Here is a 57,671-nt window from a genome sequence, read left to right on the forward strand (position 1 = left end):
ATACTCCAGAAACTACTGGTAAATTGGGATGTTGTGTTCATTATTTTGCTCCGTGATCACGGACTGACTGAGCTTGATCGTCCTTTTCAGACGGCCTTTGTTCGTCATTATCGAAAATACTGCTGGCAGCATCGTCATAGTTTTTCTTATTGCGTCTATTGAACACAATATAGAGAACTAAAATAAAGCTGATAAATACCCAAACAGTAAAGAGCGAGCGAGCCCAGTTAGCGTCCATGATGTTACCTTACGTTTTTCAATGCCAAGCCCAAGCCTTGCAGATAGGCGATAACAGCGTCCAGCTCTGATTTGTTAGCCAGCATTTCAGGTGCTTTGGCAATTTCTTCATCGCTGTAAGGTGTACCCACTTTACGCAGGGCTTTCATATGCGCCACAGTTGCCTCGGCATCGACTTTATTTCGTGCGAGCCATGGGAATGCAGGCATATTGGACTCCGGCACAACGTCGCGCGGGTTCAGCAGGTGGATGCGGTGCCATTCATCGGAATAACGGCCGCCAACACGAGCCAAATCCGGACCGGTACGTTTAGAACCCCATTGGAACGGATGGTCATAAACAGACTCACCGGCAACAGAGTAATGACCGTAACGTTCAGTTTCTGCACGGAATGGACGAATCATTTGAGAGTGGCAGTTGTAGCAGCCTTCGCGCACATAAATATCACGACCGGCCACTTGCAGGGCGTTGTATGGTTTCACGCCGGGTGCAGGTTCGGTAACTGCCTTGGTGAAGAACAGCGGAACAGCCTCAATCAGAAGGCCGACGCTGACTACAAGCAGGGTGAATACAATCAGTACGCCGACTTTTTCTTCAGCTAATTGTTGTAATTTCATTTTGGTAGCCTATCTTTCTTGTCATTAGTGGTGTTGAGTTTGAGAAACCGCAGGAATCTCAGCATCAACTGCTTTACCACTGATAGCAGTACGGTAAACGTTATATGCCATGATGCACATACCGCTCAGGTACAGAAGACCGCCGGCGAAACGAATCATGTAGTAAGGCATGGTACGTTTTACGGATTCAACGAAGGAATAAGTCAGCGTGCCATCGTCATTCAAAGAACCCCACATCAGACCTTGCATTACGCCGGCAATCCACATTGCAGCGATATACAGAACCACGCCGATGGTCGCGATCCAGAAATGCGCCTCAACCAATTTGGTGCTGTACATTTCATTTTTGCCGAACAAGCGGGGAATCATATAGTAAACGGAACCGATGGTTACAAAGCCCACCCAGCCCAATGCGCCGGCGTGAACGTGTGCAACAGTCCAGTCGGTGTAGTGGCTCAGAGCGTTAACGGTTTTGATAGACATCATCGGACCTTCGAAGGTAGACATACCGTAGAAAGACAGAGAAACGATCAAGAATTTCAAAATCGGGTCGGTACGCAGTTTGTCCCATGCGCCAGACAGAGTCATGATACCGTTGATCATACCGCCCCAAGAAGGCGCAAACAGGATCAAAGACAATACCATACCCAAAGATTGAGTCCAGTCAGGCAACGCGGTGTAGTGCAAGTGGTGAGAACCAGCCCACATATAAGTGAAAATCAAAGCCCAGAAGTGGACGACGGACAAGCGGTAAGAGTAAATCGGACGGCCTGCTTGTTTTGGTACGAAATAGTACATCATACCCAAGAAGCCGGCTGTCAGGAAAAAGCCCACCGCATTGTGGCCGTACCACCATTGAACCATCGCATCAATCGCACCTGCGTAAACCGGGTAAGATTTCATCAAACCGGCAGGGATGCTGATATTATTGACGATGTGCAACAGCGCAACGGCCAAGATAAAGCCGCCGTAGAACCAGTTGGCAACGTAAATATGTTTGATTTTACGTTTGGCAATCGTACCGAAGAATACGATGGCGTAGGCAACCCACACCAGCGTAATCAAAATGTCGATAGGCCATTCCAACTCGGCGTATTCTTTACCTTGGGTGTAACCCATAGGCAAGCTGATGGCCGCAGCCACGATAACAGCCTGCCAACCCCAGAAGGTAAATGCAGGCAGCCAACCGCCAAACAGACGGGTATTACATGTACGTTGAACAACGTAGTATGATGTACCGATCAAACCGCAACCGCCGAATGCAAAAATAACCGCATTGGTGTGCAGAGGACGCAGGCGACCGAAGTGGAACCAAGGTCCGATATTGGATAAATCGAGGGCCGGAGCAAAAAGCTGGGCAGCGACGATAACGCCGACCAACATGCCCACAATACCCCAAACTACAGTCATGATGGCGAACTGGCGCACCACTTTGTAGTTATAAGTTTGTGTGTCCATGGAAGTCTCCATAAATTATGGGTATAAAAAATTTTTATCTCACCCCAACCCCTGCATTTACGAAAAGCGCAATACGGCCAAGGCTCAAATTTTTCTAAATTTAACATAGACACCACAACATGCCAAGCAAAATTACATTCCACATTGCATAAAATATTTAGTAAGACATAAATTCATTTCTTTTATAATCAATAAATTATTAAAACATACGCATTAAATCAGACGTGGTATTTTTTCAAGCCCCCTTTTTCATACAGTTTTATTGATATAGATTAAGCCCACCCCTTAAACCCCCTTATTCTTAATAAACTTTAGCAAATTAACCAATAGCCATGATTAATTACAAAATTACCCCCAACTTTCTGTCTCATGAATGGCACATCACCTTATCATTCACTCAACCTAATGATTATGAAACAGAAATCAGCCTGCCAAACTGGGTTCCCGGCAGCTACCTCATCCGTGACTTTGCCCGCCACATCACACACATCAACGCGTGCTGCAACGGCAAAGCCCAGCCACTGACACAAACCAGCAAAAACTATTGGCAAACCCCTGCCCTCAATGGAGCGTGGGAAATTTACTACACCGTCTACGCATTCGACTTGTCTGTTCGCGGCTCATTCCTCAGTACCGAGCGCGGCTTTTTTGATGGCGCGTGCCTATTCTTAAAAGTGCACGGACAAGAGGAACAACCGCACCAAGTCGAATTTCCTACCCTGCCACACACATGGCAGATAGCCACAACCCTGCCACAAATTTCGGCGACCACTTTTCAGACGGCCTCATATGCCGAGCTTATTGATCACCCTGTTGAAACAGGCATCATCGAATTCCTCGACTTTGAAGCACAAGGTATTCCCCACCGTATTGCATTAAGCGGTATCTACCCCGATTTCGACCTCACCCGCTTCCTCGCCGATATTCAAAAAATCTGCGAAACCGAGTTGGCGATGTTCCCTTCCCCTGCCCCGTTTACCGAATACCTTTTCCTACTACATCTGGGAGACAACCTCTACGGCGGACTGGAACACATCAGCAGCACCGCCCTTCTTGCCGACCGCCACAGTCTGCCATCTTACGATATGGGCGAAGCCGACAAAGCCTATACCGAATTACTCGGTCTATTCTCCCATGAATACTTCCACGCATGGAACGTCAAATCCATCAAACCGGCTGTCTTCGCACCTTACAATCTCGACCAAGAAAACTATACCGAGCAACTTTGGGCATTTGAAGGCATTACCTCCTACTACGACGACCTCTTTCTTGCTAGAAGCAAAACCATCAGCCCCGAAGCCTACCTTACCCTGCTTGCACAAGGCATCACACGCGTCCAGCAGACACAAGGCCGTCTGAAACAAACACTTGCCCAATCCAGTTTCAGCGCATGGGACAAGTTCTACAAACAAGACGAAAACAGCCCCAACGCCATCGTCAGCTACTATCAAAAAGGCGCACTGGCCGCACTTTGCCTCGACCTCATCATCCGTGAGAAAAGCCAAGGCAAATACACCCTCGACAGCGTGATGCAGCAACACTATCTCGATTGGTGCAACACCCATCAAGGCATACCCGAAAAACACTGGCAATCCCGTTGCCAAGAAATGACCGGTTTAGATTTAGAAACCTTCTTTCAGACGGCCTTATACAGCACCGAAGACCTTCCACTCGCAGAATACCTGCAAAGCGTAGGTGTCAAACTTGACTTTATCCCACTGCCCCGCCAACACGGAGGAGCATTTGCAAGCGAACCCCAATCGGTTGTCCCCGCCAATGATTTGGGCGCACGTTTCAAACAAAACAGCGACCATGCCGTCCTGACTCATGTATTCAATGGCGGCAGCGCAGAAAATGCCGGACTCTGCTCGCAAGACAAAATCATCGCCTTAGGCGGCTATGCCTGCAACGACCTTGCAACGCAGTGGAGCAAACTGCCTATCAGCACGCGCACCACCATCCATTTCTTCCGCCAAGGCCTGTTGCGCGAAACCAGCATCACAGTTCAAGCGGCAGAAGCCAATACCGCCCTGCTGCATATTACCGATCGCCAAAAACTCGAAAACTGGTTGTACAATCATTAAATAAAACTTCAGACGGCCTGCCACTTCCTAGGCCGTCTGAAATCAACATATCCATTTAATATAAAGAAAGGAAAAACTATGCCCATCCGTAAACTGACCGACACCCTCTATATCGCCCCCCAACTGACCGAAGCAGATGTCCAAGAAGCCGTACGTCTCGGCATCAAAACCATCATCTGCAACCGCCCGGACGGCGAAGAAGAAAACCAACCGACTTTTGCCGAAGTGCAAAACTGGTTTAAAGAGGACGGCATCAACCAATTTTCCCACCAGCCCGTCGTTGCGCCTCAAATCAATGCAGCCGATGTCACAGCCTTCCAAAATCTGTTGCAACAATCTCCGGCTCCCATTCTTGCCTTCTGCCGCACCGGCACTCGTTGCTCCCTGCTTTGGGGTTATCATCAAGTGCAACACGGCGCATCCGTAGCCGAAGTAGTTGCCGCAGCCGAACAGGCAGGTGTCAACCTCAGCAACTTTGAAGCCCGCCTGCAAGAAGCCAAAGATAAAGGTTTGGCTTAATGCTTAATTTATATAAGTAGCAGCCTTTAAACCGATCAGGCCGTCTGAAACCCATTTTTCAGACGGCCTAATGACTTTTATTCACAATCAAACCTTATTTTTAATTTATTTCCACTATCCTAAAAATATATTTTCTAAATCAAGCCCGAATTGACCTGTATCAATACCCTGACCCTATTTTCATTTATAATGCCTTTCAATGCTTCAGGGCCATGCCCGAATCTTCCAGTTTCCTCGATAAGAGCCAGCTCTCTTATTAAATGATTTTTCTTTCCTCTTGATGTGTGTGTGTTTGGGTGTGGCCGAAAGCCACCCCCTTTTTTTTTATACCTACCCTCTTTCAGGCCGTCTGAAAACTTTCAGACGGCCTTTCCTTTCCCCTCACGAAAATAGTATAAAATCCCCTTATCGTTCAAACCACAAACTTAAAATACCATGGTCAACAAACTCACTCCCCCGCCAAGCCTGCCCGATCCGCAAGACCTCCGTGCCGTTATCGCCTACAACATGCGCCTCTATCGCGTTAATCACGGCTGGTCGCAAGAAGAACTTGCACGCCAATGCGGACTTGACCGCACCTACGTTTCCGCCGTCGAGCGCAAACGCTGGAACATCGCCCTTTCCAACATCGAAAAAATCGCATCCGCACTCAAAATCGCCCCTTACAAACTCCTCCTTCCTCCACAAGAAATGCTCCGCCAAATGACCGAGCCTGCCGACACCCAAGCCTAATTCACAGCCAGACACCATCATGACCGCCGCCCAACAAGCCATCCAAACCTACCAGCAGCAAAAAGCCGCAGCAGAAACTGCCTACCGCCAAAACAACCGCCCTACCGCTTACTTCCGCGACCATATCGCCGCTGCCGAAACCCTGCTGCAAACCCTCTGGCAAATCCACTTCCCCGACAGCAACGACATCAGCCTGATTGCCATCGGTGGCTTTGGGCGTTGCGAACTCTATCCCCATTCCGACTGGGACTTAGCGATTATTTCTTCGGCCACATTTTCAGACGGCCTGCAACAACAAACCGCCCAACTTATCCAAACCCTTTGGGACGCACGCCTCAATCCGGCCATCAAAAGCGGCAGCATAGAAGAAATCCTCCAAAGTACCCAAAACGACATTACCGGCGAAACCGCCTTTCTTGAAGCACGCCATCTCCAAGGCAATGCCGACCTTACTGCCCAACTTCTAAACAAACTCAATACACGCCGCGACACAGCCGCTTTTATCGAAGCCAAACTCCTCGAAATGGAGCAACGCCATACCAAATCCCAAGGCACAGGCGCACAACTCGAACCCAATATCAAAACCTGCCCCGGCGGCCTGCGCGACATCCACACCCTGATTTGGACAGCCAAAGCACAAGGCATAGACAGCAACCCCACCGCCCTCGTTACCGCCGGCGTCCTCACACGCACCGAAGCCGGCATGCTAGCCCATGGCTATCGCCGTCTCGCCAACATCCGCATTCACCTCCACCTTACCGCCGACCGCCCCGAAGACAGGCTGCTTTTCGACTACCAGTCCCAAGTCGCCGAAAGCTTAGGCTATACCCAACCCGACATCCGCGGCAGAAGCGAAGCCCTGATGCATACCTTCTACCGCGCCACCAAAGCCATCAAACAACTCAACGGCATTCTTATTCCGGTTCTCAAAAACCATCAAACCTCCAGCCGTCCCCAACATATCCACCCCATCGACAGCCACTACAAACGTATCGGCCACCAAATCGCCGCCAACGATCTTGCCCTGTTTGAACAAAATCCCGAACACATCTTCACCATCATCCAAACCATGCAGGAGCAAAACATCACCACCATCGAGCCGCAAACCCTCCGTGCATGGTGGGCGGCCACACGAAAAATCAACACCCGTTTTACCCAAAATCCAGAAAACCGCCGCCGCTTCATCCAATTCTTCAAACACGGCACCGGCCTTACCCAAACTCTCCGTTTTCTCAACCTCTACGGCGTACTTGGCCGCTATCTCCCCGCATGGGAAAAAATCACCGGCCTGCTCCAACACGACCTCTTCCATATTTACCCCGTAGACGACCACATCCTGACCGTCGTCCGCAATATGCGCCGTCTCGCCATCGAAACCCACAGCCACGAAATGCCCGAGGCCAGCGCCATCATGCAGGCCTACCCACGACCGCACATCCTCTACACCGCCGCCCTGTTGCACGACATCGCCAAAGGCCGCGGCGGCGATCACGCCAAAGAAGGCATCAAAGACGCCCAACAATTCGCCGCCGACCACTACTACACCGAAGAAGAAAGCCACCTCCTCGCATGGCTGGTTGAAAACCACCTGCTCATGTCTACCGTTGCCCAAAAAGAAGACATCCAAGACCCGCACGTCCTCCAAGCCTTCTGCCGCCGTATTCCCACACGTGAATACCTCGACGCACTCTACCTGCTTACCATTGCCGACATCCGCGGCACCAACCCAAAACTTTGGAACACATGGCGCGCCAGCCTGCTCCAAACCCTCTACCACAGCACCGCCGCCGTTTTAAACAGCAAAAAACACGATCCCGAACGCCTCCCCAACCGACGCGAACAAGCCGTGGCCGACCAACTCACGCGTGCGGCCGTTCCCCTCAAAAACCAACAAAAACTCCGCCGCATCCTCGGCAGCGCATACTACGTCCGCCATCAGACACGGGAAATCCTCTGGCACACCGCAAACCTCGCCTACGACACCCAAAGTCCGGCCGTCCGCAGCCGTATCCTTCCCCAAAGCAACAGCCTTCAAGTCATGGTGTTCATGCCCAATGGCGACCGCCTCTTCGCACGCCTCTGCCGCATCTTCAGCAGCCACCGTTTCGACATCCAAGCCGCCCGCGCCTTCATTACCGAGCACGACTACATCCTCGACACCTTTATCCTGCAACTTCCCGACAATCTCCCGCCCGAAGAATATCCCGACCGCCAAAGCGCACTCGAAGCCGAACTCAACAGCTTCATCCACGGCAATACCACCGTCCAAAAACAAAGCGGCCGCCCGCACATCAGCCGCCGCATCCGCCATATTCCTATTCCGCCTACCGTAATCATCACCCCCGAAGAAGATTATCCCGGCTGGCACACCATAGACATCACCGCCGTCAACCGCCCCCATCTCCTCGCCGACATCGCCGAGACCTTCTTCGCACACAACATCAGTCTGCGCTACGCCAAAATCACCACCTTGGATCAGCGCATTGAGGACAGCTTCATCACCTACAGCCCATCCCTCCAAGACCCGCAAACCCAAAACACCCTAAAACAGGCATTGATCGAAGTCTTGACCCCATAAAGGCTGTCTGAACATCTTAAAAACATAGGGTGAGCATTTTTGCTCACCCTAATCACATCCAAACATATAAACATCCTGAATATACCCTTCTAAAACACTCAAGAAATCCAAAGCCTTAAAATGCGAACCAAAACTTCCTTCTGACATAAAACTACATTCCAAAATCATAACTCAAATGAATATAATTCCAATAACAAATTTTCATTCATCTATTACACCAAACCCTCTTTAAAAATCCTTCCTTCCAAATTTTCTCCTTATCCGTATTCAAACAAAATACGCATACAAAATAAAACCTATAAAAAACAAAAAAATAAAATAAAAAAATATTAAACTTACCGATTAATCCATAAAGATACCGCCCATCTAAATCAATTAACATATTATTAAACAAGCTTAATTTCTGACAAAAAACGTCACACACCCAAACTTATCTCCCTTTCCTGTCACAAAAAACACAAAACTGACAAAAAACGTCAACCCCCTATTTCCTTAAAATCCTGAAACTTTCAAACAAAACCTCATAAAACTTAAAAATTAAAAAATAAACCCAATAAAAACAATAAACAAAAAATAAAAAATAAATTTTTTAATCAATTTTGCGCACTTGGCACACAGACTGCTTGAAACAACACGTCCGATAAGGCCCAAGCCTCAAAGCAGCAAGCCCGACGGAAGCTGTATATTCCTTCTTACTTTATGGTTTACTCATAATACATAGTGCCAAGCACATTACGGACTTTTTACTTAAATTAAACATAATTATTCACACTTTCAAACTGGAGTTTTAATCAATGAAAGCAATCCAAAAAGGTTTTACCCTGATCGAATTGATGATCGTCATCGCGATTATCGGCATCTTGGCAGTTATCGCCCTGCCTGCATACCAAGACTACACTGCACGTGCCCAAGTTTCTGAAGCCATCACTTTGATGGAAGGTCAAAAGTCTGCTATTGTCGAATACTATGCAGATAAAGGTGACTGGCCTAAAGACAATAAAGCGGCAGGTATTGCAGCGGCTACTGATATTAAAGGTAAATACGTTGCTAAAGTTAATGTAGCTGATGGTGTTCTGACAGCAACAATGAAAGATAAAGATGTAAATAAAGATATCCAAAATGCAACTATTTCTCTATCGCCCGAAATTACTAATAAAGCAGCAAACTCCAAAGGCTCCTTCACTTGGACTTGTACTCCAGGAAAAACCAAAGGTGTAGATACAAAATTCTTACCTTCTTCTTGCCGCCCAGCTGCGAAAAAATAAGCTAGCTAATCTAATTTAAATATCTAACAAAAGATATTCGACTCAAAGCAAATCCCATAATAATTATGGGATTTGCTTTATAAAATAAAAATAAGAAAACGACATACTCAAAAAATGAAAAAACTACGCAACGCCCAAACCGGCTTTAGCCTGATTGAGTTGATGATTGTTATCGGCATCATCGGCATTTTGGCAGTAGCAGCTCTTCCCGCATACCAAAACTATGTTGCCAGAGCACAAGTAGCAGAAGGCATTATGCTGGCAGGCAGTATGAAAAGCTACGTCGAAGAAGCCTATGCGGATAAAGGCAGCTTGCCGCTTGACCTCAATATCAAGCAACTCGCTTCAGACGACAATAAAGTCGGTAACTATGTAAAGATTGTCCGTATTGAAGATAATGGCACTATTGTTGCCGCCATCGGTAATCAAGCCGCTGTTCCTGTGAAGAATACCGAAATCCACTTGACACCAAGTTTTGCAAAAACAGGTAGTACTAAAGGTACAACAATTTGGTCTTGCGGTGGCACCATGGATACACACTTCCTTCCCGTATCCTGCAAACAAAGCTTGTAAGCTTATTTCCCAAAACACAAAAATACATTGCGAAGAAAACCCCCAAACAAAGCCAAATACAAACGCGGAAAACGAACAAATCAAAAGAACAAAACTCTCCAAAACAAGGTCATTAAGAGCCTGAATCATCACATTACGAAAATAAATGCCGTCTGAAATCATTTTCAGACGGCCTCTTTATATCCAATCCTAATATGACATAAAACTTTTATCTTGATTAGTTTCAGACGGCCTTCATCTTTTCACAACTACATAAAACAAATTCGCAACACTCCTGATAAGACAATTTGTCGCCCATCTGAACTCAATATATAATTTAACCATACAAGTCTTTATTTTTAAGCATTTTTCATTTTTAAAACATACATTGCCTACATTGGGAGAAACATCATGCCTCATCTGAATTTAGATAAAACAGATTTAAAGATTCTGCAGGTTTTGCAGGAAAACGGGCGGTTGAGCAATGTTGAGCTTTCTGAAAAGGTGGCGCTCTCCCCTTCTCCCTGTCTGCGCCGTCTCAAACAGCTTGAAGATGCGGGCATTATTCAAAAATACGCGGCCCAGCTTTCTCCCGTATCTTTGGGCTTGGGCTTGCAGGCTTTTATCCGTGTATCGATTAGCAAGGCAAAAGATGCGCGTGAGGATTTTTCCGAATCTGTCCGCGCTTGGCCTGAAGTATTGAGCTGCTTTGCTTTAACGGGTGAAACCGACTATCTGCTCCATGCCTTTTTTACCGATATGAACGCGTTTTCCCATTTTGTTTTGGACACGCTGCTTTCGCACCACGGCGTGCAAGATGCGCAATCGAGTTTTGTGTTGAAAGAAATTAAAAACACGACCGCTCTGCCTTTGGTTCATTTGGTTCAGGATTGATGATTTGAAACTGATAAAGGCCGTCTGTTGTTCAGACGGCCTTTTAAATTCCAATGGTTTGCTTTCACGTCCATACACTTGTATACTTTTTAAGAATAATTCACATAAGCTTTTACTATGACTGACACCGCCCATCTTGATACCAATACTGTTTCAGAACATACCAAACAATGGCTGGAAAAAGCCGTTATTGGACTGAATCTCTGCCCGTTTGCCAAAGCGCCGCACGTTAAAAACCTGGTTCGCATCGTTGTCAGCAAAGCCCGTCATTTGGACGGTTTTCTTGAAGACTTGGATCGTGAATTGCAGCTTCTGGGCAATACTTCCGCTTCGGAATTGGAAACCACTTTACTGGTTCATCCGACACTGTTCCCTGATTTTGAAACCTTCAACCAAATGCTGGAAATTGCCGACGATGCCGTTGTTGAAAACGAATTGGAAGGCATTGTCCAAATTGCGCCGTTCCATCCTGATTTTCAATTTGAAGGCACAGAAGCCGACGACATCAGCAACTACACCAACCGTTCGCCCTACCCGACCTTGCACCTGATTCGTGAAGACAGTATTGCCAAAGCGGCTGAAGCATTTCCCGATGCCTCGGCAATTTTTGACCGCAATATCGCGCTGCTGGAAAAAATGGGGCATGAGGGCTGGGATAAATTAGACATTCCACGTTGTCCATTTCCACATCACAAGCCATCTGAAAACAAATAATTGGTGATGGGAAGATGGTTCGCTATTTATTGATTTTTTGCGGCGCATTGTCGCTCGTCTTGGGCATTATCGGCATTTTCCTGCCATTACTGCCGACTACGCCTTTCATTTTATTGACCGCCGCCTGCTGGGCAAAAGCTTCTCCGCGCTTTCACAATTGGCTGTATCATCACCGCCACTTTGGTCCGATCATACAAAACTGGGAAAACAACGGCGCTGTGCCACGCAAGGCAAAGTTCTTCGCTATCGGCATGATGGCCATTTCTTGCCTTTTTATGTTTTGGCAATTTCCAGAACGCTGGTGGATTGGTGCCGTTTCATCAATCTTCTGTAGCTGCGTGGCAGTGTGGATGTGGTTACGGCCGGAGGCATAAAATAAAACAGGTGGGCATTTTCGCTTACCTGTTTTTTATTTTCATACCCAATTTATCCATCAAAACAATCAGTAAGAACCAAAACACCCTATTCGACCCTCATTTTTCAGACGGCCTCCATTTATTCAATTAAATGTAAATTTTAGCTAAAATTAATTCAAAGTATTTTTTCGATAGCATTATTTCCGATATTTCAAACTCCTGTTTCAAAACCATTTTTTTACTACCTCCAACTATTCTACTCATTTTGATTCCTTTATTTGTATCAACATTTCTTTTGATTCCAACACTCTAAACCGTCCCTTAACACTTGCTTTGCGTTATACTTTCCCCTGACACAACCGCGCAGTTCGTCTGGATATTTTCAGACGGCCTGAATATTTCACCGCCGTGCTTTCTCAACGAAGTTCCTCACGGTGCAACAGAATAAAAAGGAAATACTATGCGCTCTCTCTCATTTTTACTGCTTCTTGCCGCCTTTCCTGCTGCGGCATCCGATTTTGACGGCTCATCCGCAAGCCTGCTTTGGGGTCTGCCGTTTGCACTGATTCTCTTGTCCATTGCACTCGGACCTCTGTTTTTCTCCCATATTTGGCACCACCACTTCGGCAAAATTACAGCGTTTTGGACGCTGCTGTTTTTAACGCCGTTTATCATCACCTTTGGTTTCGGAGCCGGCGTACATACCGTTGCCCATGCGTTGGTTGAAGAATATATCCCCTTTATCCTGCTGCTTTTAGCGCTCTATACCATTTCAGGCGGTATTTTTGTCAGCGGCGATTTGCACGGCTCACCTAAATTGAATACAACCCTGTTGGCAGTCGGCACGGCTTTGTCTTCCATCATGGGGACAACAGGCGCGGCGATGTTGATGATTCGTCCGCTTTTGAAAGCCAACCATAAACGCCACTACCGCGTTCACATCGTGATTTTCTTCATTTTCTTGGTAGCAAATATCGGCGGCGGTCTGACTCCTTTAGGTGATCCTCCGCTGTTCTTAGGATTCCTGAAAGGCGTAGATTTCATGTGGACGGTCAAACACATGCTGATGCCTGTATTAATCAGTTCTGTGATTTTGCTAGCCGTTTTCTACATCATCGACAGCCAACACTTCAACCGTGAACAAAGCGAGCACCTTGCTCCCGCTCCTTCCGATAAAGAAGAAAAAATCAAAATTTACGGCAAATGGAATTTCCTGTTACTGGCCGGCGTAGTCGGTGCGGTTTTGCTGTCCGGTTTGTGGAAACCAAATCATCCGGGCTTTGAAATCTTGGGCAGCCATTACGCTTTGCAAAACCTGATGCGCGATGGCATTTTGCTGGCTTTGACCGCCGTATCTTGGATTATCACGCCCAAACAGGTACGCGCAGGCAATGAGTTCAACTTCGAGCCGATTGCCGAAGTGGGCAAACTGTTTTTGGGTATTTTCATTACCATTTCGCCTGTTTTGGCGATTTTGAAAGCCGGCGAAACAGGTGCATTGGCTTCCGTTGTTTCTTTGGTTCACGACGCAGCAGGCAATCCGATTAATGTGATGTATTTCTGGATGAGCGGCATTTTGTCGGCATTCTTGGATAACGCGCCGACTTATTTGGTGTTCTTCAATATGGCCGGTGGCGATGCCCAAGCCTTGATGACAGGCCACCTATTCCATTCATTGCTGGCAGTATCCATGGGTTCCGTATTTATGGGCGCGCTCACTTATATCGGTAATGCGCCGAACTTCATGGTCAAAGCCATTGCCGAACAACGCGGCGTACCGATGCCTTCCTTCTTCGGCTATATGGCATGGTCGGTAATTGTATTGGTACCGCTGTTTGCCCTGCATACGATGATTTTCTTCGTTTGGCAGCTCTTTTAAACTTAAAGGCCGTCTGAAACTCAGACGGCCTTTTTTATTTTCAGCTATATCATCAAATATAGCGTTTAAATATCAAACAGTTAAAAATTATTTCCCTTAACATTCGATTACACATTCCTACTTTTTTCCCACTTTTCCCGTAAAAATAAGCGTAAAACTGACATAAAACAGCCTATACCTGATAAAATCTAAAGCTTTGTTGTTTGCGTTTATTCGTTGTTTTTATAGCAAACCTCTGCTTTTTTCAGACGGCCCATCCTTTGTTTCAAAGCATTACATGCCGTCTGAAAAAACAATCCGACATCCGAATCTCAACCCACCAAAAAGTAACGCATCCTTATGATTAAGATAAAAAAAGGCTTAGACCTGCCTATCGCAGGCAGACCGGAGCAAGTCATTTATGACGGCCCGGCCATTACCGAAGTCGCGTTGCTTGGCGAAGAATATGTCGGCATGCGCCCCTCGATGAAAATCAAGGAAGGCGAAGCCGTCAAAAAAGGCCAAGTGCTGTTTGAAGACAAAAAGAATCCGGGCGTAGTATTTACCGCTCCGGCTTCAGGCAAAATCGCCGCGATTCACCGTGGCGAAAAGCGCGTACTTCAGTCAGTCGTGATTGCCGTTGAAGGCAACGACGAAATCGAGTTCGAACGCTATGCACCTGAAGCGCTGGCAAAATTGAGCAGCGAAGAAGTACGCCGCAACCTGATTCAATCCGGTTTGTGGACTGCGCTGCGCACCCGTCCGTTCAGCAAAATCCCTGCCGTCGATGCCGAGCCGTTCGCCATCTTCGTCAATGCGATGGACACCAATCCGCTGGCTGCCGACCCTACGGTCATTATCAAAGAAGCCGCCGAAGATTTCAAACGCGGCCTGTTGGTATTAAGCCGCCTGACCGAGCGTAAAATCCATGTGTGTAAAGCAGCCGGCGCAGATGTGCCGTCTGAAAACGCTGCCAACATCGAAACACATGAATTTGGCGGTCCGCACCCTGCCGGTTTGAGTGGCACGCACATTCATTTCATCGAGCCAGTCGGTGCGAACAAAACCGTTTGGACCATCAATTATCAAGATGTGATTGCCATTGGCCGTTTGTTTGCAACAGGCCGTCTGAACACCGAGTGCGTGATTGCCTTGGGTGGCTCTCAAGTCAACAAACCGCGTCTCTTGCGTACCGTTTTGGGTGCGAAAGTATCACAAATTACTGCGGGCGAATTGGTTGACGCAGACAACCGCGTGATTTCCGGCTCGGTATTGAACGGCGCGATTGCACAAGGCGCGCACGATTACCTCGGCCGCTACCACAATCAGATTTCCGTTATCGAAGAAGGCCGCAGCAAAGAGCTGTTCGGCTGGGTTGCGCCACAACCGGACAAATACTCCATCACGCGCACAACCCTCGGCCATTTCCTGAAAAACAAACTCTTCAAGTTCAACACAGCCGTCAACGGCGGCGACCGCGCCATGGTACCGATCGGCACTTACGAGCGCGTAATGCCCTTGGATATCCTGCCTACCCTGCTCCTGCGCGATTTAATCGTCGGCGATACTGACAGCGCTCAGGCACTGGGTTGCTTGGAATTGGACGAAGAAGACCTCGCTTTGTGCAGCTTCGTCTGCCCGGGCAAATACGAATACGGCCCGCTGTTGCGCAAGGTGCTGGAAACCATTGAGAAGGAAGGCTGATTATGGGCTTGAAACATTTTCTTGAAAAAATCGAACCGCACTTCCTGCCGGGCGGCAAACATGAAAAATGGTATGCCCTCTACGAAGCTGCAGCGACGATTTTCTATACATCCGGCGCGGTAACGCGCAAAGCGGCGCACGTCCGCGATGCACTCGACTCCAAGCGCATGATGATTTTGGTGTGGCTGGCTTTGTTCCCTGCCATGTTCTACGGTATGTACAACGTCGGCGCACAGGCATTCGGTGCGTTAACGCCTGATTTGCTGCAACAAAATATCGCCAACAACTGGCACTACGCCCTTGCCAACGCTTTGGGCATCAATATGTCGTCTGAAGCGGGTGTGTTGGGCAAAATGCTGTTCGGCGCGATTTTCTTCCTGCCGATTTACGCGACTGTATTTGTTGTGGGCGGCTTCTGGGAAGTTTTGTTCGCATCCGTACGCAAACACGAAATCAACGAAGGTTTCTTCGTGACTTCGATTCTGTTTGCTTTGATCGTTCCCCCTACCCTGCCTTTGTGGCAAGCGGCTTTGGGTATTTCTTTCGGCGTTGTGGTTGCGAAAGAAGTATTCGGCGGTACAGGTAAAAACTTCATGAACCCTGCTCTTGCAGGTCGTGCGTTCCTGTTCTTCGCCTACCCTGCCAACATTACCGGCGATACCATTTGGACTGCGGTTGACGGCTATTCAGGTGCCACTGCTTTGGCGCAATGGGCGGCACACGGTGCAGACGGCCTGAAAAACGCTGTAACCGGTCAAACCATTTCTTGGATGGATGCGTTTATCGGTAACGTACCCGGCTCAATCGGCGAAGTATCCACTTTGGCGCTTTTAATCGGCGGCGCTTTTATCGTGTTCACCCGTATTGCCTCTTGGCGCATTATCGCCGGCGTGATGATCGGTATGATTGCCATGTCTTCTCTGTTTAACTTCATCGGTTCGGACACCAACGCCATGTTCTCCATGCCTTGGTATTGGCACTTGGTGGTCGGCGGCTTCGCCATCGGTATGCTGTTTATGGCGACCGACCCTGTTTCCGCTTCCTTTACCAATGTTGGCAAATGGTGGTACGGCGCGCTTATCGGTGTGATGTGCGTGTTGATCCGCGTGGTCAACCCTGCTTACCCCGAAGGCATGATGTTGGCGATTCTGTTTGCCAACCTGTTTGCCCCAATTTTCGACTATTTCGTCGCACAAGCGAACATCAAACGCAGAAAGGCGCGCAGCAATGGCTAAGAAATTCGATAAAGACAGCTTCAGTGGCACGCTGATTGTGGTATTGGTTGTCAGCCTGATTTGTTCCATCATCGTTGCTGGTGCGGTCGTCGGCTTGAAACCTATCCAAGAGAAACAAAAGCTCCAAGACAAACAAGGCTATATCTTAAGCGTAGCCGGTTTGATGGATAAAAACACCGACATCAGCAAAACCTTTGCCGAACGTATCGAGCAACGCGTTGTCGATTTGGCAACAGGCGAATACGTGAAAGACGCGCCGAAAGACTTCAGCGCGCGCATCGCAGGCAAAGACCCTGCCCAAAGCATCCAAATCAAACCCGAAGACGATTTGGCCGGCATCAAAAGCCGTGCCAAATACACTGAGGTTTACTTGGTAAAAGGCGAAGACGGCAAAGTCAGCCAAATCATCCTGCCTATGCACGGTAACGGCTTGTGGTCTGTCATGTACGGTTTTGTCGCCATTCAACCCGACGGCAATACCATCAACGGCATCACCTACTACGACCAAGGTGAAACTCCGGGTTTGGGCGGCGAAATCGGCAATCCGTTGTGGCAACAAAAATTCGTCGGCAAAAAACTGTTTGACGAACAAGGCAAACTCGCCCTGCATGTTGGCAAAGGCGCAAGTTCGGACAAAGAACACGGCGTAGATGCCCTCTCCGGCGCATCGCTGACATCTAAAGGCGTGCAAGGTTCGTTCGCCTACTGGTTCGGCGAAAACGGCTATATCCCCTACCTGAACAAATTGAAATCAGCAGGAGCACAATAATGGCTGACATGAAACGCTTGAAATATTTGATGTTTTCACCCTTTATCGACAACAACCCGATTGCCTTGCAGGTTTTGGGTATTTGTTCGGCTTTGGCGGTTACCACCAAACTTCAGACGGCCATCGTAATGGGTATTTCCGTAGCTTTGGTAACCGGTTTTTCCAGCTTCTTCATTTCTTTGGTACGCAACTATATCCCTAACAGCATCCGTATTATTGTGCAAATGGCGATTGTTGCTTCCTTGGTAACGCTGGTTGACCAACTGCTCCAAGCCTTTGCTTATGAGCTGTCCAAACAGCTGTCCGTATTCGTCGGCCTAATTATTACCAACTGTATCGTAATGGGCCGTGCCGAAGCATTCGCAATGAAAGAGCCGCCGCTGGAAAGCTTGGTTGACGGTATCGGCAACGGCGCAGGTTACGGCATGATGTTGATCATCATCGCAACCATCCGCGAACTGATCGGCTCTGGCAAGCTCTTTGGCTACACCATTTTCCAAACCGTACAAGATGGCGGCTGGTATCAAACCAACGGCTTGTTCCTGCTCGCCCCTAGCGCGTTCTTCATCATCGGCTTCTTGGTATGGGGTCTGCGCACTTGGAAACCTGAACAGGCGGAGAAATAACACATGGAACATTACTTAAGCCTCTTTGTAAAATCCGTCTTTCTGGAAAACATGGCACTTTCCTTCTTCTTGGGGATGTGTACGTTTTTGGCGGTATCTAAAAAAGTATCCACTGCATTCGGTTTGGGCGTTGCCGTAACTTTCGTACTCGGCCTGTCCGTCCCAGCCAACCAACTTGTTTACTCGCTGTTGAAAGACGGTGCGCTGGTTGAAGGCGTAGACCTGACCTTCCTGAAATTCATCACCTTCATCGGCGTGATTGCTGCTTTGGTGCAGATTTTGGAAATGTTCTTGGATAAATTCGTCCCTGCCCTCTACAACGCATTGGGTATCTACCTGCCTCTGATTACCGTAAACTGCGCGATTTTCGGTGCCGTATCATTTATGGCGCAACGCGAATACAACTTCGGCGAGTCCGTTGTATATGGTTTCGGTGCAGGTCTGGGCTGGCTTTTGGCTATTGTCGCTTTGGCGGGCATTACCGAAAAAATGAAATATTCGGATGTCCCTAAAGGCCTCAAAGGCTTGGGCATTACCTTTATCGCTGCTGGCCTGATGGCAATGGCGTTTATGTCGTTCTCCGGCATCCAGTTATAAGAAAGGAATCGGCATGGAGATTATTTTAGGTATCGTGATGTTCACCCTCATCGTCTTGGTGTTGGCACTGATGATTCTGTTTGCCAAATCCAAGTTGGTGAGCGAAGGCGACATCACCATCAAAGTCAATAACGAAAAAGAGCTGACGATGCCTGCCGGCGGCAAACTGCTGGGTGCGCTTGCCAGCCAAGGCATCTTCGTTCCTTCCGCCTGCGGTGGCGGCGGCTCATGCGGTCAGTGCCGCGTTGTCGTGAAAAGCGGCGGTGGCGACATTCTGCCAACTGAGTTGTCCCACATCAGCAAACGCGAAGCGCGCGAAGGCTGCCGCCTGTCTTGTCAGGTCAACGTTAAAACCGACATGGACATCGAAGTACCGGAAGAAGTGTTCGGTGTGAAAAAATGGGAATGCACCGTCATCTCCAATGACAACAAAGCAACGTTCATTAAAGAACTCAAGCTTGCCATTCCTGAAGGTGAAGAAGTTCCTTTCCGCGCCGGCGGCTACATCCAAATTGAAGCTCCTCCTCATACTGTCGCCTACAAAGACTTCGACATTCCTAAGGAATACCACGAAGACTGGGACAAATACAATCTGTGGCAATATGTTTCCAAAGTGGACGAGCCGATTTTGCGCGCTTACTCCATGGCTTCATATCCAGAAGAAAAAGGCATCATCATGCTGAACGTGCGTATCGCCACGCCGCCTCCGCGCGTACCCGATGCGCCTCCGGGACAAATGTCGTCCTACATCTGGTCGCTTAAACCCGGCGACAAAGTAACCATCTCCGGCCCGTTTGGCGAATTCTTCGCCAAAGACACCGATGCCGAAATGGTATTTATCGGCGGTGGTGCGGGTATGGCTCCGATGCGTTCCCACATTTTCGACCAGCTGAAACGTTTGAACTCCAAACGTAAGATTACCTTCTGGTATGGTGCACGTTCTAAACGCGAGATGTTCTATGTTGAAGACTTCGACCAACTCGCAGCAGAATTCCCGAACTTCACATGGCACGTCGCCCTGTCCGACCCATTGCCTGAAGACAACTGGGACGGTTACACAGGCTTCATTCACAACGTGGTTTACGAAAACCACCTGAAAAACCACGAAGCACCGGAAGACTGCGAATTCTACATGTGCGGCCCTCCAATCATGAACCAGTCCGTGATCAAAATGCTCAAAGACTTGGGCGTGGAAGACGAAAACATCCTTTTGGACGATTTCGGCGGCTAACAGACAAAAAGGAAGAAACTTCGGTTTCTTCCTTTTTTATTGCCAGGTCGTCTGAAAACCATACTTTCAGACGGCCTGAACCTTTCTTTTACGATACAATAAAGGCTTCAAAAAATAATCCGCAAATCCCTTATGCTGTTTCTTTCTAATTCGTTTTACCGTCCGATAATCGGCTACACCGTTGCCATCGTTTCCGCACTCACGCTCTCTGCCTGCCAACCCGAAAAACAACAACAAACCATCACCCTGCAAGGCGAGACCATGGGCACGACCTATACCGTCAAATATCTTTCAGACGGCCAAGATAAACTCCCCTCCCCTGCCGAAATACAAAAACGCATTGATGACGCGCTTAAAGAAGTCAATCGGCAAATGTCTACCTACCAGACCGATTCCGAAATCAGCCAATTCAACCAGCTGCGCACCGTCAATCAGGCCATGCCCATTTCCCAAGACTTTGCCTATGTGACCGGAGAAGCCTTGCGTTTAAACAAACTGACGCACGGCGCGCTGGACGTAACCGTCGGCCCTTTGGTCAACCTCTGGGGATTCGGCCCGCAAAAAGAAATTACGCACGAACCGACTGCACAAGAAATCCAACATGCTTCAGAAATGGTCGGTACGGACAAACTCAAACTTTCCCAAGACGGACAGCAGCCTACACTTGCCAAAACCCATCCCGAAGTCTATTTAGACCTATCCTCCATCGCCAAAGGCTTTGGTGTGGATAAAACCGCCGCCGAACTTGAAAAACTCAATATCGGCAATTATTTAGTAGAAATCGGAGGCGAGTTGCATGGCAAAGGCCACAATGCGCAAGGCAACCCTTGGCGTATCGGCATTGAGCAGCCCAATATCGTTCAAGGCGGCACCACTCAAATTACCATTCCATTGGACAATAAATCACTGGCCACATCCGGCGACTACCGTATTTTCCATGTCGATAAATCAGGCCGCCGCCTTTCCCATATTATCAACCCTAAAACCAAACAACCCATCAGCCACAACCTTGCTTCCATCAGCGTAGTAGCAGAAAACGCCACACTTGCAGACGGCCTTTCAACCGGATTGTTCGTCCTCGGAGAAACCGAAGCGCTTAAACTTGCCGAGCAAGAAAATCTCGCCGTTTTCCTTATCATCCGAACCCCGCAAGGCGGCTACCATACTAAAATGTCCAGCGCATTCAAGAAATTATTAAACTAACCTTCAGGAATACACACATGAAAACCCTCCTCCTTACTTTCGGCATTTTTATCATTGTCATCCTCGGCATGGCAGTCGGCTATATTTTCTCCAAACGCACCATCAAAGGCAGCTGCGGCGGCATTTCCTCTCTCGGCATGAAGAAAATGTGCGATTGCGACACGCCATGTGATACCTTGCAAAAAGAGCTGGATAAAAAACAACATTCCGACAACCAAGGCATCAAGGTCGATCATTAAGTCGTTGTTAAATGTTTATTAGTGATTTAAGACAGCTCACCCCCTATCAGGCCGTCTGAAAAATAAAAGAGCGTAATCCCAATGGATACACGCTCTTTTATTTTGTCTATTCCAAAGCAATCCAAAAATATCTTGCATACACATTTGAAACAAGCCCTCCAAAACTAATCATGAAATAAAAAGAAAAGCTCCTGCAAAACAGGAGCTTTTTCTTGGAAGAAACCGGATTATTTCAATTTAGTTTCTTTGTAAATAACGTGTTTACGGGCTACTGGGTCAAATTTTTTGATTTCCAGTTTGCCAGGCATAGTACGTTTGTTTTTAGTAGTTGTGTAGAAGTGACCAGTACCAGCACTGGACTCCAGTTTGATTTTATCGCGCATTGCAGTAATCCTTAATTAATGGTGTTTAAATTAAGCTTCGCCGCGAGCACGCAAATCAGCCAATACGACATCAATGCCTACTTTATCGATGGTGCGCAATGCAGCGTTAGAAACGCGCAGGCGAACCCAGCGGTTTTCACTTTCTACCCAGAAACGACGTGATTGCAAGTTAGGCAAAAAACGACGTTTGGTTTTGTTGTTGGCGTGTGATACGTTATTGCCAGACATCGGGCGCTTACCGGTCACTTTGCAAACTCGTGCCATGGTTAGTCTCCAAACTTCTAAAATAGTAAAACGCGATTTATACCACGAAATCCGCCTTCAGTTCAAGTCGTTTGCTGAAAAAACGGGATTTGTGGAAATAAATCTTCTCAATATGTTGCATCTGCGAAACGGTATTTCGCAAAGCCTTAACTTTTCAATTATAACGGATTTCTTTAAAAAAATCATCTGTCGTTTGCGTGGTCGGCGAAATAAACAGACCGTCTGAACATTTTCAGACGGCCTGTTTATCATCATGCTTTTTTCTTCAACGCCGCATTCAAAATACAGCCGAGTATAAAGCAGGCTAAAGAGGGAACAACCCACCCTAGACCGATATTGTAAAACGGCAATGCGCGCTCGATGGCAGCTGCGGTATCGGCATCAAATCCAAACGCGGCCTTATAGGCATCGAGCAAGCCGACCATAAGGGCCGCCATCATGGTGCAGAAATAGACAATACGGCCGCCGCCAAACAGTTTATCTGTCAAGGCCAGCAAAATGATGACGATGGTCAGCGGATACAACAGCATCAACATAGGGATGGAAAACTGCAAAATCGCTGACAGGCCTTTGTTGGCCAACAGGATAGACACCACCGTATTCAGTATCACAAAGATTTTATAAGAAATACCCGGGCAAAGACGGTTGAAATATTCGGCGCATGAAGTAATCAAGCCAACCGCCGTACTCAGACAGGCAAGCAGCACCATGACGCCAAGCAACACAATACCGGCCGTACCGAAATAGTGCTGTGCGGTTTTAGACAAAACCGACGCGCCGTTTTCCTGTAAGCCGATACCGGCCACACCTGTCGCGCCCATATAGCCGATAAACAGATAAACCACTGCCAAACAAGAAGCTGCCAACACGCCCGAAATCGTCGTGGTCTTCAGCAAGTCCGCGCGATTGTCCACGCCCATGGCGCGAACGGCATCGATGACGATAATGGCAAACACCAGCGAAGCCAGCGCGTCCATGGTGCCGTAGCCTTCCAAAATGCCTTTAACCAACGGATGAGTAGCAAAATCGCCTTGCGCCGCCTGCGGCATACCCATCGGGTTAATAGCGGCATAGCCGACCAATATTGCAATTGCTAGCAACAAAACGGGCGTAAGGATTTTACCGATACGGTCAACCAGCTTACCCGGAGAAATCGACAGCCAATAAGTAATACCGAAAAACACCAGGCTGAATACGGCCAATGCGATGTTTTTCCAAGACTCATCAATGAAAGGAGAAATTGCAGTTTCAAAAGATACCGTTGCCGTACGCGGCATGGCAAACAGAGGGCCGATTGCCAGATAAAGCGCAGTGGCAAAAGTCACGCCGTACCAAGGCGCAACACGGGAGGCCAATGCTTCCACATCGCGCGAGCCGGAATAGCCGACGGCAATCACGCCCAACAATGGCAAACCCGCCCCGGTCAGCAGAAAACCGAACATCGCCGAAAGCCAGTTTTCACCGGCCTGCTGTCCCAAAAAAGCTGGAAAAATCAAGTTCCCTGCCCCAAAAAACAGGGCAAACAGCATTAAGCCCACCGCCCATAAAGAAGCTTTGGTATGACTCGTCGTCGAATTCATTTTAGTTCTCTTTATTCAAATTTTCGTTATCGGTTTCATCGGCTTCAAGGCCGTCTGAAAACATTTCGGCTTCATTTGTTTCCAAACCGTCTTTCAGGCTGATTTCGATTTCGCCATAATTTTCCGGCTGTACGATACGCACCAAGCCCTCTTTAGCCAATTCCAGCAATGCAATAAAATTGACCACCACATATGTCGCGCCCTGCTCCGGCTTAAACAAATCGCTGAACTTGCTGATACCGCTTTCGTTCAAACGACGCAAAATCGCCGTCATCTGCGCACGCACGGAAATGGTTTCCCGCACCACTTCATGACTGCGCGTATGCTTGGCACGCGATAAAATACCCAACCAAGCCTGCGTCAAATCGGCAACGTACACTTCCGGCAACTTTGCTTCGACCGCAATTTCCAGCGGCAAATACGCCCAAGCAAAATCACGTCCGGCGCGCGGCAACGCATCCAAACCCTGAGCCGCCAGTTTCATCTGTTCGTAAGCCAACAGACGGCGCACCAGCTCGGCACGCGGATCCGCCTCTTCATCCTCAACTTCTTCAGGACGCGGCAACAGCAGGCGCGATTTAATTTCAATCAGCATTGCTGCCATCAACAGGTATTCCGCCGCCAAATCAAACTGATACGCTTCCATTTGGGCAATATAGTGCAGATACTGCTCAGTAATCTTCACCATAGGAATATCGAGGACATCGATATTCTGCTTGCGGATAAGGTACAGCAGCAAATCCAACGGCCCTTGGAAGCTGCTTAATACCACCTTCAACGCATCAGGCGGAATAAACAAATCCTGCGGCACATCGGTAACAGGCTGACCGAACACCCACGCAACGGTATGTTCAGACGGCGTTGCGGCAGTGGAAGAAATAAGGTGTTCTGAAGGCATGGTTAAAGGGTCTTTTTCTTTTTAAGTTTAGTAAGAAGTTTCATCAACAAAAGGCCGTCTGAAACGAGGACAAGCCGTTTTTAATATAAAAATCAGCGTTTTTTACGATTGATTTGCAAAGAAACAATGGCGACGGCAAAGGTCTGAGCCAAGGCCATACCCAACAGCGGCAGGCTGGCGAAAACCGTACCCGTCAGTACCAAACCGATATCTCGGGACAACACAAAACCATCCCTCGCAAGCATCGCCACCATCAAAGCCAACAACAGCAAACTTTCGCAGCCGACCAAAAGCCAAATCATTTTAACCGAACGGCGTTTGCGCCATTTCATGATACCGGCGTGCAAAAGGCTGAATATCACGACGGACAGACACGGATAAAGAAAAGTGGTGAATGGACGGGTATAACCGCTTTGCACACACAAATAATCGCCGGGCAACGTATTGCATTCCATCACATCGAGAAACATCGGATCGACGGCATACATCAATACGCCGAACCATACCGCATAAATCAGACTGGCAATAAAGTAGGCTTTAAAAAATCGGCTCTTACCCATTTCCTACCCCTCACTTCCGCCCTGCGATATGCTCCACCGCAGCCTGCGCACAATACAGCCCAAACGAAGCCGTTACCAGCATACTCGCCCCATAGCCCGCGCAGGACAAACCTTGCGGCGCGACATCGGTCGAACACGCTTCGCCGGATTGCGGCGGCGTAATATTCTCGGTTGAATAAACGCAAGGCACGCGCATTTTTTCTTTGGTATTGCGGCTGAAGCCGTAGCGTTTGCGCAAGGTATAGCGCAAATTGGAAAGCAACGGGTCGTGGGTGACGCGGCTTAAATCGGCAGTTTGGATTAAAGCCGGATTTTTCTGTCCGCCCGCGCCGCCGCTGATAATAAACGGTTGTTTATGTTGCACGAAATACGCCGCCATCGCCGCTTTGACACGGATTTGGTCGATGGCGTCGATGACGAAGTCAAAAGGCCGTCTGAAAAGTTCGTCCAGATTGTCTTCGGTAACAAAATCTTCGATTTCCGTCACTTCGCATTGCGGATTGATTTGGGCAATGCGTTCGCGCAAAGCGGTAACTTTTGCCTTACCGAAATCATCGGTCAAAGCGTGCAACTGGCGGTTGACATTGGATTCGGCAACATTGTCCAAATCAATCAGCGTTAAACGACCGATGCCGCTCCTCGCCAACGCCTCCACCGCCCACGAGCCGACGCCGCCGACGCCGACCACGCACACATGCGCACGCGAAAAGCGCGCCAGCGCTTCGTCTCCGTAAAGTCTGGCAATACCGCCAAAGCGGCGCGAAGAAAGAAAAGCAGCGTCCTGCATAAGCAACCTTGTGATATATCAATAAATTAATGAAAAACGCGACAGGCGATTCGGACAGACATTATACTTGAAAGCAGATGGGCTGTTGTACCTGCCCGAAAGAGTTTATAATCGTTTCACATTCAGACAAGTTCTGATTTCATATTAAACGAAAGTGCCGCTACTCGGCGCAAAAGGAGAATGAATATGTACAAACATCTGGTTGTAGCCGTTGACGGTAGCGAGACCTCCCTCAATGCATTGAAACATGCCGCCGAACTGGCAAGCCTCAACAAAGCCCAACTGACTTTGGTTCACGTTGCCAACCCTGCAGAATACATGGCTTTGGCTCCTGAATTCCTGCAACACGAAAGCTACGAAGCCGCCGCAGTGGCTCAAGGTAACGAAGTTTTGGATTTCGCAGAAAAAACAGCGCGTGAAAGCGGCGTTGAAAACATCGTGAAACACCTGTTGGTTGCCAACAAAGGCGCGCGCGAAATGGCGCAAGACTTGGTTGACTACGCCGACAACAACGGCGCAGACCTGTTGGTACTCGGCACACACGGCCGCACCGGCCTGATGCACCTGCTGATGGGCAGCTTCGCCGAGACCGTAATGCGTCAAAGCCACCTGCCTCTGCTGATTATCCGCAGCAAAGCTGAAGAAGCATAATCAAGCATTTATTTAAAATAGCGAAAGGCCGTCTGAATATTTTTCAGACGGCCTTTTTTCATTTTCACATGACAACTTCAGCTTTTATTTTGCCATTTCTTTGAACACTTCGTGTGCCACAGCAATGGTTTCGTCAATCAGCTCAGGCGTATGCGCGGCGGAAACAAAACCGGCTTCGTAAGCTGACGGGCCGAATGCGACATTGCGGTCGAGCATACCGTGGAAGAAATGTTTGAAACCGTCGATATTGGAACGCGCCATGTCGGCATAGTTTTGCGGCGTATGGCTGGCAAAATACAAACCAAACATACCGCCCACGCTGTCCGCCGTAAATTCAACGCCATGCGCTTTAGCCGCGTCGGCAATACCGTTGGCGAGGCGTTGGGTCAGGGCAGTCAGGTTTTCATAGAAGCCTTCGCGCTGAATGATTTCCAGCGTTTTCAAACCGGCCGCAACCGCAATCGGATTACCGGACAATGTGCCTGCCTGATACACGCCGCCCAACGGGGAAATACATTCCATAATGTCTTTACGGCCACCGAACGCCGCCAAAGGCATACCGCCGCCGATCACTTTGCCCATGGTGGTCAAATCAGGCTTGATGCCGTGCAAAGATTGCGCACCGCCCAGCGCCACGCGGAAACCGGTCATCACTTCGTCGTAAATCAACACGGCACCGTGTTTTTCAGTCAATTCGCGCAAGGCTTTGACAAAGGCTTCAGACGGCCTAACCAGATTCATATTGCCGACAAAAGGCTCCAAAATCACACAGGCAATGTCATTGCCGCTTTGGGCAAAGGCTTCTTCCAGTTGGGCGATATTGTTGTATTCGAGTACCAAAGTGTGTTTGGTAAAGTCGGCAGGCACACCGGCGGAAGAAGGGTTGCCAAACGTCAGCAGACCGCTGCCTGCTTTCACCAACAGGCTGTCGGAATGGCCGTGGTAGCAGCCTTCAAACTTGATGATTTTGTCGCGTCCGGTAAAACCGCGTGCCAGACGGATGGCGGTCATCGTTGCTTCCGTGCCGGAGCTGACAAGGCGCAGCTGCTCGACGGACGGCATGATTTTAGCGATTTCTTCGGCAATGACAATTTCGCCTTCAGTCGGCGCACCAAACGACAAACCGCCCAATGCTGCTTCGCGCACGGCTTCAATGACTTCGGGATGGGCATGGCCGACAATCGCAGGGCCCCAAGAGCCGACATAGTCGGTATAACGCGTGCCGTTTTCGTCCCAAACATACGCGCCTTCTGCCTTTTTGATAAAGCGCGGTACGCCGCCGACGCTGCCGAATGCGCGCACAGGAGAGTTCACGCCGCCGGGAATAATGGCTTTGGCGCGGTTGAACAAGCTTTCATTACGGTTCATGGTCAATTCTTTCGTAAGAGGTCGTCTGAAAATCAAATCGATGCCATTTTAACACCAAATCCTTTTCAGACGGCCCAGGCTTCAAAATAAGAATCGGGCGCAAAATCAAAATTATTCTTTAAAAACAAACACTCTATCCATATTTTTCCTGCTTGTGCTATAATCCGCGACCTATTGAAACAATAAAAGAAAAGCATCATGTTACGCGGATTCATACTCAGCCTCGCCCTTTTGGCGTCCTCCCTCGTCCATGCACAACGCAGCCTGCCTGACGATATGGATGTGGCCGTTTTAAAAACCGTCGATCTGCCTTATCTGAAAGTCAGCAAAGGCGGTTTTTCTTGGACGCGCCTGCTGACCTTGGGCATTGTGGACGGCAACGCAGCCAAACTGCAAATCACCCGCTTCACCAAAATCCACGATGAAAACGACCGTTTCATCCCCATGGGCCGCCTGCTGAATCAAACCGGCAAAGCCGTTGCGTTCAAATACAACGAAGAAAGCCGCCTCGTCCGCGAAATCTGGATTTTGACCGACGCCGAGGCCGACAGGTTCATCGAACACGCCAAAAAGCAGAAAAAGGCGGAAGAATAATTTTTCAGACGACCAGAGTATTGCACAGGCCGTCTGAACCCTTTTACAACAAGCAAGTCAATCAAAACAAACCATGAAAAAAGTATTTATCCGCACCTTCGGGTGCCAAATGAACGAGTACGACAGCGAAAAAATGCTGTCCGTCCTCGCCGAAGAACACGGCGGCATCGAGCAGGTTACCCAACCTGACGACGCCGACATCATCTTGTTCAACACCTGCTCCGTGCGTGAAAAAGCGCAAGAGAAAGTCTTCTCCGACTTAGGCCGCGTACGTCCGCTCAAAGAAAAAAATCCCGACCTCATCATCGGCGTTGCCGGCTGCGTTGCCTCTCAAGAAGGTGAGAACATCGTCAAACGCGCTCCGTATGTGGACGTGGTTTTCGGCCCGCAAACGCTGCACCGCCTGCCCAAACTCATCGTCGATAAAGAAACCACCGGTCTGTCTCAAATCGACATTTCCTTCCCCGAAATCGAGAAATTCGACCACCTGCCGCCTGCGCGCGTAGAAGGCGGTTCGGCATTCATTTCCATTATGGAAGGCTGTTCCAAATACTGCTCTTACTGCGTCGTCCCTTATACCCGCGGCGAAGAATTCTCCCGCCCGCTCAACGACGTATTGACCGAAATTGCCGGTTTGGCGCAACAAGGCGTTAAAGAAATCAACCTCTTAGGCCAAAACGTCAATGCCTATCGCGGCGAAATGGAAAACGGCGAAATCTGCGACTTTGCCACTTTGTTGCGCATCGTCCACGAAATCCCCGGCATCGAACGCCTGCGCTTTACCACCAGCCATCCGCGCGAATTTACCGACGCGATTATCGAGTGCTACCGCGACCTGCCGAAGCTGGTTTCCCACCTGCACCTGCCGATTCAAAGCGGTTCCGACCGCGTATTGAGCGCAATGAAACGCGGCTACACCGCCTTGGAATACAAATCCATCATCCGCAAACTGCGCGCCATCCGTCCTGATTTGTGCCTCAGCTCCGACTTTATCGTCGGCTTCCCGGGCGAGACCGAGCGCGAGTTCGAGCAAACCTTGAAACTGGTGAAAGACATTGCCTTCGACTTGAGCTTCGTCTTTATTTACAGTCCGCGCCCAGGTACGCCTGCCGCCAACCTGCACGACGACACGCCGCACGAAGAAAAAGTGCGCCGCCTCGAAGCTTTGAACGAAGTCATCGAAGCCGAAACCGCGCGCATCAATCAAACCATGATCGGCACGGTTCAACGCTGCTTGGTTGAAGGTATCTCCAAAAAAGACCCTGACCAACTGCAAGCCCGTACCGCCAACAACCGCGTGGTCAACTTTACCGGCACACCCGACATGATCAACCAAATGATCGATTTGGAAATCACCGAAGCCTACACCTTCTCCCTGAAAGGCAAACCGGTATAAGCACACACAAACAAAGGCCGTCTGAAACTGTTCAGACGGCCTTTATCTTGGCTTGGCCCGGCATTATCTGATTCATGTATTTTTATTACCCGAACAAAAGGCTTTTCAGTATAATACCGCCCGAAAATTCCCTTATCTGTTGAGAAGTTAAGGAGCAAATCCGAGCTTCCGGCAGTTAAACCCGCTGATACCGTCCTTAAACGGCTTTCCCCAAAGGAATATCTCGAAATGAGTTCTTCAAATCAAAGCGTTTTGGAAAGATTATTCAACCTCAACGCCAATCAGACCAACGTCCGCACGGAAATTATGGCCGGTGTGACAACCTTCCTCGCCATGTGCTACATCATCATCGTCAATCCCCTGATTTTGGGCGAAACCGGCATGGATATGGGCGCAGTATTTGTGGCCACCTGTATCGCCTCCGCCATCGGCTGTTTCGTGATGGGCTTTGTCGGCAACTACCCGATTGCCCTCGCTCCGGGCATGGGTTTGAACGCCTACTTTACCTTTGCCGTCGTCAAAGGCATGGGCGTGGACTGGCGTGTGGCTTTGGGTGCCGTTTTCATTTCAGGCATTATTTTCATCCTGTTCAGCTTCTTTAAAGTACGCGAAATGCTGGTCAACGCCCTGCCTATGGGCTTGAAAATGTCGATTGCCGCAGGTATCGGCCTCTTCTTGGCATTGATTGCACTCAAAGGCGCAGGCGTGATTGTGGCTAATCCTGCCACATTGGTCGGCTTGGGCGACATCCACCAGCCCACCGCCCTGCTGGCGATGGCAGGCTTTGTCATGGTGGTTGCACTTGGCCACTTCCGCGTTAAAGGCTCTATCATCATTACCATTCTAACGCTGACCGCCGTCTCCACCATCTTGGGCTTGAGCGAGTTCAAAGGCGTGGTCGGCGAAGTTCCGAGCATTGCACCAACATTCATGCAGATGGACTTCAAAGGCTTATTCACCGTCAGCATGGTCAGCGTGATTTTTGTATTCTTCCTGGTTGACCTGTTTGACTCTACCGGCACATTGGTCGGCGTTTCCCACCGCGCAGGCCTGTTGCAAGACGGCAAACTGCCGCGTTTGAAACGCGCCCTGCTTGCCGACTCTACCGCCATCGTTGCAGGCGCCGCCTTGGGTACTTCTTCTACCACCCCTTACGTTGAAAGCGCGGCAGGCGTTTCTGCCGGCGGCCGTACCGGCCTGACTGCCGTTACCGTCGGCGTACTGATGCTTGCCTGTCTGATTTTCTCCCCGCTGGTTCAAAGCATTCCTGCATTCGCTACCGCACCCGCCCTGCTCTATGTTGGCGCGCAAATGTTGCGCAGCGCGCGTGAAATCGATTGGGACGACATGACCGAAGCCGCACCGGCATTCCTGACCATCGTCTTCATGCCGTTTACCTACTCGATTGCCGACGGTATTGCGTTTGGCTTTATCAGCTATGCACTCATCAAACTCTTGTGCAACCGCACTCAAGACGTACCGCCTATGGTATGGATTGTCGCCGTGTTGTGGGCATTGAAATTCTGGTTCTTGGGTTAAACTGCTCAAAAGAACAGGCCGTCTGAAAACTTTTCAGACGGCCTGTTTTATTTTACCCAGCGTTTAAAGCTGTCGGTAAAAGATTATTTTTTCACTTTTTTAGCAGCTGGTTTAGCGGCAGCTTTCGCGCCTTTGTCCAATGCGCAGAAACGGGTAGCGATTTGGTCAACCACTTCTTGTTTGCCATTTACTTCGGTAGTACCGCGGATAGTCAGCATGTTGCCATCAACTTTGTCCACGTTGGCTGCAGTGGCTGCTTCAGCAATCCAAGCAACATTGCCGCCCCAGAATGCGTTTACATCTTTGCTGCTGTCAGTAATACGGAACAGGTTTTCAGTTACTTGGCCTTTGTATTTTACTTGTGCAGCAACAACTTCGTTGCCTTTGAAGCCATACATTACGCTCAGAGGCTCTTTGCCGTCTTTACCGCATTTGTAGTGAACTTCTTTAGTACCGTCGATAGAGTCTACTTTCAAAGTATTAGGTACTGGAGCTTGAGCTTGTTGAGCCTGAGCTTGAGTTTGTTGTTGCGCAGTAGGCGCAGCTTTAGCTTCAGGTTTAGCTTTAGAACCGCTGCTACATGCAGTCAGGGCAACAGCCGCCAAAACGGCAGGAACGATTAATTTAACATTCATATTCATAATTGACTCCCAAATGGTTTCAATAAAAAACCGGCAAACGCCGGCTGACATTTACACATTAACAGAGATATTCCGTCTTGTCTTTATCTCAGACGGCATTTTTTAAGAAAAGTTCAAATAAATATTTTTATTTTCTAAAATCAAGAAATTATAAATATGAAATCATGTAAATTCAGGTTTAGGAACTCTTAAGATGAATACTGTTGTCAATAAATCGGGTTTTGACAATGGTAAAATGAGATTGAAAAGCGCATAGAGATGACAAAATTCAGGGCAATTGATTTTACACACTTCTGTCTCTTGAGTTGCTGAGCATTTCAGACGGCCTTAGAACACAAACAGTAAATGCAATAAAAAAACGCAATCTGAAACAGATTGCGTTTTTTTTGAAAACTGGCACGCCCACGGGGAATCGAACCCCGGTTACCGCCGTGAAAGGGCGATGTCCTAACCGCTAGACGATGGGCGCGGATAAATCTTGTGGCGCACCCGGAGCGATTCGAACGCCCGACCCTCTGGTTCGTAGCCAGATACTCTATCCAACTGAGCTACGGGTGCATCCTCATCACTTCGCAAGTGCGTTGTGAATCAAGAAGACCGAATGATATAGGCTTTACTAAAGCCTGTCTACTCTTTTCACAGAAACTTTTTATATTTTTATTTAACCAATTGAAGTTAAACAATATAAAATTAACGTAAAATCCCTACTCCTGACAAATCCTGCGCCATTTTAGCGGCGGAGTTATCGGTCATGCCGCCGACAAAATCCAAAATCTTCATATAGGCCTGATACAGACTGTCTTCAGGAAGAATCGGATTGTGCTTTTTCAATAATTCCAACGCCAAAGACTGACGCGTTGCTAACTGTTTTTCTGCAATCAGGGCATAGGCGGCAGGGACGAGCAAATCTAAGATGGAGCCTAAGCATGGGAACGTGGCAATCTCGGTCAAGAGCTTGGTGTGATGGCGGAAAATCCGTGTTTGTGCCAATTCTTTCGCTTTTGCCAAAGTGTTTTGCACTTGCGGGCTGCACAGAGCAAGCAGGTCTTTGCCTTTGAATGTTCCGTCCAACAAGTCGGACTGATGCAGCATAAAGGTTTGCGCGACATCATCAATCGCCTTGCCGATCGCAATGCCGCGCAACATGGCGCAACGCTGACGGCTGGAGCTGGCGTGCCATGCGCTTTCGGCAAAGGTCAGCTCGGACAAAATACTTTCTACTTCCGTATCCGTGAGCAAATCCAATTCGACGGCATCTTCCAAATCCAGCAAGGCATAGCAAATATCGTCGGCAGCCTCCATCAAATAAGACAAAGGATGGCGCGCCCAGCTGTCTACTCCCGCGGAAACCAGCCCCAATTCGTCGGCAACTTGACGGATAAACGGCAACTCGGTTTGATAAATATTGAATTTCTTTCTGCCGTTTGGATGTTGCGTTGTCCACGGATACTTCAGCAATGCGCCGATGGCTGCCGCAGTCAGGCGCATTCCGCCTGCCTCCGGATACATTTCAAGGCTGGCGACGATACGCAGGCTATGCGCATTGCCTTCATAGGTTTGAATATCGTTGCGTTCCGCTTCGTTTAATGTGTTCAGATAAATTTGATGTTCAGGCCGTCTGAACCAATCACGCAAAGCATCTTCGCCGGTATGGCCAAACGGCGGATTGCCCAAATCATGAGCCAAACAGGCAACCTGCACCACGGCACCAATATCGCTGGGCGTATTGCCCTGCGGCAGAAAACCGCCGTTATGCAACATCACGCCCACGCGGTTGCCCAAGCTCCTGCCCACGCTGGCAACTTCAACGCTGTGCGTCAGGCGGTTGTGCGTCAAGTCATGTTGCGCCAGCGGATGCACCTGTGTTTTACGGCCAAGGCGGCGGAAGGCTCCGGAAAAAACAACCCGGTCGTAGTCGATGTGAAAATCCGTACGCAAGGCATCGGCACCTTCTTGAGTCGAAGGGGTAACGGTCGGCACGATTTCGCCGTTTTTAGTACGGAAGCGTTGGGTGGATAATAAGTTTTGCCAATTCATTCGGATGGTCATAAAGGTTCCTCAAGCAAAGTAAAGGCCGTCTGAAACATATTCAGACGGCCTTATGCTTATTTACCGCGCATCAATTCAAAGAAATCGTCGTTATTTTTAGAGTCTTTGAGTTTGCCCACCAAAAACTCGGTCGCTTCGATTTCGTCCATAGGATGCAGGAATTTGCGCAAGAGCCACATGCGTTGCAACTGATCGTTCGGCACCAGCAATTCTTCGCGGCGCGTACCGGATTTATTGATACTAATGGCCGGGAACAGGCGTTTTTCGGCCATACGGCGGTCAAGGTGCAATTCCATATTGCCCGTGCCTTTGAACTCTTCGTAAATCACGTCGTCCATGCGGCTACCGGTTTCAACAAGCGCTGTCGCAATAATGGTAAGCGAACCGCCCTCTTCCACATTACGCGCTGCGCCGAAGAAGCGTTTCGGACGGTGCAAGGCGTTGGCATCGACACCGCCGGTCAAGATTTTGCCCGAAGTCGGCACAACGGTATTGTAGGCGCGCGCCAAACGGGTAATCGAATCCAGCAGGATGACCACGTCTTTTTTGTGTTCAACCATACGTTTGGCTTTTTCAATCACCATCTCGGCCACTTGTACATGGCGTTGCGCCGGTTCATCAAACGTAGAGGAAACGACTTCGCCGCGTACAGAACGGCTCATTTCGGTCACTTCTTCCGGACGCTCGTCAATCAACAGGACAATCAGCTCGACATCGGGATAATTGGCGGTAATAGCGTGGGCAATGTTTTGCAACATCACGGTCTTACCGGTTTTAGGCGGCGCCACCAACAATGCACGTTGGCCTTTACCGATTGGGGAAACCAAGTCGATAGCGCGGCCGGTCAGATTCTCTTCGGCTTTGATGTCGCGCTCAAGTTTGAATTGTTCGGTTGGGAATAAAGGCGTGAGGTTTTCAAAGAGGATTTTGTGTTTGCAGACTTCAGGCTGATCGCCGTTGATGGTATCGAGGCGGACAAGTGCGAAATAGCGTTCGTTGTCTTTAGGTACGCGCACGCTGCCTTCGATGGTGTCACCGGTGTGCAGATTGAAGCGGCGGATTTGCGTGGGCGAAACATAAATATCGTCAGGACCGGCAAGGTAAGAAGTATCTGCGCTGCGCAGGAAACCGAAGCCGTCGGGCAGGATTTCGAGTGTGCCGGAACAGGTAAAGCTGACATTTTGCTTCATCATCTGGCGGACGATGGCAAAAACGAGGTCTTGTTTGCGGAAACGGTTGGCGTTTTCAATGCCATGTTCTTCTGCCATTTCCAAGAGTTTGGAAATGTGGAGGGTTTGGAGTTCTGAAACGTGCATAGTATTGATATATTTTGAATAGTATCAGAGAGATGGCACAAAGGCCGTCTGAAAGTATGAAATCGTGCCGCAGGATACGGTAGATTTTTGAGAAAGTTGAATTTTAGGCAGTTGGAGGCAGGGTGTCAAATTTTTAAATCGAACACTGAGCCGAGACTATAATCTTACCATGCAATAAGATTATGGCCGGCAACAGCTTGGCAATCGCAACCCTATCGACCAAAATCCGAGTATTTACCCAACTTCAGACGGCCTTTTGCCCGTACCGCATCAGCGTCATGCCGCCGACCGCTGCCGCACAGCCCGCAACCAGCGAAATATGCAGCGGTTCGCCCAAAAACCACGCCGAAGACAGCACACCGAAAATCGGCACGAGCGTAATATACGCCGCCGCGCTGCCTGCACCCAAAGTCTTCACGCCTTCGAAATACCACGCGTAGGCCAATACCGTCGCGCCGATGACCAGCCACGCCAAGGCTGTCCAGCCTCGCCCATCCATTGCCGCTATCGCCTCAAACGGCATTCCGTCCGTCCACAACGCCACCACCGACAACATCAACGCACCAATGAACGACGTTGCCGTCGTTACCGTCAGCACATCTATCCCACGCAAAACCGCGCGACCAATTAAAGTATAAGCCGCCCAACAAACCACGCAACCGAAAATCAGCCACTCTCCTGCCTTGATGCCGCCCGATAACACTGTCAACGGCTGCCCTTGCGTTACCACCATAATGGCACCGCCGACCGCCAGCAGCATACCCGCCAAAATCTTCACATTTAAACGCTCGCCGAAAAACCAAGTTGCCAACAGCAGTGTCAATACCGGATTCACCGCCACGACTACCGCCGCCTTGCCTGCCGGCATAGTCTGCAAACCCAGCATAAAAAACACCGCATAACCGCACACGCCAACAGAAGCGGCTGCCGTCAAACCCAGCCATTGCCGCGCCGACAAAGCCGCCAAAGTCGCGAACCTGCTGCGCGCAAACAACCAGCCCAACAACAAAACCGAAGCCAAGACAAACCGAACCGCCCCGCCCGTCAGCGGCGGCAGCGACTGCCCCAACATCCGCCCCATCGGCCAAGACGCACCCCACAACACCGCCATTCCCAGCAGTTTCAAATGTACAGAATAACGTTCCATCTTATCCCTTTATCGACAAAGGCCGTCTGAAAACCGGATTTCAAGTTTTCAGACGGCCTTCAATATAGCGACTGCAAACAGATTACTTAGGCTGCCAAGAATCTTTCAGCGTCACCGTGCGGTTAAACACCGGCATGTCTTTGCTGTGGTCTTTGCGGTCGGTTACGAAGTAGCCGATGCGTTCAAACTGCCAACGGCTTTCTGCCGGCAGATCTTTTGCGACAGGTTCGGCGTAGGCAGTGATTTCCTTGATGGATTCTGGATTGAGGAAATCGGTAAACGGCAGATAGTTGCCGTCTTCGCCGCGCACGGCATCAGGACGCTCGACGGTAAAGAGGCGGTCGTACAGGCGGACTTTAATTTCGACGGCGTGTTCGGCAGAAACCCAATGAATCACGCCTTTAACTTTGCGGCCTTCGGGATTTTTGCCCAAGGTATCGTGGTCGATGCTGCATTTGAGTTCAACCACATTGCCTGCCTCGTCTTTTACTACTTCATCACACTTAATCACATAGCCGTGGCGCAAACGCACTTCTCCGCCGGGAACCAGGCGTTTGAAGCCTTTGGGCGGATTTTCGGCAAAGTCGTCGGCTTCGATGTAGATGGTTTGTGAAATAGGTACTTCGCGATCGCCCATTTCTTCGTGGTTCGGATGGAACGCGGCACGGCGGCTTTGGGTTTTGCCGGCTTCAAAGTTGGTCAGGGTCACTTTGAGCGGATTCAAAACCGCCATCAGGCGTGGCGCAGAGTTCTCCAACTCTTCACGAATCGCGCCTTCCAACACGCTCATGTCGACGATGTTTTCAGATTTGGAAATACCGGCGCGTTTGGCAAACAGGCGCAGGCCTTCGGGCGTGTAACCGCGGCGGCGCATACCGGAAATGGTCGGCATACGTGGGTCGTCCCAGCCGGAAACGTGGCCGTCTGAAACCAGTTGGTTCAGCTTGCGTTTGGACGTGATGGAATACAGAAGCTCCAAACGGGAAAACTCGTATTGGCGCGGACGTGTGGCGTGCGGCGCAGGAATGTTGTCCAACACCCAGTCGTACAGCGGACGGTGTGCTTCAAATTCGAGTGTACACAAGGAATGCGTGATGCCTTCGATAGCATCGGAAATGCAGTGAGTGTAGTCGTACATCGGATAGATGCACCATTTGTCGCCGGTGTTGTGGTGATGGGCGCGGCGGATACGGTAGATGACGGGGTCGCGCATATTGATATTGCCTGCCGCCATATCGATTTTCAGGCGCAAGGTTTTGCTGCCGTCGGGGAACTCGCCGTTTTTCATGCGTGTGAACAGGTCGAGGTTTTCTTCAATACTGCGGTCGCGGTAAGGGCTGTTTTTGCCTGCTTCGGTCAGCGTACCGCGGTATTCGCGCATTTCTTCGGGCGTCAAATCATCGACATACGCTTTGCCGTCTTTGATTAAACCGACAGCGTAGTCGTAAAGCTGGTCGAAATAGTTGGAAGCGAAACGTGGCTCGCCCGCCCAATGGAAGCCCAACCATTCGACGTCTTCTTTGATGGCATTGACGTATTCGTCGTTTTCTTTTTCAGGGTTGGTGTCGTCGAAACGCAGGTTGCACAAGCCGTCGTAAATATAAGCCAAACCGAAGTTCAAGCAGATGGATTTGGCGTGGCCGATGTGCAAGTAACCGTTCGGCTCAGGCGGGAAGCGGGTTTGGATGGCTGTATGTTTCCCGCTTTTGAGGTCTTCATCGATGATGGTGCGGATAAAGTGGTTGTCCGCGAATTGGTCTTTATTCAACATAATATTTCTTTGATAGGAAAATGATTTTCTGTTTTCAGACGGCCTGAGCATTCAATCAGGCCGTCTGAAAGGAATGGAATGATGGCTCAATTGTACCCGACTTGGCTACTTTGATACAGGGTCGGCAACCTGCCACGCCACGCCGCGCTCGTTTAGGGTTTTCTGCATGGCGGCGGATGGTGTGCGGTCGGTAAACAGCTTATCGAATGCGCCGATATCGCCCAGTCTGACCAAGGCATTGCTGTTGAATTTGCTGTGATCGACACCAAGATAGCGCACGCGGGCATTGTTCACCATCGCCTGCATGACGCTGACTTCCTTGTAATCGTCATCCAAAAGCGAGCCGTCGTTTTCTATACCGTGGGTACTCATGATGGCATAGTCGACTTTGAATTGGTTGATGAAATCGACGGTCGCCACGCCGGTAATACCGCCATCCAAGGGGCGGACCACGCCGGAAGCGATGATAACCGTGTAGTCGGTACGCGCCGCAGTGATGGAGGCGGCGTAGATATTGTTGGTGATAATCCGCAGGTTTTTACGCTGTCTAACCAACTCGGCGGCGACGGCTTCCATGGTGGTACCGATGCTGATAAACAGCGAGGCATTGTCGGGAATGGTGGAAGCAATCAGACGGGCAATGGCGTTTTTTTCCTGCTGCTGATGGTTGCGCCGCTCCTGCCCTGCCGTTACGACTGAAACATCGCCCAAAGATGCGCCGCCGTGATAGCGTTTGAGCTGTCCGGTCTCACTTAACTCCTGCACATCGCGGCGTATGGTTTGCGGCGTAACATCCAAATTCGCCGCCAACTCTTCCACCGTCATGAAGTTATGTTCGCGGACAAGGGTGAGGATATGTTCGTGTCTTTGGATTTTGGGTTTCATGGCGTTTCGTTTTGTAGGGATAAACCAATGGCCGTCTGAATATTTCAGACGGCCTTTTTCATTGTCAAACCGATTACATCTCGAGTTTCTGTTCCAAGCGTTCCATACACGCGCCTAAGTGGCGGCGCATGACTTTGGTCACACGGTTGCGCTTGCCTGCCAGCAATAAATCGAGGATTTCTCGGTGTTCATGGTGCGAATTGGAATCGATGTTGCGCTTTTCTTTGCGAAGCGGATCGGAAACGGCCACAATCAATGAAGAGCGCGCGCACAAGGTATTCATGATTTCAAACAGGACATCGTTGTCCAGCAGCCGCGCCAATTCGACATGGAAGGCATTGGACAGGCGGTTCCAACCCACGCGGTCGCCGCTTTCGGAGGCTGCGCCCTCTTGCTCAATCATGGCATAAAGCGGTTGCAGACGCGTTTCCAAATCAGGCATATCGATAAGGACGCTCAAAATCATGCTTTCCATTTCGATACGCGTGTTGAACACGTCTTTCATTTCTTTCAAGTCCGGCACATGGACAAATGCGCCGCGGTTGGGCTGCAAATCGACGATTTTATCGTGCGCCAAAAGCGATAATGCGCCACGCACGGTATTGCGGGAGCAAACCATTTGTCGGCAAAGCTCGGACTCGGTCAGTTTTTTGCCCGGCAGCAGCAGATGGTCGGTAATACCGTCCAAAATCAATGCGTACACGCGGAAGAGTTCCGAATCGTGACGTTCTTCCAAAATAAGCGATGAAGTTGCAGGCGCAACGTTGGTATTATTTTCGTAATCCATAATGTTTCCCCAATATCCGTATTAAGGCGCAAGCGTTTACAAACCTGCAGCTTTCGGGGGTGTTTAAAATATAATTAAAAATTGTTGACAATGTTAAACGAAACTTGCACAATGAGATCAACAAGCCAAGTTATAAAGGCTGATAGAGAGAGAGAAAAAGGAATAAAAAGCAAGCAGATATATTCATGTTAATGCGTGAATATATCTGCTTTTTTTGTGCGTAGCCGGTTCACGCTCCGGCACTCCCATCCTGAAACCGCCCTATTCTGTTTCGACGATCTCGAAGCTGTGGCTCATTTTTGCCGCTTTACCCAGCATAATCGATGCGGAGCAATATTTTTCGGCAGACATCTGTACGGCGCGCTCAATCGCGCTTTCTTGCAAACCCCGGCCATACACTTTGAAGTGGATATGGATTTCGGTAAACACGCGCGGCACGGTGTCGGCGCGTTTGGCAGTCACTTCAGCGCGGCAGTCGGTGATTTTTTGGCGTTGTTTCTCGGCAATCATCACTACATCGATGCTGGAACAGCCTGCTACACCCAACAACAGCATTTCCATCGGGCTAGGGCCGCGTTTGACTTCGCCTTCAGCCGCCGCGCCTTCCATCACAACGCTGTGTCCGTTTGCCGTTGTACCGACGAAGCACATTCCGTCTATCCATTTTGAGGTAACTTGCATGGTGTCTTTTTTATCCGTAAAAGCATTAATCCGATATTGTAAACAATTTCAAGTGATAAACCTAGTCAGGCCGTCTGAAAAATACAATCAATTACAATTGGTCTGAACGCATTATTCATCCCGATACGCCCAGTGGTTGACCGGCCCGTGCCCTGCACCGATGCCCAAAGGATAGGAAATGGCGGCGGCAATATAGTTTTTTGCCGTTTGAACCGCCTCGGGTACGCTAAACCCTTTTGCCAACTCGGCAGTGATGCAGGCAGAAAATGTGCAGCCCGTGCCATGGGTATGCGGCGTTGGGAAACGTTTGCTGTTCAGCTCGATGGTTTCATATTGCGTAAACAGCCAGTCGGTGCAATATTCGCTTTGGCTGTCGGCAAGATGGCCACCCTTAATTACCACATTTTTCACACCCCAATCCTGAAGAATTTTGGCGGCGCGTTCCGCATCTTGGCGGTTTTCAATATTGATACCCGTCAATGCCTGCGCTTCGGGCAGATTGGGGGTCAATACGTCCGTATGCGGCAACAGCAGGCGTTTCATGGCTTCAACGGCTGAATTTTCCAACAACGGCGCTCCGCCTTTGGCAATCATGACCGGATCCAACACGCGTTTGCCGAAGTCGCATTCGGCGGTTTGTTCCGCCACGCATTCGATGATTTCCGCCATACCCAACATGCCGATTTTATAGGCACGGATTTGGAAATCCTCCTGAATCGCGGCAATTTGCGCAGCAATCATGTCGGTCGGTATCGGATGCACTGCCGATACGCCCAAAGTATTTTGTGCGGTAACCGCTGTCAGTACGCTGGTACCGAACACGCCGCGCATCTGAAATGTCTTCAAATCTGCCTGTATGCCCGCGCCGCCGCCGGAATCTGAGCCGGCAATCGTCAGCGTTTGAATAAAAAGTTCGTCCATCATATCCTCCTGTTTTTCAGACGGCCTTGTGTTTATCGTTGTTGAGAGCAGTTTGGTTTTATCCGCAAACAAAGGCATTCGCCGTCTATCTTTCCGAATGCCTTATTTGTTGTTTTACCAAAAACAAATGTACGTTCTCGGGCGGAATATCTTAACAAACAAAAGGCCATCTGAAAACTATTTTCATTTTCAGACGGCCTGTTCAATTTTAAACCTATTCAGGCTTATTCTTCGTATGCGTCAATCGGCAAGCAGGAGCAAACCAGATTGCGGTCGCCATACACTTCATCTACCCGTTTGACGCTCGGCCAGAATTTGTGTTCGCGAACGAACGGCAATGGGAAGACGGCTTCTTCGCGAGAGTACGGATGCGCCCATTCACCGGTTACATCTGCTGCGGTATGCGGAGCGTTCACCAGCGGATTATCCTCTTTCGGCCATTCGCCGCGCTCGACTTTCAGCACTTCCTGTTTGATTTGTTTCAGGGCGGCGATGAAGCGGTCGAGTTCGGCTTTGCTTTCGCTCTCGGTCGGCTCAATCATCAGCGTGCCGGCAACAGGGAAAGAAACCGTCGGCGCGTGGAAGCCGTAGTCCATCAGGCGTTTGGCGATGTCGGTTTCAGTGATGCCGCTTTCGGCTTTGAGCGGACGCAAATCGACGATACATTCGTGCGCGACGCGGCCGTTTTTGCCTGTATACAGAATCGGATAGTCTTCGCTCAGGCGTTTGGCAACGTAGTTGGCGTTGAGCAATGCCCAGCACGTTGCCTGCTCCATGCCTTGTTTACCCATCATGGTCAGGTACATCCAGGTAATCGGCAGGATAGACGCAGAACCGAAGGCCGCAGCAGCAATGGCGGTTTGGTCGGCACTGGCGCTGTGGGTGTCGGTCAAAGCGTGTCCCGGTGCAAACGGGGCAAGGTGGGCTTTCAAACCGATAGGACCGACGCCCGGACCGCCGCCGCCGTGAGGGATACAGAAGGTTTTGTGCAGGTTCATGTGCAACACGTCCGCGCCGACTTCGGCAGGCTGCATGATGCCAATTTGGGCGTTGAGGTTGGCACCGTCCATGTAAACCTGTCCGCCGTTTTCATGGATGATGCGGCAGATGTCGCGGATGCCTTCTTCGTACACGCCGTGGGTGGACGGGTAAGTAATCATGATGGCGGACAAAGCGTCGCGGTATTGCTCGGCTTTGGCTTTCAAATCGTCGATGTTGACGTTGCCGTGTTCGTCGGTGTCGACAACGACGACTTTCAAACCCAGCATGGCCGCAGTCGCAGGGTTGGTGCCGTGGGCGGATTTGGGAATCAGGCAGATGTTGCGGTGTCCCTCGCCGTTGGCTTCTTGATAGCGGCGGATGGAGAGCATGCCGCTGTATTCACCCTGCGCGCCGGAGTTGGGCTGGAAGGAAATCGCGTCAAAGCCGGTGATGGCTTTCAGGCTGTTTTCCATGTCGGTCAAAAGCGCGCGGTAGCCTGTGGCTTGGTCTTTGGGGGCATAGGGGTGGATGTCGGTGAACTCTGCCCAAGTAATCGGCAACATTTCCGCAGTCGCATTGAGCTTCATGGTGCAGCTACCGAGCGAAATCATGCTGCGGTTCATCGCCAAGTCGCGGTCTTCGAGTTTCTTCAGATAGCGCAGCATTTCGTGTTCGGTGTGGTAACGGTTGAATACGGGATGTTGCAGAATGTCGTCTTGACGCAGCAATTCGGCATTCAGACGGCCTTTGACGTCATCGGCAAATGCGAACGTATCCTTGCCGGTAAACGCGCGGTACAAATCAACCAAATCTTCGTATGCCGATGTTTCATGGAATGCAGCCGCAACTTGAGTATCGTTGACGCGGCGCAGGTTGTAACCCGACTCCAAAGCAGCGGCAAACACTTGGTCTGCTTTCTCTTTGCTGCCGAAATCAACGGTAACGGTATCGAAGAAGACTTTGTGAACCACATTCAGGCCGTCTGAAACCAGCGCATCGGCAAAGGCAGAAGCCAGCGCATGAATGCGGTTGGCAATGCGTTTCACGCCTTCCGGGCCGTGGTAAACGGCATACATACCGGCCAAGTTCGCCAGCAATGCCTGTGCGGTACAAATATTGGATGTCGCTTTTTCGCGGCGGATATGTTGCTCGCGGGTGGACAACGCCATGCGCAGCGCGGGTTTGCCTGATGCGTCTTTGGATACGCCGATGATGCGGCCTGGGGCGGAACGTTTGAACTCGTCTTTAAACGCGAAATAAGCAGCGTGCGGACCACCGAAGCCCATTGGCACGCCGAAGCGTTGGGTGTTGCCCAAAGCAATATCTGCGCCCAGTTCAGCCGGAGACTTCAGCAAAACCAAGCTCATGATGTCGGCGGCAACGGCCACGATTGTGCCTTTTGCTTTCAGACGACCGATAACATCCTGCAAATCTTGTACGTCGCCGTCTTTACCGACGTATTGGAACAGCGCGCCGAAGTATTCGCCGTCATCAGCTTGGGCAAAATCTCCAACCACCAGTTCAAAACCGAAATATTTGGCGCGGGTTTTCATCACGTCCAAAGTTTGCGGATACACGCGCGCATCCACAAAGAAACGCTCGGATTTCACTTTGCCCACGCGGTGCGCCATCGCCATCGCTTCAGCAGCGGCAGTTGCCTCGTCCAGCAAAGACGCGCCTGCCACAGGGAAACCGGTCAAATCGATACACACTTGTTGGAAGTTCAACAAAGCTTCCAAACGACCTTGGGCAATTTCCGCTTGATACGGGGTGTAGGCAGTGTACCAACCCGGATTTTCCAATACGTTGCGCAAAATCACGTTCGGCACGCGGGTCGGGTAATAGCCCAAACCGATATAGGATTTGTTGATCACGTTTTTCGACGCGATGCCTTTCAATTTCGCCAACGCGTCCGCCTCGGTCAAAGCTTCGGGCAAATCGAGTTCGGACGGCATACGGATGCTTTGCGGCACGGTATTGCCGACAAAATCGTCCATGCTCTTCTCGCCGAGCGCTTCCAAAAGCGCAGCCTCGTCGCCAAAGCTCAAATGGCGCACGGCAAATTCGTTCGGGTTGAACAATTCAGATAGTTTCATTTCTACTCCTTCGGTGTTATCGATATCAACACTGTTTTTTCTTGCAGATGTTGTTTCAGACGGCCTCCGCCCACTTTGGACGACATGCCAATATTTCCCTATAAACCGGACAGGTTTCCACATGCGCGCCGGGCAGGTAGCCGGTACTCATCAGAAATTCGCCGACGATTTCGCCGCCGACAAATTTGAAATGTTTTTTAAACAGCTTCACCCATTCAGCCTTGTCGAGCGGATGGTGTGTATCCAACCAGTTTTTGAATGAGCCGTATTCTTGCCGTATTTGCTTGATTTGTCGCGCGTTATAAATGGCTGCGTTGATTTTCAGGCGGTTGCGGACGATGCCTGCATCGGCAAGCAGCCGCTCAATTTCGGCTTCGTCAAATGCGGCGACCGTATCGATGTCGAAACCTTTAAATGCCGTCTGAAATGCCCGTTGCTTCTTCAGCATCAGCGTCCAGCTCAATCCTGCCTGATTGATTTCCAACACCAGCCGCTCAAACAATTCATTGTCATCCTCAATCGGAAAACCGTATTGCGTGTCGTGATAATGTTGGTTGGGGTTGTCCGTATCGTCGGGAAGAGTGGCGACAAATTCGCAGTAATTCATGTTTGTTGAGGGAAAATTGAAACAAAGGCCGTCTGAAAGCATTTTTCAGACGACCTAAGACCTGCAATATCAAACAGGCACAAAACCTGTTTGGATGTTTGCAAAAATCAAGCTACTTCGCCTGCGTATTGTTCGGCAGTCAACAGACCGTCGTAATCGGCAGGGTTGGCAGGTTTGATTTTGAAGAACCAGCCTGCGCCGTAAGGATCGCTGTTGGCAGTTTCCGGAGCGCTTGGCAAATCTTCGTTGACGGCAACGACTTCGCCTGCAATCGGCGCGTACACGTCGGACGCGGCTTTTACAGACTCAACCACACCGGCTTGCTCTTCGGCAGCCAGGTTTGCGCCGACTTCAGGCAGCTCGACAAACACGATGTCGCCCAACAGCTCTTGCGCGTGATGGGTAATGCCGACAGTGATGGTACCGTCTTCTTCAAGGCGCAGCCATTCGTGGCTGGCAACGTATTTCAGTTCTGCTGGGATGTTGCTCATGGTTTGATACTCCATTGATAGGGGGTTATTTTCAGACGGCATCTTCATGAATCAATATCCACAGATGCCTTGTTCAATGCTTTCTACAAACGTCCGTATTAGACGACAATTAAAACCTGCTTTCAGACGGCCCTTAACAAATAAGGCCGTCTGAACCGATATTAATCAAACTGTTTTTGACCATTACGCACAAACGGCAGCTTCAATACGCGTACATCCACTTCTTTGCCGCGCATCAGTACTTTGGCAGTATCGCCGTCAAAGTCTTTCGGTACGCGCGCGATGGCGATGGATTGCTTCAGGCTTGGCGAGAATACGCCGCTGGTGGTTTCGCCTTTGCCTTTGTCGGTCAACACTTCCATATGCGCGCGCAGGATGCCGCCTTTTTCGAGCAACAGGCCGACCTGTTTCACGGTAACGCCTTTTTCTTTCAATGCCAGCAAGGCGGCTTTACCGACGAAGTCGCGGCTTTCGTCTTTTAAGTCAACGGTCCAACCCATGCCTGCTTCGAGCGGGCTGGTATTGTCGTCCATATCGTTGCCGTAGAGGTTCATACCGGCTTCCATGCGCAGGGTGTCGCGTGCGCCGAGGCCGCAAGGCTGTACGCCTGCTGCTTGCAGGGCTTTGAAGAATGCGACGGCTTCAGTGCCGGGCAGGATGACTTCGACGCCGTCTTCGCCGGTATAGCCGGTGCGGGCGACAAACCAGTCATTGCCCAAGTCTGCACCTTGGAACGGTTTGAGGCCGTGAATAACGTCTGCCCATTCAGGTTTGACGGTCAGGAGTTTTTCGATGGCTTTCGGGCCTTGTACGGCGAGCATGCCGAGGTCGTAGCGAGGATTGAAGGCAACGCCGAACTCTTGTCCGACTTTGTGGAATTGCGCCGTGTCTTTTTCACGGGTCGCGCCGTTGGACACGATGCGGTATTGTGTTTCGGCTTCGTTGGTGCGGTAAACGATCAAGTCGTCAATCACGCCGCCGTTGTCGTTGAGCAAAGCGGAATAAAGGGCTTTGCCGACAAAAGCGAGTTTGGCGACATCGTTGGCAATCAATTTGCGGAAAAAGGCTTTGGCATTTGCGCCTGCTACGTCGGTAACGAGCATATGGGATACGTCAAACATACCGGCGTCGGTGCGCACGGCTTCGTGTTCGGCGATTTGTGAACCATAATGGATGGGCAGCTCCCAGCCGGCAAAATCTACCAGCTTCGCGCCTGCATCTTGATGGGCTTGATGAAATGGGGTGGTTTTCAGAGCAGTCATTCTCAAGTTTCTCCGGATTTTTTGTTCAGATGCCGCCCGCGCACCTATGCGCGGATGACCCTATCTGTCCTTGAACCTGAGATTTTCGGCCGTATCCGCATGATGGCAAACCAGTCTGCTCACTGCTTTGCGCGGTTGTCTGAATGGTGGTTCAGACGGCCTTCTCCCCTTCGGTGGACGTTATTCAAACGCCGCTCTCCAGATTGTTTGTTTCAATGTGCAGTCCCTGATACCTGAGCGATTTAAGGGTGTCTGCGCCTTCGGTGGTTACATTGTAGTTGGGTGTAACACTCTCCTGCACATTTCCCGATTATGTCTTGAATCGGCAGTTTGGGCAAGTAGCCGACGAATATTTATGATGTGAATATCCGTCTTTTTATTGGGGAGGCAAAACTTGAGCCTTTATAAAATTGTTAGCTATGCGGCAAATGTTTTTGCAAAAGTCTCAGGCCGTCTGAAGCCCTTACCCGTTTTTCCTATATAATTCTGTTTTTTCGATTTATCTGCGTCCATCATGAACCGCCTCAAACGCATCAAAACCATCCTCTGCACGCTCTACCGCTACCGCCTTACCGAGCTGATTGCCTCGCTGGTCCGTCCGGGTTGGGCGCGGACTTTCCTCAATATGCTGCCGCAGTCGTCCAAGTTCAAACACGAAATGCCTGCCGTGCGCCTGCGTTTGGCGTTGGAAAGCCTGGGGCCGATTTTCATCAAATTCGGGCAGGTATTGTCCACGCGTCCCGATTTGATTCCGCACGATTACGCGGTCGAACTGGCAAGGCTGCAAGACAAAGTGCCGCCGTTTGACGCGCAACTTTCACGCTCGCAAATCGAAAAATCACTGGGACAATCCATCGACACTTTATACGCGGAATTTGAAACAGAGCCTGTCGCCAGCGCGTCCATCGCCCAAGTACACAAAGCCCACCTGCATTCGGGCGAACAGGTCGCCGTGAAAGTCTTGCGCCCCAACCTTTTGCCCGTTATCGAACAGGATTTGTCGCTGATGCGCTTTGGTGCAGGCTGGGTGGAGCGTTTGTTTTCAGACGGCAAGCGTTTGAAGCCGCGCGAAGTAGTGGCCGAATTTGACAAATACCTGCACGACGAATTGGACTTGATGCGCGAAGCCGCCAATGCCAGCCAGCTCGGTCGCAATTTCCAAAACAGCGATATGCTGATTGTGCCGAAGGTGTTTTACGACTACTGCACCAGCGACGTGCTGACCATCGAATGGATGGACGGCACTCCGGTATCCGATATTGCCAAACTCAAAGCCGACGGCATTGATTTGCACAAACTTGCCGATTACGGCGTGGAAATCTTCTTCACGCAAGTTTTCCGCGACGGCTTTTTCCATGCGGATATGCACCCCGGCAATATTTTGGTCGCCGCCGACAACCGCTACATTGCCCTCGATTTCGGCATCGTCGGCACGCTGACCGACTACGACAAACGCTATCTCGCCATCAACTTCCTCGCATTCTTCAACCGCGATTACCACCGCGTCGCTACCGCCCACATCGAATCGGGCTGGGTGCCTGCCGACACGCGCGCGGAAGAATTGGAAGCGGCTGTCCGCGCCGTGTGCGAACCGGTGTTCAACAAACCGATTTCGCAAATTTCCTTCGGCTTGGTACTGATGCGCCTGTTTGAAGTCAGCCGTCGCTTCAATGTCGAAATCCAACCGCAGCTGGTATTGCTGCAAAAAACGCTGCTCAACATCGAAGGCTTAGGCCGCCAACTCGATCCCGATTTGGACTTGTGGAAAACCGCCAAACCGTTTTTGGTGCGTTGGATGAACGAACAGGTCGGCCCCAAAGCCCTTTGGCGCAACCTCAAAAACGAAGCTCCCGACTGGGCGCAAATCATCCCTTCCCTGCCGCGCAAAATCAGTGCGTTGGTTGATGAAAACCGCCAACAGGAAATGCGCGATGCCTATGTGCATCTGGTCAAAGTACAGCAACGCCAAAGCCTGTGGTTGGCTGTGATTGCGGTTGTTTTGCTACTGATTTTGCTGTTTAAGTAAACCGTAATACAGCTTTAAACGGCATATAAAAGGCCGTCTGAAATTTAGTTTTCAGACGGCCTTTTATATGCCTATCTATTCTTTTTTCTCATGCGGAACATGTCCGCTTTCGGCTTCGATATGCCGTCTGAAGCGCAGACCTGCGGCGTGATAAAACGGATGCGGCGAGAATTGGCGCGAGACTTGCGAAGCGAAGATGCAAGTCAGCAACATCCAAAACAACAAATTCTGTCCGCCCGTCATTTCCATTACCACTACGGCAGCGGTCAACGGCGATTGGGTTGCGGCGGCAAGGAACGCGGCCATGCAGAGCAAAACCGCGACATTGGACGCGTCGCCCAGTTGCGCGAAAGAAGCCATGTGTTCGCCTATCATCGCACCAATGGTTAAAGACGGCGTGAAGATACCGCCGGGAATGCCTGCCCAGTAGCTGAACACGGTCGCCGCCCATTTTGCGGCAGCCAAGCCGAACGGCGCTTCATATGCGCCTTTAAGAGCGGCTGCGGCTTCGTGATAACCCGTACCATAGGTTTTACCTTGATAAAACGTACCGAGCAACGCCAACAAGATACCCATTACAAAAGCGACCACCAACAAATGACGGCGGATGAAACTGCGCCAGCGTACCGGTGCGAATGCCGCCGCGCCGCGATACAAAAAGCTGCCGAACAATCCGCCAGCCACGCCGCAGACGATGCCCGACACCGCGGCCCACATCAGCATGTTTGGCAGCTCATGCCCTTGAAACCCTGAAAAATACGGGTTGTTGCCCTGTATCGCCACTTGAATGAAACCGGCTGCCAACACGCCCATCAGGATTTGGCGTTCCCAACGCAAAATCACGCCGCGCCCCAATTCTTCGATGGCAAACACCACGCCGGCCAAAGGTGCGTTAAACGCCGCTGCCAAACCGCCGGCCGCACCTGCGGCAATCAAATCGTTTTCCTGCATGCCCCTAAACGCCAGCCCGTGCTTTTTACACCAGGCGCCCCAAGCGTTCATGACCGCCGCACCCACTTGTACAGACGGCCCTTCCCTGCCGATCGATGCCCCCAAAATCATGCCCAAAAACGTCAGCGGAATTTTAAAAAAGGTTTCGCCCAGACGAATCAGACGGGTTTTCTGCGCGCCATACGGCAAAGACAACGAAGCGATGACTTGCGGAATACCGCTGCCGGAAGTGTACGGCGCAAATTTGCGCGTAAACCACGCCAAAAGCGGCAAACCCAGCGGCAAGGCCACCCACGCAAACCATGGATATTTTCCCACCAACAAAGCGTTCCATTCCAAAGCCAAATCCGCCAAGTACGCAAACATCAAAGCCGTCAGGGCAACCAGTGCCGATCCTGCCAGCAAAAACAGAAAGGCAATGCTCTTTTTCGACAGGCGTTTGGTTTGGCGGATTTTGTGGGCGAGGCGCGCCGCCCAAGTCTGTGGAAATTTCATAATAGGCACGCAGTCAATGTGTTCAGACGGCCTTGATACTTTTCTCAAAGGCCGTCTGAAAACAAGGATAAAGGTTTTTAAGAACGGTAATCCGCGTTAATCGACACATACTCGTGCGACAAATCGCAGGTATAGACGGCCGCCGTCGTATCGCCGCGTTGCAAATCGATGCGGACGGTAATTTCCGGACGATTCATCACGGCTTGTCCTGCTTCTTCGGTATAGCTTTCCGCACGGCCGCCGTTTTCAGCCACCAACACGTCATCCAGCCACATTTTCAAAGCATCGACGTCCAAGTCTTCAATACCGGCATAGCCGACGGCTGCCAACAGACGGCCCAAATTCGGGTCGGAGGCAAAGAAAGCAGTTTTTACCAAAGGCGAATGGGCGACGGCATAAGCCACTTTGCGCGCCTCTTCGCGGGTTTTCGCGTTTTGTACTTCAACCGTGATGAACTTGGTCGCGCCCTCGCCATCACGGACAATCGCCTGCGCCAATTCCAAAGCCAGCGAACCGAGCAATGCTTTGAGCTGCGCATAGCGCGGATCGGCGGTATTGTCGATTTCGCTCTGACCGCAACGGCCTGTCGCCATAATCACGAAGCTGTCGTTGGTGCTGGTGTCGCCGTCCACGGTAATCGTATTGAAACTTTCGTCTGCGATTTCTTGGGTCATCAGCTGCAAAATCGGTTGGGACACTTTGGCATCAGTGGCGATAAACGACAACATGGTCGCCATATTCGGATGAATCATGCCCGAGCCTTTGGAGATGCCGGTGGCGCGGACTGTGTGTTTTTCGCCGACCAAGCCTGTGCGTGAAGCGGCTTTCGGCACAGTATCCGTCGTCATGATGGCACGCGCCGCGTCCGACCAGAATGCAGGGCGCACTTGCGGCAAAGCGGCCACGATTTTATCCACAGGCAGCGGCTCCAAAATCACGCCGGTCGAAAACGGCATAATCTGATTGGATTGGCAGCCGACCTGCTCTGCCACCGCCGCGCACACTTTAATCGCGTCCAGACGGCCTTGTGCGCCGGTACCCGCATTGGCATTGCCCGTATTGATGACTAAGGCACACACGCCGTCTTGGTCAAACAGATGCGACTTGGCGATATGCACCGGTGCGGCGCAGAACCGGTTTTGCGTAAACACCGCGCCCACCGTATGTCCGCCGCCCAATACCATCAGCGTCAAATCGTCGCGGTCTTGTTGCTTGATGCCCGCGCGACCTGTAAACAGACGGATGCCGTCGATTTCCAACAATTCGTCTGCACGTTTTTCAGTCAAATTTACAGCCATATCATTTTCTCCTGTTTACACTATTTTCAGACGGCCTAAACGCTATACACCCAATAAGGGAATCAAGATAGGCACCAATATCGCCGTCAACACGCCGTTGAGTGTCAAGCCCAAGCCGGCATATGCGGCCATACGGCGGCCGTATTCCAAAGACGCCGCAATACCCATCGCATGTGAGGCCGTACCCAAAGACATTCCCACTGAAGAAGGCATATACAACGTCCCTTTCAACACTTTATATCCGGCCATTTGTCCAAAAAGCCCAGCAATAATCACCGTTGCCGCCGTAATCGCCGGAATACCGCCGACCGATGCCGTGATTTCAATCGCAATCGGGTTGGTTACCGATTTGGAAGCCAACGACAAAACCACTTCGCGCGACGCGCCCAGCCATTTGGCGAAATACACGCCCGTAACAATGCCTGTCACGCTGCCCGCCAACTGCGACAATACCACCGGCAACCACTGGCTGCGGATACGGTCCCAATTTCGATAAAGCGGCACGGCCAGTAACACGACTGCCGGTTTCAACCAAAAATCAATAAAGTGCGAAGCAGAATGGTACAGCTCGTAATCGATGGCAAATACTTTCAAATACCCCATCAACACCAGCGTACTAATCAATACCGGATTACACAGCACATTCCCCGTGCGCGCCCGAATCTGCACTGCCAAAGCATATACGGCCAAAGTCAGGAACAGCATGACCGAGGGCATGCGCAACAGCCCGTCTATATTCATCACATCCGCCTCCTGACCCACTCATGCACTTTGCCGGTCACCAACAATACGCAGATCGTACTGCCGATTGTGGCCGTCAAAATTGAAAACCAGTCGTTTGCAATCACGTCCAAATAGCTGATGACGGCCACGCAAGGCGGCACCAAAAACAAAGTCAGGTTTGCCATCAAAATATCTGCCAGCTCTCCCACCCAAGACAATTTGACCCAGCCGGCCTGAAGCGCGGCAAACAGCAAAGCCATGCCGACAATACTGCCCGGCAGTTTCAACCCCAAAATCCAAACGGTTGCCTCGCCCAAAGCCAAGCAACCCAATACCACCAATAAGGCACGAATAATATTCATTAAGCCGGTTTCTCCTTATCCTTTTTCAGACGGCCTCAAAAAATTTATTAATCATTGAATCATATCGTGCCACAGGCCGTCTGAAAAGGGAAGAAACGCCTTCCTTCAAGTTTAATGAAAGATAAGCATGATTGCTCCGGCAGATTGGCTTAGGCAATATTGAAACCCCTACCCTACTTTTTGTCTTTAACGGCCGCCGCAAACCGGGCATTCGGGATTGTGTCTCACCCCGTATTGCTGCCATTTTCCGCTCAACGCGTTGTAGGTAGAAAGTTTGCCGTGCGACGGCGTACCGATACCGATCAGCACTTTGAGCGCTTCGACGGCTTGGGTCGTTCCGATAACGCCGACGAATGGCGAAAAAACGCCAAACAATGCACAAGCACCGTCGCTGGCTTGTTCGCCGTCAAACAGGCAGGCATAGCAAGGCGTATCGGGAAGATCGGGACGGTACACAGCAATTTGTCCGTCAAAGCCGACGGCCGCGGCGGAAACCAAAGGCGTGCGCGTGGCAACGGCGGCGCGGTTGACCGCTTGGCGCGTGGGATAATTGTCGGAACAATCGAGGATGATGTCGGCTGCGTTTGCCAATTCGACAAGCTTGGCCTCATCGAGAAATTCGACAATGGCTGTAATGTGTGTTTGGCTGTTGATCTGTTTCAGACGGCCTTGTATGACCAAAGCCTTGTTTTTACCGATGTCGGCTTCGGTAAACGTGATTTGGCGTTGAAGGTTGGTCTCGTCGATGGTATCGGCATCGGCAATCGTCAGGCTGCCGATACCGGCGGCGGCAAGATACGGCAAGGCCGCCGCACCCAACCCACCGCAACCGATAACAAGCACATGGGCGGCCAAGAGTTTTTCTTGGCCTTCGATACCGATTTCGTCAAGCAGAATATGGCGGCTGAACCGCAGGAGTTGTTGATCGTTCATCATAATAATAAGGCCGTCTGAAATCCAACGTTCAGACGGCCTGAATGGTTTAGAAATTAATATTTTCGTATGCGTTGTCAAACAGGAAAGGACGGCCTTCACTGCTGGTTTCGGATTCCAGGCGGATTCCGCTGAGCATCATATTGCGGTCAACGTCTTTCATCATGTCGTAAACGCTCAAGAGCGCCAAATTGAGGCCGGTCAGGGCTTCGGTGGCAATGCTGCCGTTGCTGTTCGCTTGGACGGTTAGCGTGGCCTTCAGGCAGGCCAGCTCAACGTTAATATCGAAATCAACCTGCACGCCGATGATGCGTCCGGGCAGGTGCAGCGGAATCAGGTTGGCGGTCTGTTTGATGCTCTGAATGGCGGCAACGCGGGCGATGGTCAGGATACTTGCCTTTTCGGTGGCATTCTCTATCAACACCCGTATCGCCTGCTGGCTCATGTTGACGGTGCCGACGGCGACGGCGGTGTGTTGTTCAGGAAAATCGGGCTGGTTGGGAAATTCAATCATGGGTTTCTCGCCTCTGTTTTGATGGGCAATATTTTACGGCATTTTACAGACAGCGACCACGCAGCGGATACGGACGGCTGTTTTCCGGTTTGAAATGTATCGGACGGCAGCATTGGCAGTTTACAAAAATTTGCTATACAATGGATTCACGATACACCCAAATTAACATTTAAATAAGAGAAAAATCATGCAACTGCATATCTTAAATAATCCAAAAGATGCCGCTCTGGCGGCGGATGCGGAATTTTTAAAACAGTCTCTTTTCAATCTGCTGCATGAGGAAGCGTCGCCTTTGGTGGTCGAAACCGTTAAGTTATTATCGACTTCAGACGACAGCGCTGCCCTGATTGAGAAGGTGTTGCCGCAATTGGACGAACAACAAACCCACGATTTAACCTTGGCCTGCGGCCTGTTCGCACAGATTTTGAACATCGCCGAAGACGTGCACCACGAACGCCGCCGCCAAATCCACGAAGAGGCCGGACACAACAGTGCCGAAGGCAGCCTGACGGAAACCGTGCGTAAACTCAAAGCCGGAAAAGTCAACGGCAAAGCGTTGCAACAACAACTGGACAATACAGTCGTTACCGCCGTTTTAACCGCGCACCCGACCGAAGTGCAACGCCAAACCGTCTTGAGCTTCAACCGCCGCATCCGCGCGCTGCTGCCGCAACGCGAACGCTGCACTAATCCTGATGCGCTGGCTCAGTTGCGCCGCGAAATCGACACCGTGCTTTTGGGCTTGTGGCAGACCAGCGAAACGCGCCGCCACAAACTTAGCGTCAACGACGAGATCAACAACGGTGTATCCATCTTCCCGATGAGCTTCTTTGAAGCCCTGCCCAAGCTCTACCGCACGATGGAACGCGATTTTCAGACGGCCTATCCCGGCGTCCGCGTTCCGAACATCCTCAAAATCGGCGGCTGGATAGGCGGCGACCGTGACGGCAACCCGTTCGTCTCTGCCGAAACCTTGCGTTTTGCGTTCAGACGGCATGCCGACGCAGTGTTCCGTTTTTATCGCGGCGAACTCGACAAACTTTACCGCGAATTGCCGCTCTCCATCCGCCGCGTCAAAGTCAACGACGACGTGATGGCACTGGCCGCCCTCTCGCCTGACGAAGAAATCGCCCGCACCGAAGAACCCTACCGCCGCGCCATCGCCTACATCATGGCACGCGCCATGGGCAAGGCACGCTCACTCGGTTTGGGCATGGGCTGCAAATTCGGCTTCCTCGAGCCTTATGCCACGGTCGAAGAGTTCCTCAACGACCTGAAAAAACTGCAACGCTCGCTCCACGAAAACGGCAGCCAACTGCTGGCAGAAGGCCGTCTGTCCGACATTATCCGCAGCGTGTCCGTGTTCGGCTTCCACATGATGCCGCTCGACCTGCGCCAACACGCAGGCAAACACGCCGATGTGGTTGCCGAGCTTTTCCAACACGCAGGCTTGGAAGACTACAACAGCCTGAACGAAGAGCAAAAACAAGCCGCCCTGTTGCGCGAATTGAGCCATCAACGTCCGCTGTACAGCCCGTTCATCACATACAGCGACCATACCCGCCACGAACTGGCGATTTTCAACGAAGCGCGCAAAATTAAAGACGAATTTGGCGAAGATGCCGTCACACAAAGCATTATTTCCAACTGCGAACAACCCAGCGACCTGCTCGCCTTGGCATTGCTGCTGAAAGAAAGCGGCCTGTTGGTGGTGGAAAACGGCAAACCGCACAGCCGCATCAATATCGTGCCTCTATTTGAAACCATCGAAGCGCTCGAAAACGCCTGTCCGGTCATGGAAACCATGTTCCGCCTCGACTGGTATGATGCCCTGCTCGAAAGCCGCGGCAACATTCAAGAAATCATGCTCGGCTACTCCGACTCCAACAAAGACGGCGGCTACGTTACCAGCTCATGGTGTCTGTATCAGGCAGAGTTGGGCTTGGTCGAACTCTTCAAAAAATACGATGTCCGCATGCGCCTGTTCCACGGCCGCGGTGGCAGCGTAGGTCGCGGCGGCGGCCCTTCTTACCAAGCCATTTTGGCGCAACCTGCAGGCAGTGTTGCCGGACAAATCCGCATTACCGAGCAAGGCGAAGTCATTACCGCCAAATACGCCGATCCGGGCAATGCTCAACGTAACTTGGAAACCTTGGTTGCCGCGACTTTGGAAGCCAGCATCCTGCCGGATAAAAAAGACCCTGATGCCAAACTGATGCAGGATTTGTCGGACGTATCGTTCAAATACTACCGCGAACTGATTACCCACCCCGACTTCATCGACTACTTCCTGCAAACCAGCCCGATTCAGGAAATCGCCACTCTCAACCTCGGCAGCCGTCCCGCCAGCCGCAAAACCTTGGCGCGGATTCAGGACTTGCGCGCGATTCCGTGGGTATTCTCATGGATGCAAAACCGCCTCATGCTGCCGGCTTGGTACGGTTTCGGCAGCGCAGTGGAAACCTTGTGCGAAGGCAAACCCGAAACCCTCACTGCCCTGCGCGAACACGCCCAAAGCAATCCGTTCTTCCAAGCCATGCTCTCCAATATGGAGCAAGTAATGGCAAAAACCGACATCACCTTGGCGGAAAACTATGCCGGCTTAAGCGAATCACCCGATAAAGCAAAAGTCATCTTCGGCATGATCAAGGAAGAATACCAACGCAGCCGCAAAGCACTGCTCGACTTGCTGCAAACCGAAGAGCTCCTACGCGACAACCGCAGCCTCGCCCGTTCGCTTGCCTTGAGGATTCCATACCTGAACGCCCTCAACGGCCTGCAAGTCGCCATGCTCAAACGCCTGCGCAGAGAGCCCGACAATCCGCACGCCCTGCTGATGGTTCACTTGACCATCAACGGCGTAGCGCAAGGTTTGCGAAATACCGGTTAAGGCAGCACGGAAAAAAGGCCGTCTGAAACAATTTTCAGACGGCCTTTTTATGATGAATATACACCAGCATTGCGGCTGTTTTGAGTACCTTCACAATATGCTATAATCCGCCGTTAAACTTTTATCTTTTCAGGAAAAACCATGAGCTTGAAATGCGGCATCGTCGGTTTGCCCAACGTCGGCAAATCCACCCTCTTTAACGCGCTGACCCAATCGGGTATCGAAGCGGCAAACTATCCTTTCTGTACCATCGAACCCAACGTCGGCATCGTTGAAGTCCCCGATCCGCGTATGGCCGAATTGGCAAAAATCGTCAATCCGCAAAAAATGCAGCCTGCCATCGTCGAATTTGTCGA

54 protein-coding genes, 2 tRNA genes and 1 riboswitch (1 of these 57 running past the window's edge) are annotated in these 57,671 nt (G+C 50.5%); of the genes, 25 read left to right on the plus strand and 31 right to left on the minus strand.

Translation table 11 applies throughout. The features are described 5' to 3' along the window. Nucleotides 1–40: 40 nt before the first annotated feature. From ACTHUM_RS03540 to ccoN, 3 genes are read right to left on the minus strand one after another with little or no spacing between them, the layout of a single operon-like run. Nucleotides 41–238: a cbb3-type cytochrome oxidase subunit 3 gene (locus tag ACTHUM_RS03540; protein WP_003748776.1), complete on the minus strand. Its 198-nt coding sequence runs from the start codon at nucleotides 236–238 to the stop codon at nucleotides 41–43. 4 nt (nucleotides 239–242) lie between these two features. Next, nucleotides 243–854 (minus strand): cytochrome-c oxidase, cbb3-type subunit II, encoded by a 612-nt coding sequence (gene ccoO, locus ACTHUM_RS03545; protein ID WP_003748778.1) that lies wholly within the window; start codon nucleotides 852–854, stop codon nucleotides 243–245. 24 nt (nucleotides 855–878) lie between these two features. Then, nucleotides 879–2,312 (minus strand): cytochrome-c oxidase, cbb3-type subunit I, encoded by a 1,434-nt coding sequence (gene ccoN / locus ACTHUM_RS03550; protein ID WP_440361200.1) that lies wholly within the window; start codon nucleotides 2,310–2,312, stop codon nucleotides 879–881. 332 nt (nucleotides 2,313–2,644) lie between these two features. Here ccoN and ACTHUM_RS03555 point away from each other — a divergent pair, with 332 nt between their 5' ends. The 18 genes from ACTHUM_RS03555 (at nucleotide 2,645) to nqrM (ending at nucleotide 21,468) form a co-directional block, all read left to right on the plus strand. Further along, on the plus strand, nucleotides 2,645–4,396 hold the full coding sequence (locus ACTHUM_RS03555) for a M61 family metallopeptidase (RefSeq protein ID WP_440361201.1): 1,752 nt from the start codon (nucleotides 2,645–2,647) through the stop codon (nucleotides 4,394–4,396). Nucleotides 4,397–4,474: 78 nt separating this feature from the next. Beyond that, nucleotides 4,475–4,915 carry a TIGR01244 family sulfur transferase gene (locus ACTHUM_RS03560; protein WP_150540651.1) on the plus strand — a complete coding sequence of 147 codons (441 nt, stop codon included), beginning with the start codon at nucleotides 4,475–4,477 and terminating at the stop codon, nucleotides 4,913–4,915. Between the two features lie 435 nt (nucleotides 4,916–5,350). Beyond that, on the plus strand, nucleotides 5,351–5,647 hold the full coding sequence (locus tag ACTHUM_RS03565) for a helix-turn-helix domain-containing protein (protein ID WP_003680870.1): 297 nt from the start codon (nucleotides 5,351–5,353) through the stop codon (nucleotides 5,645–5,647). A 19-nt stretch (nucleotides 5,648–5,666) separates the two neighbouring features. Beyond that, on the plus strand, nucleotides 5,667–8,225 hold the full coding sequence (glnD, locus tag ACTHUM_RS03570; RefSeq protein ID WP_150540650.1) for a [protein-PII] uridylyltransferase: 2,559 nt from the start codon (nucleotides 5,667–5,669) through the stop codon (nucleotides 8,223–8,225). Between the two features lie 794 nt (nucleotides 8,226–9,019). Then, complete coding sequence (locus ACTHUM_RS03575) at nucleotides 9,020–9,490, plus strand: pilin (RefSeq protein ID WP_150540649.1); 471 nt, start codon at nucleotides 9,020–9,022, stop codon at nucleotides 9,488–9,490. A gap of 114 nt (nucleotides 9,491–9,604) precedes the next feature. Continuing rightward, a complete protein-coding gene (locus tag ACTHUM_RS03580) occupies nucleotides 9,605–10,063 on the plus strand; it encodes a pilin (RefSeq protein ID WP_150540648.1) in 459 nt (152 codons plus the stop codon). Between the two features lie 390 nt (nucleotides 10,064–10,453). Next, a complete protein-coding gene (locus tag ACTHUM_RS03585; protein ID WP_003684427.1) occupies nucleotides 10,454–10,936 on the plus strand; it encodes an Lrp/AsnC family transcriptional regulator in 483 nt (160 codons plus the stop codon). Nucleotides 10,937–11,053: 117 nt separating this feature from the next. Then, entirely contained in the window at nucleotides 11,054–11,650 is a 597-nt protein-coding gene (locus tag ACTHUM_RS03590) for a DUF1415 domain-containing protein (protein WP_049336044.1), read from the plus strand. Nucleotides 11,651–11,664: 14 nt separating this feature from the next. Further along, complete coding sequence (locus ACTHUM_RS03595) at nucleotides 11,665–12,024, plus strand: YbaN family protein (protein WP_049336046.1); 360 nt, start codon at nucleotides 11,665–11,667, stop codon at nucleotides 12,022–12,024. A gap of 442 nt (nucleotides 12,025–12,466) precedes the next feature. Continuing rightward, nucleotides 12,467–13,885: a sodium:proton antiporter gene (locus ACTHUM_RS03600; protein WP_070503741.1), complete on the plus strand. Its 1,419-nt coding sequence runs from the start codon at nucleotides 12,467–12,469 to the stop codon at nucleotides 13,883–13,885. 339 nt (nucleotides 13,886–14,224) lie between these two features. Then, nucleotides 14,225–15,568, plus strand: a complete 1,344-nt coding sequence (locus ACTHUM_RS03605; RefSeq protein ID WP_070503744.1) for a Na(+)-translocating NADH-quinone reductase subunit A — start codon at nucleotides 14,225–14,227, stop codon at nucleotides 15,566–15,568. A gap of 2 nt (nucleotides 15,569–15,570) precedes the next feature. After that, complete coding sequence (locus ACTHUM_RS03610; protein WP_070503747.1) at nucleotides 15,571–16,803, plus strand: NADH:ubiquinone reductase (Na(+)-transporting) subunit B; 1,233 nt, start codon at nucleotides 15,571–15,573, stop codon at nucleotides 16,801–16,803. Then, the gene (locus ACTHUM_RS03615) at nucleotides 16,796–17,572 is read left to right on the plus strand and encodes a Na(+)-translocating NADH-quinone reductase subunit C (RefSeq protein ID WP_004519571.1); all 777 of its coding nucleotides are present in this window, start codon (nucleotides 16,796–16,798) and stop codon (nucleotides 17,570–17,572) included. Before ACTHUM_RS03610 ends, ACTHUM_RS03615 begins: the two co-directional genes overlap by 8 nt. Continuing rightward, nucleotides 17,572–18,198: an NADH:ubiquinone reductase (Na(+)-transporting) subunit D gene (locus tag ACTHUM_RS03620; RefSeq protein ID WP_003684313.1), complete on the plus strand. Its 627-nt coding sequence runs from the start codon at nucleotides 17,572–17,574 to the stop codon at nucleotides 18,196–18,198. Before ACTHUM_RS03615 ends, ACTHUM_RS03620 begins: the two co-directional genes overlap by 1 nt. A gap of 3 nt (nucleotides 18,199–18,201) precedes the next feature. Continuing rightward, nucleotides 18,202–18,795, plus strand: coding sequence for an NADH:ubiquinone reductase (Na(+)-transporting) subunit E (gene nqrE / locus ACTHUM_RS03625; RefSeq protein WP_003684365.1), 594 nt, complete (start codon nucleotides 18,202–18,204; stop codon nucleotides 18,793–18,795). 13 nt (nucleotides 18,796–18,808) lie between these two features. After that, nucleotides 18,809–20,026, plus strand: coding sequence for an NADH:ubiquinone reductase (Na(+)-transporting) subunit F (nqrF, locus tag ACTHUM_RS03630; protein WP_004519569.1), 1,218 nt, complete (start codon nucleotides 18,809–18,811; stop codon nucleotides 20,024–20,026). A 132-nt stretch (nucleotides 20,027–20,158) separates the two neighbouring features. Next, nucleotides 20,159–21,229, plus strand: coding sequence for an FAD:protein FMN transferase (locus ACTHUM_RS03635; RefSeq protein WP_083314051.1), 1,071 nt, complete (start codon nucleotides 20,159–20,161; stop codon nucleotides 21,227–21,229). Between the two features lie 17 nt (nucleotides 21,230–21,246). Then, nucleotides 21,247–21,468 carry a (Na+)-NQR maturation NqrM gene (gene nqrM, locus ACTHUM_RS03640; RefSeq protein WP_003680888.1) on the plus strand — a complete coding sequence of 74 codons (222 nt, stop codon included), beginning with the start codon at nucleotides 21,247–21,249 and terminating at the stop codon, nucleotides 21,466–21,468. Between the two features lie 227 nt (nucleotides 21,469–21,695). Here nqrM and rpmG read toward each other — a convergent pair whose 3' ends face one another. The 6 genes from rpmG to ACTHUM_RS03670 all read right to left on the minus strand — a co-directional run bounded on the left by rpmG (nucleotide 21,696) and on the right by ACTHUM_RS03670 (nucleotide 25,940). Continuing rightward, a complete protein-coding gene (rpmG, locus tag ACTHUM_RS03645) occupies nucleotides 21,696–21,851 on the minus strand; it encodes a 50S ribosomal protein L33 (protein WP_003684373.1) in 156 nt (51 codons plus the stop codon). 30 nt (nucleotides 21,852–21,881) lie between these two features. Then, nucleotides 21,882–22,115, minus strand: coding sequence for a 50S ribosomal protein L28 (gene rpmB, locus ACTHUM_RS03650; RefSeq protein WP_002216391.1), 234 nt, complete (start codon nucleotides 22,113–22,115; stop codon nucleotides 21,882–21,884). A 251-nt stretch (nucleotides 22,116–22,366) separates the two neighbouring features. Further along, a complete protein-coding gene (gene brnQ, locus ACTHUM_RS03655; RefSeq protein WP_070695447.1) occupies nucleotides 22,367–23,695 on the minus strand; it encodes a branched-chain amino acid transport system II carrier protein in 1,329 nt (442 codons plus the stop codon). Between the two features lies 1 nt (nucleotide 23,696). Further along, on the minus strand, nucleotides 23,697–24,593 hold the full coding sequence (locus ACTHUM_RS03660; protein WP_049336062.1) for a segregation and condensation protein A: 897 nt from the start codon (nucleotides 24,591–24,593) through the stop codon (nucleotides 23,697–23,699). Nucleotides 24,594–24,685: 92 nt separating this feature from the next. Then, a complete protein-coding gene (locus tag ACTHUM_RS03665; RefSeq protein WP_049336064.1) occupies nucleotides 24,686–25,153 on the minus strand; it encodes a hypothetical protein in 468 nt (155 codons plus the stop codon). 10 nt (nucleotides 25,154–25,163) lie between these two features. Beyond that, nucleotides 25,164–25,940 (minus strand): tRNA threonylcarbamoyladenosine dehydratase, encoded by a 777-nt coding sequence (locus tag ACTHUM_RS03670; protein ID WP_049336067.1) that lies wholly within the window; start codon nucleotides 25,938–25,940, stop codon nucleotides 25,164–25,166. Between the two features lie 186 nt (nucleotides 25,941–26,126). Here ACTHUM_RS03670 and ACTHUM_RS03675 point away from each other — a divergent pair, with 186 nt between their 5' ends. After that, nucleotides 26,127–26,591 carry a universal stress protein gene (locus tag ACTHUM_RS03675; protein ID WP_003680896.1) on the plus strand — a complete coding sequence of 155 codons (465 nt, stop codon included), beginning with the start codon at nucleotides 26,127–26,129 and terminating at the stop codon, nucleotides 26,589–26,591. Nucleotides 26,592–26,675: 84 nt separating this feature from the next. Here ACTHUM_RS03675 and hemL read toward each other — a convergent pair whose 3' ends face one another. After that, a complete protein-coding gene (gene hemL / locus ACTHUM_RS03680) occupies nucleotides 26,676–27,959 on the minus strand; it encodes a glutamate-1-semialdehyde 2,1-aminomutase (RefSeq protein WP_049336068.1) in 1,284 nt (427 codons plus the stop codon). A 198-nt stretch (nucleotides 27,960–28,157) separates the two neighbouring features. On the opposite strand from hemL, the gene ACTHUM_RS03685 reads away from it, so the two are divergent. The 3 genes from ACTHUM_RS03685 (at nucleotide 28,158) to ACTHUM_RS03695 (ending at nucleotide 31,488) form a co-directional block, all read left to right on the plus strand. Continuing rightward, nucleotides 28,158–28,553 (plus strand): hypothetical protein, encoded by a 396-nt coding sequence (locus ACTHUM_RS03685; protein WP_049333912.1) that lies wholly within the window; start codon nucleotides 28,158–28,160, stop codon nucleotides 28,551–28,553. Between the two features lie 73 nt (nucleotides 28,554–28,626). Further along, on the plus strand, nucleotides 28,627–29,949 hold the full coding sequence (miaB, locus tag ACTHUM_RS03690; protein ID WP_003684389.1) for a tRNA (N6-isopentenyl adenosine(37)-C2)-methylthiotransferase MiaB: 1,323 nt from the start codon (nucleotides 28,627–28,629) through the stop codon (nucleotides 29,947–29,949). Between the two features lie 228 nt (nucleotides 29,950–30,177). After that, nucleotides 30,178–31,488 carry an NCS2 family permease gene (locus ACTHUM_RS03695; RefSeq protein WP_004519556.1) on the plus strand — a complete coding sequence of 437 codons (1,311 nt, stop codon included), beginning with the start codon at nucleotides 30,178–30,180 and terminating at the stop codon, nucleotides 31,486–31,488. A gap of 83 nt (nucleotides 31,489–31,571) precedes the next feature. Here ACTHUM_RS03695 and ACTHUM_RS03700 read toward each other — a convergent pair whose 3' ends face one another. From ACTHUM_RS03700 to gcvT, 15 genes are all read right to left on the minus strand, one after another. Beyond that, nucleotides 31,572–32,129 carry a hypothetical protein gene (locus ACTHUM_RS03700; RefSeq protein ID WP_039862107.1) on the minus strand — a complete coding sequence of 186 codons (558 nt, stop codon included), beginning with the start codon at nucleotides 32,127–32,129 and terminating at the stop codon, nucleotides 31,572–31,574. Nucleotides 32,130–32,523: 394 nt separating this feature from the next. Further along, a tRNA-Glu gene (locus ACTHUM_RS03705) sits at nucleotides 32,524–32,598 on the minus strand. 12 nt (nucleotides 32,599–32,610) lie between these two features. Then, nucleotides 32,611–32,687, minus strand: a tRNA-Arg gene (locus ACTHUM_RS03710). Between the two features lie 132 nt (nucleotides 32,688–32,819). Beyond that, entirely contained in the window at nucleotides 32,820–34,178 is a 1,359-nt protein-coding gene (locus ACTHUM_RS03715) for a deoxyguanosinetriphosphate triphosphohydrolase (RefSeq protein ID WP_049336415.1), read from the minus strand. Between the two features lie 56 nt (nucleotides 34,179–34,234). Next, a complete protein-coding gene (rho, locus tag ACTHUM_RS03720) occupies nucleotides 34,235–35,494 on the minus strand; it encodes a transcription termination factor Rho (RefSeq protein ID WP_003680905.1) in 1,260 nt (419 codons plus the stop codon). A 244-nt stretch (nucleotides 35,495–35,738) separates the two neighbouring features. Then, complete coding sequence (locus ACTHUM_RS03725) at nucleotides 35,739–36,641, minus strand: DMT family transporter (RefSeq protein WP_004519553.1); 903 nt, start codon at nucleotides 36,639–36,641, stop codon at nucleotides 35,739–35,741. A gap of 82 nt (nucleotides 36,642–36,723) precedes the next feature. Then, on the minus strand, nucleotides 36,724–38,412 hold the full coding sequence (locus ACTHUM_RS03730) for a glutamine--tRNA ligase/YqeY domain fusion protein (RefSeq protein WP_004519552.1): 1,689 nt from the start codon (nucleotides 38,410–38,412) through the stop codon (nucleotides 36,724–36,726). A gap of 105 nt (nucleotides 38,413–38,517) precedes the next feature. After that, nucleotides 38,518–39,297, minus strand: a complete 780-nt coding sequence (locus ACTHUM_RS03735) for a DeoR/GlpR family DNA-binding transcription regulator (protein WP_004519551.1) — start codon at nucleotides 39,295–39,297, stop codon at nucleotides 38,518–38,520. Nucleotides 39,298–39,370: 73 nt separating this feature from the next. Further along, complete coding sequence (locus ACTHUM_RS03740; protein WP_004519550.1) at nucleotides 39,371–40,084, minus strand: GntR family transcriptional regulator; 714 nt, start codon at nucleotides 40,082–40,084, stop codon at nucleotides 39,371–39,373. Between the two features lie 261 nt (nucleotides 40,085–40,345). Continuing rightward, complete coding sequence (locus ACTHUM_RS03745; RefSeq protein ID WP_070873648.1) at nucleotides 40,346–40,765, minus strand: OsmC family protein; 420 nt, start codon at nucleotides 40,763–40,765, stop codon at nucleotides 40,346–40,348. A gap of 111 nt (nucleotides 40,766–40,876) precedes the next feature. Beyond that, on the minus strand, nucleotides 40,877–41,686 hold the full coding sequence (gene thiD / locus ACTHUM_RS03750; RefSeq protein ID WP_440361217.1) for a bifunctional hydroxymethylpyrimidine kinase/phosphomethylpyrimidine kinase: 810 nt from the start codon (nucleotides 41,684–41,686) through the stop codon (nucleotides 40,877–40,879). A gap of 224 nt (nucleotides 41,687–41,910) precedes the next feature. Further along, nucleotides 41,911–44,763, minus strand: coding sequence for an aminomethyl-transferring glycine dehydrogenase (gene gcvP / locus ACTHUM_RS03755; RefSeq protein WP_440361202.1), 2,853 nt, complete (start codon nucleotides 44,761–44,763; stop codon nucleotides 41,911–41,913). 55 nt (nucleotides 44,764–44,818) lie between these two features. Further along, a complete protein-coding gene (locus ACTHUM_RS03760; RefSeq protein ID WP_049336411.1) occupies nucleotides 44,819–45,370 on the minus strand; it encodes a DNA-3-methyladenine glycosylase I in 552 nt (183 codons plus the stop codon). 107 nt (nucleotides 45,371–45,477) lie between these two features. Further along, the gene (gene gcvH / locus ACTHUM_RS03765; RefSeq protein ID WP_036492952.1) at nucleotides 45,478–45,876 is read right to left on the minus strand and encodes a glycine cleavage system protein GcvH; all 399 of its coding nucleotides are present in this window, start codon (nucleotides 45,874–45,876) and stop codon (nucleotides 45,478–45,480) included. A 146-nt stretch (nucleotides 45,877–46,022) separates the two neighbouring features. Continuing rightward, nucleotides 46,023–47,123: a glycine cleavage system aminomethyltransferase GcvT gene (gcvT, locus tag ACTHUM_RS03770; RefSeq protein WP_004519543.1), complete on the minus strand. Its 1,101-nt coding sequence runs from the start codon at nucleotides 47,121–47,123 to the stop codon at nucleotides 46,023–46,025. Between the two features lie 210 nt (nucleotides 47,124–47,333). Then, nucleotides 47,334–47,431, minus strand: a riboswitch (glycine riboswitch). 206 nt (nucleotides 47,432–47,637) lie between these two features. Here gcvT and ubiB point away from each other — a divergent pair. Then, entirely contained in the window at nucleotides 47,638–49,149 is a 1,512-nt protein-coding gene (gene ubiB / locus ACTHUM_RS03775; protein ID WP_049336409.1) for a ubiquinone biosynthesis regulatory protein kinase UbiB, read from the plus strand. Nucleotides 49,150–49,224: 75 nt separating this feature from the next. Here the strand turns inward: ubiB and ACTHUM_RS03780 are convergent, their stop codons facing one another. From ACTHUM_RS03780 to ACTHUM_RS03805, 6 genes are all read right to left on the minus strand, one after another. After that, nucleotides 49,225–50,595: a chloride channel protein gene (locus tag ACTHUM_RS03780; protein ID WP_004519541.1), complete on the minus strand. Its 1,371-nt coding sequence runs from the start codon at nucleotides 50,593–50,595 to the stop codon at nucleotides 49,225–49,227. Nucleotides 50,596–50,672: 77 nt separating this feature from the next. Beyond that, nucleotides 50,673–51,893 carry a bifunctional glutamate N-acetyltransferase/amino-acid acetyltransferase ArgJ gene (argJ, locus tag ACTHUM_RS03785; RefSeq protein WP_004519540.1) on the minus strand — a complete coding sequence of 407 codons (1,221 nt, stop codon included), beginning with the start codon at nucleotides 51,891–51,893 and terminating at the stop codon, nucleotides 50,673–50,675. 42 nt (nucleotides 51,894–51,935) lie between these two features. Further along, nucleotides 51,936–52,634, minus strand: coding sequence for an LrgB family protein (locus ACTHUM_RS03790; RefSeq protein ID WP_440361218.1), 699 nt, complete (start codon nucleotides 52,632–52,634; stop codon nucleotides 51,936–51,938). Further along, a complete protein-coding gene (locus tag ACTHUM_RS03795) occupies nucleotides 52,634–52,978 on the minus strand; it encodes a CidA/LrgA family protein (protein WP_049328555.1) in 345 nt (114 codons plus the stop codon). The genes ACTHUM_RS03790 and ACTHUM_RS03795 overlap by 1 nt, the downstream gene beginning before the upstream one ends. A gap of 186 nt (nucleotides 52,979–53,164) precedes the next feature. Then, complete coding sequence (locus tag ACTHUM_RS03800; protein ID WP_440361219.1) at nucleotides 53,165–53,911, minus strand: HesA/MoeB/ThiF family protein; 747 nt, start codon at nucleotides 53,909–53,911, stop codon at nucleotides 53,165–53,167. 49 nt (nucleotides 53,912–53,960) lie between these two features. Then, nucleotides 53,961–54,425, minus strand: coding sequence for a cyclic pyranopterin monophosphate synthase MoaC (locus ACTHUM_RS03805; RefSeq protein WP_004519536.1), 465 nt, complete (start codon nucleotides 54,423–54,425; stop codon nucleotides 53,961–53,963). Between the two features lie 187 nt (nucleotides 54,426–54,612). Here ACTHUM_RS03805 and ppc point away from each other — a divergent pair, with 187 nt between their 5' ends. Next, nucleotides 54,613–57,315 (plus strand): phosphoenolpyruvate carboxylase, encoded by a 2,703-nt coding sequence (gene ppc / locus ACTHUM_RS03810; RefSeq protein WP_440361203.1) that lies wholly within the window; start codon nucleotides 54,613–54,615, stop codon nucleotides 57,313–57,315. Between the two features lie 141 nt (nucleotides 57,316–57,456). Continuing rightward, nucleotides 57,457–57,671, plus strand: the 5' end (the start) of a protein-coding gene (gene ychF, locus ACTHUM_RS03815) for a redox-regulated ATPase YchF (RefSeq protein ID WP_049330669.1). It continues 877 nt past the right edge of the window; the window shows 215 of its 1,092 coding nt (coding positions 1–215); its start codon is at nucleotides 57,457–57,459; its stop codon lies beyond the right edge, outside the window.

Source organism: Neisseria sp. P0021.S006 (assembly GCF_051956895.1).

Coding starts and splice junctions, on each gene's coding strand:
- ACTHUM_RS03540 (WP_003748776.1), bottom strand. CDS start 238: ATGGACGCTAACTGGGCTCGCTCGCTCTTTACTGTTTGGGTATTTATC.
- ccoO (WP_003748778.1), bottom strand. CDS start 854: ATGAAATTACAACAATTAGCTGAAGAAAAAGTCGGCGTACTGATTGTA.
- ccoN (WP_440361200.1), bottom strand. CDS start 2,312: ATGGACACACAAACTTATAACTACAAAGTGGTGCGCCAGTTCGCCATC.
- ACTHUM_RS03555 (WP_440361201.1), top strand. CDS start 2,645: ATGATTAATTACAAAATTACCCCCAACTTTCTGTCTCATGAATGGCAC.
- ACTHUM_RS03560 (WP_150540651.1), top strand. CDS start 4,475: ATGCCCATCCGTAAACTGACCGACACCCTCTATATCGCCCCCCAACTG.
- ACTHUM_RS03565 (WP_003680870.1), top strand. CDS start 5,351: ATGGTCAACAAACTCACTCCCCCGCCAAGCCTGCCCGATCCGCAAGAC.
- glnD (WP_150540650.1), top strand. CDS start 5,667: ATGACCGCCGCCCAACAAGCCATCCAAACCTACCAGCAGCAAAAAGCC.
- ACTHUM_RS03575 (WP_150540649.1), top strand. CDS start 9,020: ATGAAAGCAATCCAAAAAGGTTTTACCCTGATCGAATTGATGATCGTC.
- ACTHUM_RS03580 (WP_150540648.1), top strand. CDS start 9,605: ATGAAAAAACTACGCAACGCCCAAACCGGCTTTAGCCTGATTGAGTTG.
- ACTHUM_RS03585 (WP_003684427.1), top strand. CDS start 10,454: ATGCCTCATCTGAATTTAGATAAAACAGATTTAAAGATTCTGCAGGTT.
- ACTHUM_RS03590 (WP_049336044.1), top strand. CDS start 11,054: ATGACTGACACCGCCCATCTTGATACCAATACTGTTTCAGAACATACC.
- ACTHUM_RS03595 (WP_049336046.1), top strand. CDS start 11,665: ATGGTTCGCTATTTATTGATTTTTTGCGGCGCATTGTCGCTCGTCTTG.
- ACTHUM_RS03600 (WP_070503741.1), top strand. CDS start 12,467: ATGCGCTCTCTCTCATTTTTACTGCTTCTTGCCGCCTTTCCTGCTGCG.
- ACTHUM_RS03605 (WP_070503744.1), top strand. CDS start 14,225: ATGATTAAGATAAAAAAAGGCTTAGACCTGCCTATCGCAGGCAGACCG.
- ACTHUM_RS03610 (WP_070503747.1), top strand. CDS start 15,571: ATGGGCTTGAAACATTTTCTTGAAAAAATCGAACCGCACTTCCTGCCG.
- ACTHUM_RS03615 (WP_004519571.1), top strand. CDS start 16,796: ATGGCTAAGAAATTCGATAAAGACAGCTTCAGTGGCACGCTGATTGTG.
- ACTHUM_RS03620 (WP_003684313.1), top strand. CDS start 17,572: ATGGCTGACATGAAACGCTTGAAATATTTGATGTTTTCACCCTTTATC.
- nqrE (WP_003684365.1), top strand. CDS start 18,202: ATGGAACATTACTTAAGCCTCTTTGTAAAATCCGTCTTTCTGGAAAAC.
- nqrF (WP_004519569.1), top strand. CDS start 18,809: ATGGAGATTATTTTAGGTATCGTGATGTTCACCCTCATCGTCTTGGTG.
- ACTHUM_RS03635 (WP_083314051.1), top strand. CDS start 20,159: ATGCTGTTTCTTTCTAATTCGTTTTACCGTCCGATAATCGGCTACACC.
- nqrM (WP_003680888.1), top strand. CDS start 21,247: ATGAAAACCCTCCTCCTTACTTTCGGCATTTTTATCATTGTCATCCTC.
- rpmG (WP_003684373.1), bottom strand. CDS start 21,851: ATGCGCGATAAAATCAAACTGGAGTCCAGTGCTGGTACTGGTCACTTC.
- rpmB (WP_002216391.1), bottom strand. CDS start 22,115: ATGGCACGAGTTTGCAAAGTGACCGGTAAGCGCCCGATGTCTGGCAAT.
- brnQ (WP_070695447.1), bottom strand. CDS start 23,695: ATGAATTCGACGACGAGTCATACCAAAGCTTCTTTATGGGCGGTGGGC.
- ACTHUM_RS03660 (WP_049336062.1), bottom strand. CDS start 24,593: ATGCCTTCAGAACACCTTATTTCTTCCACTGCCGCAACGCCGTCTGAA.
- ACTHUM_RS03665 (WP_049336064.1), bottom strand. CDS start 25,153: ATGGGTAAGAGCCGATTTTTTAAAGCCTACTTTATTGCCAGTCTGATT.
- ACTHUM_RS03670 (WP_049336067.1), bottom strand. CDS start 25,940: ATGCAGGACGCTGCTTTTCTTTCTTCGCGCCGCTTTGGCGGTATTGCC.
- ACTHUM_RS03675 (WP_003680896.1), top strand. CDS start 26,127: ATGTACAAACATCTGGTTGTAGCCGTTGACGGTAGCGAGACCTCCCTC.
- hemL (WP_049336068.1), bottom strand. CDS start 27,959: ATGAACCGTAATGAAAGCTTGTTCAACCGCGCCAAAGCCATTATTCCC.
- ACTHUM_RS03685 (WP_049333912.1), top strand. CDS start 28,158: ATGTTACGCGGATTCATACTCAGCCTCGCCCTTTTGGCGTCCTCCCTC.
- miaB (WP_003684389.1), top strand. CDS start 28,627: ATGAAAAAAGTATTTATCCGCACCTTCGGGTGCCAAATGAACGAGTAC.
- ACTHUM_RS03695 (WP_004519556.1), top strand. CDS start 30,178: ATGAGTTCTTCAAATCAAAGCGTTTTGGAAAGATTATTCAACCTCAAC.
- ACTHUM_RS03700 (WP_039862107.1), bottom strand. CDS start 32,129: ATGAATATGAATGTTAAATTAATCGTTCCTGCCGTTTTGGCGGCTGTT.
- ACTHUM_RS03715 (WP_049336415.1), bottom strand. CDS start 34,178: ATGACCATCCGAATGAATTGGCAAAACTTATTATCCACCCAACGCTTC.
- rho (WP_003680905.1), bottom strand. CDS start 35,494: ATGCACGTTTCAGAACTCCAAACCCTCCACATTTCCAAACTCTTGGAA.
- ACTHUM_RS03725 (WP_004519553.1), bottom strand. CDS start 36,641: ATGGAACGTTATTCTGTACATTTGAAACTGCTGGGAATGGCGGTGTTG.
- ACTHUM_RS03730 (WP_004519552.1), bottom strand. CDS start 38,412: ATGTTGAATAAAGACCAATTCGCGGACAACCACTTTATCCGCACCATC.
- ACTHUM_RS03735 (WP_004519551.1), bottom strand. CDS start 39,297: ATGAAACCCAAAATCCAAAGACACGAACATATCCTCACCCTTGTCCGC.
- ACTHUM_RS03740 (WP_004519550.1), bottom strand. CDS start 40,084: ATGGATTACGAAAATAATACCAACGTTGCGCCTGCAACTTCATCGCTT.
- ACTHUM_RS03745 (WP_070873648.1), bottom strand. CDS start 40,765: ATGCAAGTTACCTCAAAATGGATAGACGGAATGTGCTTCGTCGGTACA.
- thiD (WP_440361217.1), bottom strand. CDS start 41,686: ATGGACGAACTTTTTATTCAAACGCTGACGATTGCCGGCTCAGATTCC.
- gcvP (WP_440361202.1), bottom strand. CDS start 44,763: ATGAAACTATCTGAATTGTTCAACCCGAACGAATTTGCCGTGCGCCAT.
- ACTHUM_RS03760 (WP_049336411.1), bottom strand. CDS start 45,370: ATGAATTACTGCGAATTTGTCGCCACTCTTCCCGACGATACGGACAAC.
- gcvH (WP_036492952.1), bottom strand. CDS start 45,876: ATGGAGTATCAAACCATGAGCAACATCCCAGCAGAACTGAAATACGTT.
- gcvT (WP_004519543.1), bottom strand. CDS start 47,123: ATGACTGCTCTGAAAACCACCCCATTTCATCAAGCCCATCAAGATGCA.
- ubiB (WP_049336409.1), top strand. CDS start 47,638: ATGAACCGCCTCAAACGCATCAAAACCATCCTCTGCACGCTCTACCGC.
- ACTHUM_RS03780 (WP_004519541.1), bottom strand. CDS start 50,595: ATGAAATTTCCACAGACTTGGGCGGCGCGCCTCGCCCACAAAATCCGC.
- argJ (WP_004519540.1), bottom strand. CDS start 51,893: ATGGCTGTAAATTTGACTGAAAAACGTGCAGACGAATTGTTGGAAATC.
- ACTHUM_RS03790 (WP_440361218.1), bottom strand. CDS start 52,634: ATGAATATAGACGGGCTGTTGCGCATGCCCTCGGTCATGCTGTTCCTG.
- ACTHUM_RS03795 (WP_049328555.1), bottom strand. CDS start 52,978: ATGAATATTATTCGTGCCTTATTGGTGGTATTGGGTTGCTTGGCTTTG.
- ACTHUM_RS03800 (WP_440361219.1), bottom strand. CDS start 53,911: ATGAACGATCAACAACTCCTGCGGTTCAGCCGCCATATTCTGCTTGAC.
- ACTHUM_RS03805 (WP_004519536.1), bottom strand. CDS start 54,425: ATGATTGAATTTCCCAACCAGCCCGATTTTCCTGAACAACACACCGCC.
- ppc (WP_440361203.1), top strand. CDS start 54,613: ATGCAACTGCATATCTTAAATAATCCAAAAGATGCCGCTCTGGCGGCG.